Annotated in this window: 49 protein-coding genes (2 of these 49 only partly in view); 18 read left to right on the plus strand and 31 right to left on the minus strand. The window is 72.3% G+C overall.

The features are described 5' to 3' along the window. Together ACFQS7_RS10620 and ACFQS7_RS10625 are read left to right on the plus strand one after the other, a co-directional pair. Positions 1–286, plus strand: the 3' portion of a protein-coding gene (locus ACFQS7_RS10620; protein WP_380067016.1) for a DUF2497 domain-containing protein. Its footprint begins 266 nt before the window's first position; 286 of the gene's 552 nt are visible here — the last part of the coding sequence; its start codon lies off the left edge, out of view; its stop codon occupies positions 284–286. A 52-nt stretch (positions 287–338) separates the two neighbouring features. After that, positions 339–3,041, plus strand: coding sequence for a valine--tRNA ligase (locus tag ACFQS7_RS10625; RefSeq protein ID WP_380067017.1), 2,703 nt, complete (start codon positions 339–341; stop codon positions 3,039–3,041). Between the two features lie 191 nt (positions 3,042–3,232). On the opposite strand, the gene ACFQS7_RS10630 is transcribed toward ACFQS7_RS10625, so the two are convergent. Both ACFQS7_RS10630 and ACFQS7_RS10635 read right to left on the minus strand, forming a co-directional pair. Then, positions 3,233–4,204 carry a Bug family tripartite tricarboxylate transporter substrate binding protein gene (locus tag ACFQS7_RS10630; protein WP_380067018.1) on the minus strand — a complete coding sequence of 324 codons (972 nt, stop codon included), beginning with the start codon at positions 4,202–4,204 and terminating at the stop codon, positions 3,233–3,235. A gap of 89 nt (positions 4,205–4,293) precedes the next feature. Continuing rightward, positions 4,294–4,665: a hypothetical protein gene (locus ACFQS7_RS10635; RefSeq protein ID WP_380067019.1), complete on the minus strand. Its 372-nt coding sequence runs from the start codon at positions 4,663–4,665 to the stop codon at positions 4,294–4,296. A 383-nt stretch (positions 4,666–5,048) separates the two neighbouring features. Here ACFQS7_RS10635 and ilvD point away from each other — a divergent pair, with 383 nt between their 5' ends. After that, positions 5,049–6,767 (plus strand): dihydroxy-acid dehydratase, encoded by a 1,719-nt coding sequence (ilvD, locus tag ACFQS7_RS10640; RefSeq protein ID WP_380067020.1) that lies wholly within the window; start codon positions 5,049–5,051, stop codon positions 6,765–6,767. Positions 6,768–6,862: 95 nt separating this feature from the next. Then, on the plus strand, positions 6,863–7,090 hold the full coding sequence (locus tag ACFQS7_RS10645; protein ID WP_380067021.1) for a hypothetical protein: 228 nt from the start codon (positions 6,863–6,865) through the stop codon (positions 7,088–7,090). A gap of 30 nt (positions 7,091–7,120) precedes the next feature. On the opposite strand, the gene xth is transcribed toward ACFQS7_RS10645, so the two are convergent. Next, positions 7,121–7,891, minus strand: coding sequence for an exodeoxyribonuclease III (xth, locus tag ACFQS7_RS10650; protein WP_380067022.1), 771 nt, complete (start codon positions 7,889–7,891; stop codon positions 7,121–7,123). Between the two features lie 40 nt (positions 7,892–7,931). Continuing rightward, positions 7,932–8,282: a HesB/IscA family protein gene (locus ACFQS7_RS10655; RefSeq protein WP_380067023.1), complete on the minus strand. Its 351-nt coding sequence runs from the start codon at positions 8,280–8,282 to the stop codon at positions 7,932–7,934. 132 nt (positions 8,283–8,414) lie between these two features. On the opposite strand from ACFQS7_RS10655, the gene ACFQS7_RS10660 reads away from it, so the two are divergent. Beyond that, positions 8,415–9,572, plus strand: a complete 1,158-nt coding sequence (locus ACFQS7_RS10660) for a deoxyguanosinetriphosphate triphosphohydrolase (RefSeq protein ID WP_380067024.1) — start codon at positions 8,415–8,417, stop codon at positions 9,570–9,572. A 4-nt stretch (positions 9,573–9,576) separates the two neighbouring features. Here the strand turns inward: ACFQS7_RS10660 and ACFQS7_RS10665 are convergent, their stop codons facing one another. Next, positions 9,577–11,760, minus strand: coding sequence for an ATP-binding protein (locus tag ACFQS7_RS10665; RefSeq protein ID WP_380067025.1), 2,184 nt, complete (start codon positions 11,758–11,760; stop codon positions 9,577–9,579). Positions 11,761–11,851: 91 nt separating this feature from the next. On the opposite strand from ACFQS7_RS10665, the gene ACFQS7_RS10670 reads away from it, so the two are divergent. Continuing rightward, positions 11,852–12,457 carry a YidB family protein gene (locus ACFQS7_RS10670; RefSeq protein WP_380067026.1) on the plus strand — a complete coding sequence of 202 codons (606 nt, stop codon included), beginning with the start codon at positions 11,852–11,854 and terminating at the stop codon, positions 12,455–12,457. A 12-nt stretch (positions 12,458–12,469) separates the two neighbouring features. Here the strand turns inward: ACFQS7_RS10670 and ACFQS7_RS10675 are convergent, their stop codons facing one another. Next, entirely contained in the window at positions 12,470–13,012 is a 543-nt protein-coding gene (locus tag ACFQS7_RS10675) for an MOSC domain-containing protein (RefSeq protein ID WP_380067027.1), read from the minus strand. Between the two features lie 67 nt (positions 13,013–13,079). Between ACFQS7_RS10675 and ACFQS7_RS10680 the strand changes: the two genes are divergently transcribed. Then, positions 13,080–14,450, plus strand: coding sequence for an MmgE/PrpD family protein (locus ACFQS7_RS10680; protein WP_380067028.1), 1,371 nt, complete (start codon positions 13,080–13,082; stop codon positions 14,448–14,450). A 137-nt stretch (positions 14,451–14,587) separates the two neighbouring features. Here the strand turns inward: ACFQS7_RS10680 and ACFQS7_RS10685 are convergent, their stop codons facing one another. The 15 genes from ACFQS7_RS10685 to ACFQS7_RS10755 all read right to left on the minus strand — a co-directional run bounded on the left by ACFQS7_RS10685 (position 14,588) and on the right by ACFQS7_RS10755 (position 35,361). Next, positions 14,588–17,677, minus strand: coding sequence for an efflux RND transporter permease subunit (locus ACFQS7_RS10685; protein WP_380067029.1), 3,090 nt, complete (start codon positions 17,675–17,677; stop codon positions 14,588–14,590). 1 nt (position 17,678) lies between these two features. After that, complete coding sequence (locus ACFQS7_RS10690) at positions 17,679–20,774, minus strand: efflux RND transporter permease subunit (protein ID WP_380067030.1); 3,096 nt, start codon at positions 20,772–20,774, stop codon at positions 17,679–17,681. Between the two features lies 1 nt (position 20,775). Further along, positions 20,776–23,952 (minus strand): efflux RND transporter permease subunit, encoded by a 3,177-nt coding sequence (locus ACFQS7_RS10695; RefSeq protein ID WP_380067244.1) that lies wholly within the window; start codon positions 23,950–23,952, stop codon positions 20,776–20,778. Positions 23,953–23,984: 32 nt separating this feature from the next. Beyond that, a complete protein-coding gene (locus tag ACFQS7_RS10700) occupies positions 23,985–25,178 on the minus strand; it encodes an efflux RND transporter periplasmic adaptor subunit (protein ID WP_380067031.1) in 1,194 nt (397 codons plus the stop codon). A 121-nt stretch (positions 25,179–25,299) separates the two neighbouring features. After that, entirely contained in the window at positions 25,300–26,727 is a 1,428-nt protein-coding gene (locus tag ACFQS7_RS10705) for an efflux transporter outer membrane subunit (protein ID WP_380067032.1), read from the minus strand. A gap of 7 nt (positions 26,728–26,734) precedes the next feature. Next, the gene (locus tag ACFQS7_RS10710; protein ID WP_380067245.1) at positions 26,735–27,265 is read right to left on the minus strand and encodes a periplasmic heavy metal sensor; all 531 of its coding nucleotides are present in this window, start codon (positions 27,263–27,265) and stop codon (positions 26,735–26,737) included. Further along, entirely contained in the window at positions 27,172–27,594 is a 423-nt protein-coding gene (locus ACFQS7_RS10715) for a hypothetical protein (protein WP_380067251.1), read from the minus strand. Before ACFQS7_RS10715 ends, ACFQS7_RS10710 begins: the two co-directional genes overlap by 94 nt. Continuing rightward, on the minus strand, positions 27,591–28,214 hold the full coding sequence (locus tag ACFQS7_RS10720) for a sigma-70 family RNA polymerase sigma factor (protein WP_380067033.1): 624 nt from the start codon (positions 28,212–28,214) through the stop codon (positions 27,591–27,593). The genes ACFQS7_RS10715 and ACFQS7_RS10720 overlap by 4 nt, the downstream gene beginning before the upstream one ends. 76 nt (positions 28,215–28,290) lie before the next feature. Further along, positions 28,291–29,088: a YdcF family protein gene (locus tag ACFQS7_RS10725; RefSeq protein ID WP_380067034.1), complete on the minus strand. Its 798-nt coding sequence runs from the start codon at positions 29,086–29,088 to the stop codon at positions 28,291–28,293. A 3-nt stretch (positions 29,089–29,091) separates the two neighbouring features. Continuing rightward, positions 29,092–29,955, minus strand: coding sequence for a glycosyltransferase family 2 protein (locus tag ACFQS7_RS10730; RefSeq protein ID WP_380067035.1), 864 nt, complete (start codon positions 29,953–29,955; stop codon positions 29,092–29,094). Between the two features lie 2 nt (positions 29,956–29,957). Further along, positions 29,958–30,830: a glycosyltransferase family 2 protein gene (locus ACFQS7_RS10735; protein ID WP_380067036.1), complete on the minus strand. Its 873-nt coding sequence runs from the start codon at positions 30,828–30,830 to the stop codon at positions 29,958–29,960. Further along, positions 30,827–31,945: a glycosyltransferase gene (locus tag ACFQS7_RS10740; RefSeq protein WP_380067037.1), complete on the minus strand. Its 1,119-nt coding sequence runs from the start codon at positions 31,943–31,945 to the stop codon at positions 30,827–30,829. Before ACFQS7_RS10740 ends, ACFQS7_RS10735 begins: the two co-directional genes overlap by 4 nt. Next, a complete protein-coding gene (locus ACFQS7_RS10745; RefSeq protein WP_380067038.1) occupies positions 31,942–33,018 on the minus strand; it encodes a glycosyltransferase family 4 protein in 1,077 nt (358 codons plus the stop codon). The genes ACFQS7_RS10740 and ACFQS7_RS10745 overlap by 4 nt, the downstream gene beginning before the upstream one ends. Further along, entirely contained in the window at positions 33,018–34,538 is a 1,521-nt protein-coding gene (locus tag ACFQS7_RS10750) for a flippase (protein ID WP_380067039.1), read from the minus strand. Before ACFQS7_RS10750 ends, ACFQS7_RS10745 begins: the two co-directional genes overlap by 1 nt. A gap of 100 nt (positions 34,539–34,638) precedes the next feature. Continuing rightward, positions 34,639–35,361: a sugar transferase gene (locus ACFQS7_RS10755; protein ID WP_380067040.1), complete on the minus strand. Its 723-nt coding sequence runs from the start codon at positions 35,359–35,361 to the stop codon at positions 34,639–34,641. 329 nt (positions 35,362–35,690) lie between these two features. Between ACFQS7_RS10755 and ACFQS7_RS10760 the strand changes: the two genes are divergently transcribed. Next, entirely contained in the window at positions 35,691–35,828 is a 138-nt protein-coding gene (locus ACFQS7_RS10760) for a hypothetical protein (protein ID WP_380067041.1), read from the plus strand. Between the two features lie 122 nt (positions 35,829–35,950). Further along, positions 35,951–36,775: a substrate-binding domain-containing protein gene (locus ACFQS7_RS10765; protein ID WP_380067042.1), complete on the plus strand. Its 825-nt coding sequence runs from the start codon at positions 35,951–35,953 to the stop codon at positions 36,773–36,775. A 143-nt stretch (positions 36,776–36,918) separates the two neighbouring features. Here the strand turns inward: ACFQS7_RS10765 and ACFQS7_RS10770 are convergent, their stop codons facing one another. From ACFQS7_RS10770 to ACFQS7_RS10780, 3 genes are all read right to left on the minus strand, one after another. Next, complete coding sequence (locus tag ACFQS7_RS10770) at positions 36,919–37,212, minus strand: hypothetical protein (protein WP_380067043.1); 294 nt, start codon at positions 37,210–37,212, stop codon at positions 36,919–36,921. Between the two features lie 153 nt (positions 37,213–37,365). Beyond that, positions 37,366–38,472: an NAD(P)/FAD-dependent oxidoreductase gene (locus ACFQS7_RS10775; protein WP_380067044.1), complete on the minus strand. Its 1,107-nt coding sequence runs from the start codon at positions 38,470–38,472 to the stop codon at positions 37,366–37,368. A gap of 32 nt (positions 38,473–38,504) precedes the next feature. Then, the gene (locus ACFQS7_RS10780; protein WP_380067045.1) at positions 38,505–39,311 is read right to left on the minus strand and encodes an enoyl-CoA hydratase/isomerase family protein; all 807 of its coding nucleotides are present in this window, start codon (positions 39,309–39,311) and stop codon (positions 38,505–38,507) included. A 152-nt stretch (positions 39,312–39,463) separates the two neighbouring features. On the opposite strand from ACFQS7_RS10780, the gene ACFQS7_RS10785 reads away from it, so the two are divergent. Both ACFQS7_RS10785 and ACFQS7_RS10790 read left to right on the plus strand, forming a co-directional pair. Beyond that, positions 39,464–40,423: a hydroxymethylglutaryl-CoA lyase gene (locus ACFQS7_RS10785; protein ID WP_380067046.1), complete on the plus strand. Its 960-nt coding sequence runs from the start codon at positions 39,464–39,466 to the stop codon at positions 40,421–40,423. Further along, the gene (locus tag ACFQS7_RS10790) at positions 40,420–41,655 is read left to right on the plus strand and encodes a CaiB/BaiF CoA transferase family protein (RefSeq protein ID WP_380067047.1); all 1,236 of its coding nucleotides are present in this window, start codon (positions 40,420–40,422) and stop codon (positions 41,653–41,655) included. The genes ACFQS7_RS10785 and ACFQS7_RS10790 overlap by 4 nt, the downstream gene beginning before the upstream one ends. Before the next feature lie 67 nt (positions 41,656–41,722). Here the strand turns inward: ACFQS7_RS10790 and ACFQS7_RS10795 are convergent, their stop codons facing one another. From ACFQS7_RS10795 to ACFQS7_RS10810, 4 genes are all read right to left on the minus strand, one after another. Beyond that, positions 41,723–42,247 (minus strand): hypothetical protein, encoded by a 525-nt coding sequence (locus ACFQS7_RS10795; RefSeq protein WP_380067048.1) that lies wholly within the window; start codon positions 42,245–42,247, stop codon positions 41,723–41,725. A gap of 129 nt (positions 42,248–42,376) precedes the next feature. Continuing rightward, complete coding sequence (locus ACFQS7_RS10800; RefSeq protein ID WP_380067049.1) at positions 42,377–43,558, minus strand: MFS transporter; 1,182 nt, start codon at positions 43,556–43,558, stop codon at positions 42,377–42,379. A 4-nt stretch (positions 43,559–43,562) separates the two neighbouring features. After that, positions 43,563–44,324: an SDR family NAD(P)-dependent oxidoreductase gene (locus ACFQS7_RS10805; RefSeq protein ID WP_380067050.1), complete on the minus strand. Its 762-nt coding sequence runs from the start codon at positions 44,322–44,324 to the stop codon at positions 43,563–43,565. A gap of 104 nt (positions 44,325–44,428) precedes the next feature. Next, entirely contained in the window at positions 44,429–45,646 is a 1,218-nt protein-coding gene (locus ACFQS7_RS10810) for a hypothetical protein (protein ID WP_380067051.1), read from the minus strand. Between the two features lie 192 nt (positions 45,647–45,838). Here ACFQS7_RS10810 and ACFQS7_RS10815 point away from each other — a divergent pair, with 192 nt between their 5' ends. From ACFQS7_RS10815 to ACFQS7_RS10830, 4 genes are all read left to right on the plus strand, one after another. Beyond that, positions 45,839–47,320 carry a glycosyltransferase gene (locus ACFQS7_RS10815; protein WP_380067052.1) on the plus strand — a complete coding sequence of 494 codons (1,482 nt, stop codon included), beginning with the start codon at positions 45,839–45,841 and terminating at the stop codon, positions 47,318–47,320. Continuing rightward, positions 47,317–48,276: a hypothetical protein gene (locus ACFQS7_RS10820; protein ID WP_380067053.1), complete on the plus strand. Its 960-nt coding sequence runs from the start codon at positions 47,317–47,319 to the stop codon at positions 48,274–48,276. The genes ACFQS7_RS10815 and ACFQS7_RS10820 overlap by 4 nt, the downstream gene beginning before the upstream one ends. Next, complete coding sequence (locus tag ACFQS7_RS10825; RefSeq protein ID WP_380067054.1) at positions 48,273–49,397, plus strand: glycosyltransferase; 1,125 nt, start codon at positions 48,273–48,275, stop codon at positions 49,395–49,397. The genes ACFQS7_RS10820 and ACFQS7_RS10825 overlap by 4 nt, the downstream gene beginning before the upstream one ends. A 132-nt stretch (positions 49,398–49,529) precedes the next feature. After that, entirely contained in the window at positions 49,530–50,966 is a 1,437-nt protein-coding gene (locus ACFQS7_RS10830; protein ID WP_380067055.1) for an NAD-dependent succinate-semialdehyde dehydrogenase, read from the plus strand. A 45-nt stretch (positions 50,967–51,011) separates the two neighbouring features. Here the strand turns inward: ACFQS7_RS10830 and ACFQS7_RS10835 are convergent, their stop codons facing one another. Then, positions 51,012–51,749: a molybdate ABC transporter substrate-binding protein gene (locus tag ACFQS7_RS10835; protein ID WP_380067056.1), complete on the minus strand. Its 738-nt coding sequence runs from the start codon at positions 51,747–51,749 to the stop codon at positions 51,012–51,014. Further along, complete coding sequence (locus ACFQS7_RS10840) at positions 51,746–52,522, minus strand: SDR family NAD(P)-dependent oxidoreductase (RefSeq protein WP_380067057.1); 777 nt, start codon at positions 52,520–52,522, stop codon at positions 51,746–51,748. The genes ACFQS7_RS10835 and ACFQS7_RS10840 overlap by 4 nt, the downstream gene beginning before the upstream one ends. Positions 52,523–52,605: 83 nt before the next feature. Here ACFQS7_RS10840 and ACFQS7_RS10845 point away from each other — a divergent pair, with 83 nt between their 5' ends. The 3 genes from ACFQS7_RS10845 (at position 52,606) to ACFQS7_RS10855 (ending at position 55,271) form a co-directional block, all read left to right on the plus strand. Further along, on the plus strand, positions 52,606–53,343 hold the full coding sequence (locus ACFQS7_RS10845) for a histidine phosphatase family protein (RefSeq protein ID WP_380067058.1): 738 nt from the start codon (positions 52,606–52,608) through the stop codon (positions 53,341–53,343). 61 nt (positions 53,344–53,404) lie between these two features. Next, positions 53,405–54,373: a Bug family tripartite tricarboxylate transporter substrate binding protein gene (locus tag ACFQS7_RS10850; RefSeq protein ID WP_380067059.1), complete on the plus strand. Its 969-nt coding sequence runs from the start codon at positions 53,405–53,407 to the stop codon at positions 54,371–54,373. 67 nt (positions 54,374–54,440) lie between these two features. Next, the gene (locus ACFQS7_RS10855) at positions 54,441–55,271 is read left to right on the plus strand and encodes a TauD/TfdA dioxygenase family protein (protein ID WP_380067060.1); all 831 of its coding nucleotides are present in this window, start codon (positions 54,441–54,443) and stop codon (positions 55,269–55,271) included. 17 nt (positions 55,272–55,288) lie between these two features. Here ACFQS7_RS10855 and ACFQS7_RS10860 read toward each other — a convergent pair whose 3' ends face one another. Continuing rightward, positions 55,289–56,273, minus strand: partial view of an ABC transporter substrate-binding protein gene (locus ACFQS7_RS10860; protein WP_380067061.1) — the 3' portion only. It continues 233 nt past the right edge of the window; 985 of the gene's 1,218 nt are visible here — the last part of the coding sequence; its start codon lies beyond the right edge, outside the window; the stop codon is at positions 55,289–55,291.

Genomic DNA, 56,273 nt, shown 5'->3' on the forward strand with positions numbered 1-56,273 from the left:
GGTGCCGGAACCCGCCGCGCCACCGCCGCCACCGGCCGATGGCGACCGGGCATTGCTCGGCGCCGCCGCCGCCGCGGCGGCCTCCGCCTCGGTCGGCAGCTTGTTGCGGGCGGTCGCCGCCGACCGGTCCAGCCCGGTCCACCGCAGCGGCCCGAGCATCGAGGATGTGGTGCGGGAGGAACTCCGGCCCCTGCTCAAGGAATGGCTGGACGCGCATCTGCCGCCGCTGGTGGAACGCCTGGTGCGGGCCGAGATCGAGCGGGTGGTCGGCCGCGGGCTGTCCTGAACGCGAGCTTGCCCCCTTGACGGGGGACGGGCCGCGGAACACGGATGCGCCCATGCTCGACAAGACCCTGAACCCCGCTGCCTTCGAGGCCCGCCTCTATGAAGGCTGGGAACGCTCGGGCGCCTTCGCCGCCGACCCCGCGAGCAAGGCTGCCCCCTTCACCATCATGATCCCGCCGCCCAATGTCACGGGCAGCCTGCATATCGGCCACGCGCTGACCATGACCATCCAGGACACCCTGGTGCGCTGGCGGCGGATGCAGGGCCGCGACGCGCTGTGGCAGCCCGGCACCGACCATGCCGGCATCGCCACCCAGATGGTGGTGGAACGCCTGCTGGCGACCGAGGGCAAGCCCGACCGCCGGGCGATGGGCCGGGACGCCTTCACCGACCGGGTCTGGCAGTGGAAGGCCGAGAGCGGCGGCACCATCACGCAGCAGTTGCGGCGGCTCGGCGCCAGCCTCGACTGGCCGCGCGAGCGCTTCACCATGGACGAGGGGCTGTCCGTGGCGGTGCGGGAGGTCTTCGTGACCCTGCACAAGCAGGGGCTGATCTACCGCGACCGCCGGCTGGTGAACTGGGACCCCAAGCTGCTGACCGCGATCTCCGACCTCGAGGTCGAGAGCCGCGAGCAGAAGGGCAGCCTGTGGTACCTGCGCTACCCGGTGGAAGATGCGCCCGGCGCGTTCATCACCGTCGCCACCACCCGGCCGGAGACCATGCTGGGCGACACCGCCGTCGCGGTGCACCCGGAGGATCCGCGCTTCGCCGCGCTGGTCGGCCGGCGGGTCATCGTGCCGCTGGTCGGCCGGGCCATCCCCGTGGTGGCCGACGAATACTCCGACCCTGAGAAGGGCACCGGCGCGGTGAAGATCACCCCGGCGCACGACTTCAACGACTTCGAGGTCGGCCGCCGGCACGGCGTGGCGATGCCGACGGTGCTGGACCCCGAGGCGCGGGTGACGCTGGATGAGATCGAGGGCGACCTACGGACGATCGAGGGCCTGGCCGAGCCGGACTTCGTCCGCAGGCTTGCCGGCCAGGACCGCTTCGCCGCCCGCAAGGCGATCGTGGCGAGGCTGGAGGAACTCGGCCTGCTCGAGAAGGTGGAGCCGCATGCCAACCAGGTGCCGCATGGCGACCGTGGCGGCGTGCCGATCGAGCCGCGGCTGACCTGGCAGTGGTACTGCGACGCCGGGACGCTGGCGAAGCCCTGCATCGAGGCGGTCGAGACGGGGCGGATGCGCTTCGTGCCGAAGCAGTGGGAGAACACCTTCTTCGCCTGGATGCGCGACATCCAGCCCTGGTGCGTCTCGCGCCAGCTCTGGTGGGGGCACCAGATCCCCGCCTGGTACGCGCCGGACGGGACCATCTTCGTCGAGAAGACCGAGGCCGAGGCCCAGGCCGCGGCGCGGGCCAAGTTCGGCGGAGACGTGACGCTGGAACGCGACCCCGACGTGCTCGACACCTGGTTCAGCAGCGCGCTCTGGCCGTTCAGCACGCTGGGCTGGCCGGAGCGGACCGCCGAGGTCGCGCGCTACTACCCGGGCGACGTGCTGGTGACCGGCTTCGACATCATCTTCTTCTGGGTCGCCCGGATGATGATGATGGGCCAGCACTTCATGGACGGCCAGGTGCCGTTCAAGGACATCTACATCCATGGCCTGGTCCGCGACGAGAAGGGCCAGAAGATGTCGAAGTCCAAGGGCAACGTCATGGACCCGCTGGAGCTGATCGACGCCTATGGCGCCGATGCGCTCCGCTTCACCATCTGCGCGCTGACCGGGCCCGGGCGCGACGTGAAGCTCGGCCGCAAGCGGGTCGAGGATCATCGCAGCTTCATCACCAAGATCTGGAACGCCTCGCGCTTCCTGGAGATGAACGGCGTGGCGCCCGACGCGGGCTGGGACCCGGCCTTGGCCAGGGCGCCGCTGGCGCGCTGGATCCTGGATGCGGCCAACCGCGCGGTGGCGGAAGCCACAGCCGCGTTGGAGGCCTACCGCTTCGATGAATATGCCGCCGCCTGCTACCGCTTCGTCTGGAACAGCTACTGCGACTGGTTCATCGAATTCGCCAAGCCGGTGCTGAACGGCCCGGACGGGGCGGAGAAGGACGAGGTCAAGGGCGCGGCGCAGCATGTGCTGGGCACCATCCTGCGGCTGCTGCATCCGGCGATCCCCTTCGTCACCGAGGAGCTCTGGGACCATTTCGGCTACGGCCCGGAATGCAGCCTGATCCGCGTCCCCTGGCCGCAGGCCGTGCCGGTGACGGAGGCCGAGGCGGCGCGGGAGGAACTGGACTGGGTGGTGCGCCTCATCACCGAGGTCCGCGCGGTGCGCTCGGAAGTCAACGTGGCGCCTTCCGTTACCACGCCGCTGCTGGTGCGCGACGCGGCGCCGGAAAGCCTGGCGCGGGCGGGGCGCTGGATCGACGCCATCCGCCGGCTCGGCCGGGTCACCGAGATCCTGCCGCTGGCCGGCGACCCGCCGCGCGGCGTGGCGCAGGTGGTGGTGGGGGAGGCGACGGTGATGCTGCCGCTCGAAGGCGTCATCGACATCCCGGCCGAACGCGCACGGCTGGCCAAGGCGCGCGGCGTGGCGGAGGGCGAGATCCGCAAGGTCGAGGCCAAGCTCGGCAACCCCGACTTCGTCTCCCGCGCCAAGGAGGAGGTGGTCGCCGAGAACCACGAGCGGCTGGCCAGCTTCCAGGCCGAGATCGCCCGGCTGGATGCGGCGCTGGCGCGGATCAGCACCTGAATCGTCGAGGAAGGAAAGACCGGGGAGGAGGTATTCTCCCCGGACCCCTCATCTATTTCTCTGAGTTTGGCGTTTGCCGCGCGGCGAATGCCAAGCTCAACGAAAACAAGGGTGGGGCTTGAGGGGGAAATGCCTTTGCCTCCCCAAACTTGCTTGCTGGCGGAAGGGCCCTGAGCTCTTCCCAAGTGGCGCTACCCCGCCGATGCGCCGCTGAGCTTCACCAGCCGGCGCATCAGCGGCTCCTGTGCCCGGGCGTAGGTCGCGTATTCCTCCGGCCCGGCCGGCCAGGGCGTGGCGCCGTTCTCGGTATAGCCGCGGATCACCTCGGGCCGGGCGAGCGCCTGATGCGCCAGCTCCGCCATGCGGTGCACCTGCGCGGGCGGCAGGCCGGCCGGGGCGATCATGCCGTTCCAGCTCGTCAGGTCGAAGCCGGGCAGGAATTCCGCCAGCGCCGGGAGGTCCGGCAGCACCGGGCTGCGCTCCGGGCTGGTCACCGCCAGCGCCCGCACCTTGCCGTCGCGCACCGCGCCGATCGGGCCGGCGAGGTTGTCGAAGACCGCGTGCACCTGGCCGGCCATCAGGTCCAGCAACGCAGGCGCGCCGCCGCGATACTGCACGAAGGGCATGTCGGTGCCGGTCATCATCTTGAACATCTCGGCCGAGAGGTGCGGCGTCGTCCCGGCGCCGCCGGTCGCATAGTTGTAGCGGCCGGGATTGGCCTTCAGCAGGGCGATGAATTCCGGCACGCTGCGGGCCGGCACGTCGTTGTTGACGATCAGGATGTTGGGCTGGCGGTAGAGCCCGGTGACGAAGCTGTAGTCCCTGGCCGGGTCGTAGGGCAGGCCGGGGAAGAGCGAGGGCGCGATCGCCAGGTTGGCGACGCCGCCGAGCCCGACCGTATAGCCGTCCGGCCGGGATTTCGCGATGGCATCGCTGCCCACCGTGCCGCCGGCGCCGGTGCGGTTCTCCACCACGAATTGCTGGCCGGTGATCTGCGTCATCGCCTGGCAGAACAGCCGCGACAGGATGTCGTTGGCGCCGCCCGGGGCATAGAGATTGATGTAGCGCACCGTCTGGCGCGGCCAGTCGCCGTTCTGGGCGCGGGCCAGGCCCGGGGCGGCGAGGCCGGCGGCCAGCAGCAGGCGGCGGGTCGGGTGGCGCATCCTGGATCTCCCTCGGTCGGGCTCTGCGGCCCTTGCCGGAGCAGTCTGCGGTGCCCGGCGCCCGCGATGCCAGCGGAAAGGGCGCGCCCTCAGCGCCGGCCGCGCGGGGCGGCAGGCAATTCGTAATGGAAGGTGCCGCAGCTGCCGGGGTCATCGGCGCCCTTGGGCGGCGCGGTGCCGCTGAAGGCCGCCAGCGAGCGGCCCTGGCCCGGCGCGGTATTGCCGATCGGCGGCGGCTGCCAGACCGCGATGGCGCGGACCGGCCGGCCATTGCCGCAGAGCCGGCTGCCACGCAGCAGGACCGGGTTGCCGGGCTCGGTCACCCGGTAGAGCGTCGCGGTGACGCGCTGGCCTTCGGCGAGGAACCCAGCGACCTCGCCCGCCGGCTCGAGCGGCAGCGAGGCGCGGTTGGCGAAGGTGATGCGGTCGGGGGCGAGGGTGATCCGCCCGGTGATCGCCATGGCGGTGGTGCTCGTGGGCTCCCAGATTTCGGGCTCGGGCGCCGCGGGCTGCCCGGGTATCGGGCCTGATGCTGTCCCGGGTACCTGGCTCGGCGACTGCGCCTGGGCGATGCCCACCGCGATCCATGCGGCGCAAAGCCCCGCGATCATCCTGGCCGCCATCGTGCGATCCTCCCATCGGTTGGGCCGATCCTAGGGCCGGGGACGCCGCCCGCCGCGGCCGCGCGGCGTCACGAGGACGTGGGTCGGCCGTCGCGCAGCGCCAGGTCCTCCCTTGGCAACCCACCCCCGTGAAACTTAAGGTTTCCAAAGGCCCTTCGGCCTTTGGCGGGGAGTGCAGAGGGGCGGTGCCCCTCCGCTGGCTTCCGGCAGGGAGGAACGTGATGACCAAGTGGGACAAGTCGACGCTGCCGAGCCGCCACACCACCGTGGGGCCGGACCGCGCGCCGCATCGCAGCTACTACTACGCCATGGGGCTGACCGAGGCGGAGATCGACCAGCCCTTCGTCGGCGTCGCCACCTGCTGGAACGAGGCCGCGCCCTGCAACATCGACCTCTCGCGGCAGGCGCAGAGCGTGAAGAAGGGCGTCAAGGAAGCCGAGGGCACGCCGCGCGAATTCACCACCATCACGGTGACCGACGGCATCGCCATGGGCCACCAGGGGATGAAGTCCTCGCTCGCCTCGCGCGACGCCATCGCCGACACGGTCGAGCTCACGGTACGCGGGCATTGCTACGATGCGCTGGTCGGGCTTGCCGGCTGCGACAAGTCGCTGCCGGGCATGATGATGGCGATGCTGCGGCTGAACATCCCGAGCGTCTTCATGTATGGCGGCTCGATCCTGCCGGGCAAGTACAAGGGGCGCGACGTCACCGTCGTCGACGTGTTCGAGGCGGTGGGCCAGCACGCCGCCGGCAACATGACCGACGAGGAGCTGCACGAGCTGGAATGCGTCGCCTGCCCGAGCGCCGGCGCCTGCGGCGGCCAGTTCACCGCCAACACCATGGCGACGGTGTCGGAGGCGATCGGCCTGGCGCTGCCCGGCTCCGCCGGTACCCCGGCGCCCTATGAGGAGCGCGACCGCTGGGCCGTCGAATCGGGCAAGGCGGTGATGAACCTGCTGAAGCTGAACCTCCGCCCGCGCGACATCGTCACGCGGAAGTCGCTGGAGAACGCCGCGGTCGTGGTCGGCGCCACCGGCGGGTCGACCAATGCCGGGCTGCATTTGCCGGCCATGGCGCATGAGGCCGGCATCGAGTTCACCATGGACGACGTCGTCGCCATCATGCGGCGCACGCCCTATATCGCCGACCTCAAGCCGGGCGGGAAATACGTCGCCTACGACGTCTACAAGGTCGGCGGCATCCCGGTGATCATCAAGGCGCTGCTCGATGCCGGGCTGCTGCACGGCGACTGCATGACGGTTACCGGCAAGACGCTCGCGGAGAACCACAAGGACGTGGTCTTCCCGCTCGACCAGGACGTGATCTTCCCGGTCAGCAAGGCGATCTCCGCCACCGGCGGCGTGGTCGGGCTGAAGGGCAACCTGGCCCCCGACGGCGCCATTGTGAAGATCGCCGGCATGAAGACCCTGCGCTTCGAGGGCAGCGCGCTGTGCTTCGACTCGGAGGAGGAGGCCTTCGCCGCGGTGGATGCGCGCGCCTACAAGCCGGGCGACATCATCGTCATCCGCTACGAGGGGCCGAAGGGCGGCCCCGGCATGCGGGAGATGCTGTCGACCACCGCGGCGATCTACGGCCAGGGCATGGGCGAGCAGGTGGCGCTGATCACCGATGGGCGGTTCTCCGGCGCCACGCGCGGCTTCTGCATCGGCCATGTCGGGCCGGAAGCCGCCGTCGGCGGGCCGATCGCGCTGCTGCGGAACGGCGACCGGATCGTCATCGACGCCGCGCAGGGCAGCATCGACATGCTGGTCCCGGAGGCGGAGATCGCCGCCCGCCGCGCCGCCTGGCAGCCGCGCCGCACCGACTACAATGCCGGCGCGTTGTGGAAATACGCGCAGCTTGTCGGGCCGGCGCATCTCGGCGCCGTGACCCACCCGGGTGGCGCGGCCGAGACGCACATGTATGCCGACCAATAAAGCGGGGTGACGCGGATGTAAGCGGGGTTGCCGCGGTTCCGCCCGCGTTTCGCCGCAAGCGCGGTGTTTCATGGTGGAACCAAGGAGCCTCTCCGATGCGTCGCCTGCGTTCCCTGTTGCTCGTGCCGCTGCTTGCCGCGCTCGGCGGCTGCGTGGCCTACCCGGCCGGGTCGGGCTACTACCCGCCGGCCGCCAGCGTCTATGTGGCGCCCAGGCCCTACTACGCCCCGCGGCCATATTACGCGCCGCGGCCCTATGGCTATGGGTATGGCGGCTACCGGCCGTATGGCTATGGCTACGGGCGGGGCTATCGGCGCTGGTAGCGCCTGGGGGATGGTTTCCCCCTGGCCAGGTCAGCTCAGGTCGCACCAGACCGGGGCATGGTCGCTCGGCTGGTCTTCGGCCCGGGCGGCGACGTCGACGCCGCAGCCGACCAGCCGCTCCGCCAGCTCGGGGCTGAGCAGGGCATGGTCGATCCGCAGGCCGCGGTTGGATTCGAAGGCCGGGCCATAGTCCCAGTAGGTGAAGGGTGCCGCCGCCGGATACAGGGCGGCGAGCGCGTCGGTCATCCCGGCATGCAGCAGGGACCGGTAGCGGGCGCGGGTCTCCGGCCGGACCAGGGCGTCGGTCGGCGGCAGCGCGCCCGGGGTCAGGTCCGCATCCGTCGGGCAGACGTTGAAGTCGCCCAGCACCACGACCGGGGCGAAGGCGTCCAGCCGCGCCTGCACCCATTCCCCCAGCCGTTCCATCCAGCGCAGCTTGTAGGCATAGCCGGCCTCGCCGCCGGAATTGCCGTTCGGCAGGTAGATGCCGGCGATCTCCATCCCGGCGGCGCTCACTGATACGAAGCGGGCATGGTCGTCCGCCGCCTCGCCGGGCAAGGCATCGCCGGTCACCTCGAAGGGAATGCGGCCGAGCACGGCGACGCCGTTACGTCCGCCCGGCTGGCCGATCGCTCGCATCTCGTAGCCGGTCCCGGCCAGTTCCAGGCCGGGGAACTCCTCGGTCCTGCACTTCAGTTCCTGCAGGAACACCAGGTCGGGGCTATGCCGGGCCAGGAAGCGCTGCAGATGCGGCACGCGCCGGCGGATCGAGTTCACGTTGAAGGTGGCGAGGCGGGTCATCCGCCCAGCATCGCCCGTCCGGGCCGGCTTGGTAAGGGCGTCAGGCGACCGCGAAGCTGACGCCGCAGCCGCAGCCCGACACCGCCTGCGGATTCTGCACCACGAAATGCGCGCCGATCAGTGCCTCGTTCCAATCCAGTTCGGACCCGGCGAGCAGATCCAGCGAGACCGGGTCGACGAAGACCCGCGTGCCGCCGGCCTCCACCACCAGGTCGTCGGGCTCGGCCTGGTCCACCAGGTCGAAGCCGTACTGGAAGCCGGAACAGCCGCCGGCGCTGACCGAGACCCGCAGCCCGGCCCCGGGCTTGCCCTGCCGCCGGGCGATATCGGCCACCTGCGCGGCGGCGCGAGGGGTGACGCGGAAGCGGGGCAGGTCGGTACCGTCGGGCATCGCTCTCTCCTGGTGGCCACGCCCAGCGGCGGGCCACCGCAAATCTCTGCCTGCCAAGATAGGGTACCGGGCGGGGGAATTCCAACCTGACGCCCGGTTGCGACCCGGTGTGGGGGCTGTTAGGCAGCCCGGATGACAAGCGAGGCGCGTGCCCCCTGGGCCGTCCGGCCCGATTCCACCCGCGGCCGGCTGCATGCCGAGCCCGGCGGCGATGCACGCTCCCCCTTCCAGCGCGACCGCGACCGGATCATCCATACCGGCGCCTTCCGCCGCCTGCAGTACAAGACCCAGGTCTTCGTCTTCCATGAGGGCGACTACTTCCGCACCCGGCTCACCCACAGCATCGAGGTGGCGCAGATCGCCCGTGCCATCACCCGCCGGCTGCGGCTGGACGAGGACCTGGCGGAGGCGCTGGCGCTGGCGCACGACCTCGGCCATCCGCCCTTCGGCCATGCGGGGGAGGAGGCGCTGGACAGCCAGATGCGGCCCTATGGCGGCTTCGACCACAACGCCCAGTCGCTGAAGGTCGTGACCAGCCTGGAGACCCGCTACGCCACCTTCGACGGGCTGAACCTGACCTGGGAGACGCTGGAGGGCCTGGCCAAGCACAACGGCCCGGTCCGCCGCCCGTCCAGCTACCTGGTCGAGTACAATGCCCGGCACGGACTCGACCTCGCCAGCCATGCCTCGGCCGAGGCGCAGGTGGCGGCGCTGGCCGACGACATCGCCTACAACAACCACGACCTCGACGACGGCATCCGCGCCCGGCTGTTCACGCTGGAGGAGGCGGCGGCGCTGCCGCTGATCGGCGATGCCTACCAGGAGGTGCGGGCGACCTACCCGAACATCGCCCGCGACCGGATGATCACCGAGACGGTGCGCCGGGTGATCAACGCCATGGTGCAGGACGTGGTGACCGAGGCCGGGCGGCGGATCGCCGCCCTCGATCCGCGCAGCGCCGACGACATCCGCGCGGCGGCGGAGCCGGTGGTCGCCTTCTCGGCACCGATGCAGGAGGCCAACCTGCTGATCCGCGACTTCCTGTTCCACCGGATGTACCGCCACTGGCGGGTCAACCGGGCGATGCAGAAGTCGAAGCGGGCCAGCCAGATGATCTTCCAGCTGCTGCACGGCGGGCCGCAGATGCTGCCGCAGGAATGGCGCGACCGCGCCGGGGAGCCGGGCTCGGCCCAGGCGGCACGCGTGGTCTGCGACTACATCGCCGGCATGACCGACCGCTACGCGCTGGAGGAACACCGGCGGCTGACCGACCCCAACATCCCGGGCTGACGGGTCAGGCCACCGCCTCCAGCCCCGTCGCGTCCCGCACCGCCGCGTCCAGCTCCTCCATACGGAAGGGCTTGCGCAGCAGCATCCGCACCCCCGGCGGCTTGCCGCCCGGCAGGCCCGCGGCATAGCCGGTGATCATGATCACCGGCAGGCCCGGCCGCCGCCGCCGCGCCGCCAGCGTCAGCTCGGCGCCGTTCATCTGCGGCATGGCGTAGTCGGTCACCATCAGCCGCAGATCCGGGCGCTGGCCGAGCACGATCAACGCCTCCTCGCCGTCGCGCGCCTCGGCCACCTCGTGCCCCATCTCGCGCAGCGCCGCCGCGGTCGCCAGCCGGGCGAGGGCATCGTCGTCGACCAGCAGCAGGCTGCAGCCCGGCCCGGCGACCATCGCACGCGGCAATGCGACCGGCGGCGCCTCGGCTTCCGCGGCCCGGGTCGCCCGCGGCAGCCAGAGGCTCACCGTGGTGCCGGCCCCCGGCCGGCTCTCGATTTGCATCTCGCCGCCCGACTGGGTGACGAAGCCATGCACCATGGACAGGCCGAGCCCGGTGCCCTTGCCGACCGCCTTGGTGGTGAAGAAGGGCTCCAGCACCCGGTCGAGCACCTCGGGCGGCATGCCGGTGCCGGTATCGCCGACCGACAGCACCACGTACTCGCCCGCCGCCGCGGCGCCGAGCGGCGCATCCAGCCGCGCGTTGCGGGCGCCGATGGTGAGCGTGCCGCCCTGCGGCATGGCGTCGCGCGCGTTGATCGTCAGGTTCAGCATCGCCAGCTCGGCCTGGGTCGGGTCGATCATGGCGGCGCCGACATCGGGTGCGATCTCGGTCTGGATCGCCACCGGCGCGCCGACCGCCTTCTGCAGCAGCTCCCCCACCCCGGCGACCAGGGCGCGCGGATCGACCGGGCGCGGCTGCAGCGCCTCCCGCCGCGAGAAGACCATCAACTGCCGCACCAGCTTGGCGCCGCGCTCGACCGCCTGCAGGCTGGCATCCAGCACCTTGCGGGAGCTCTCCGGAACCCGCGGTGCCAGCAGGAACAGCCCGCTGCGGATCGCCTGCAGCAGGTTGTTGAAGTCATGCGCAACGCCGGCGGTGAGCTGACCCACCGCCTCCAGGGTCTGCGCCCGGCGCAGCGCCGCCTCCGCGAGCTCGCGGCGCGCGCTTTCGGCCGCCAGCCGCTCCGCCATCTCCCGCCAACGGCCGGAATCCAGGCGCTGCTCGCGGTACTGCCGCACGGTCATCAGCGCCATGCCCAGCAAGGCGGCGGCGGCAAGTACCGTGTAAAGGCCAAGCAGCGTCATCCGGTCCTGCCACTCGTGCAGCACCGCCGCTTTCTCGACCGAGAAGACCAGGTGCAGCGGGTAGTCGCGCACCTGGGTGAAGGCGCTCACCCGCTCGACGCCGTCGATGCCGGAGGCGCCGGCGAAATGCCCGGTGCGCTCCGCCAGGGCGTTGCGCAGGAACAGCCCCTCGGTGGAGACCCATTCCGGCAGCGTGGCCCCGGGCCAGCGGATGACCAGCCGGCCGTCGCTGCGGGCCAGGGTCACCACGTAGCGCGTGTTCGGTGCATAGCGGCCCCAGAAGGCGCTGAACTGGCTGACCGGCAAGCCGATGCGAAGGATGCCGTCGAAGCTGCCATCGGCGGCCACCCGCCGGCGGCTGAGGGTGATCTGCCGCGGCGTCAGGCTGGTCTCCGGCAGCACGGCAACATGGGTCCAGCCCCGCCGGCCGCGGAGCGCCTCGAAATCCTCCTGCCCGGCCAGGCTGTCGTCCCGCGCGGCGGGGAAGCGGGTGGTGGTCATCCGCACCCGGCCGCTGGCATCCGCCAGGGTAATGTCGGTCGGCTGGCCGAGATCGGCGGCGACCCGCAGCAGATAGGTCCAGAGCCGGCTATCGCCGGCGATCGCCTCCCAGGGGCGCCCCTCGGTCTGCCGCATGACCTCGGACAGGACGAGATCGTTGGTCTCCAGCACTCGGGCGGCGTGCTCGTGCAGCGCGGCGATGGTGCGGTCGGCGGTCTGTTCGGCATCCTGCAGCGCCTGGCGATGCTCGCTGAAGGCGGTCCAGGCAAACAGCGCGAGGGGCAGCAGCACGGACAGGCACAGCAGGAGAACCTGCACTGGCGCGTGCCGGCGCTGGCCGCGGGGCGGGGCGGTGGACGGGCCATCCGGAACCTGCGTGCGGAACATGGCATACCTTTTATCAGTCACGCGCCCGTGTGCCAATTGAATCGCCCCGCGCCGCGTTGAAGGCCCGAACCAGGTATGGGGAGGACCCAGGATGAGCGACCTTTTCTCCGGCCGATCGGGCGGCGGGCTTGGCGGTAGCCTGCCGAACGGCGTCAAGCTGGCAGCCGTGGCGCTGTTGATTCACCAGTTGATGAAACATCGGCAGGGCGATGCAGCGCCGCAGGCGGAGGGTGGCGGCGGGCTGGGCGGGCTGCTGGGCGGGTTGTTCGGCGGCGGACCATCCACCCCGGCCGCCACTCCGAAGGCCGGGCAGGCGCAGGGCCAGGAAGGTGGGCTCGGCGGGCTGCTCAGCGGCAGCGTCCTCGGCGGCCTCGGCGGGCTGCTGGCGGGGCTGCGCGGCAGCGGCCTCGGCCAGCAGGTCGATAGCTGGGTGCAGCCCGGCGCCAACCAGCCGGTCTCGCCGCAGGAGCTGGAACGCGGCTTCGATCCGCAGGAGCTCGACGAGGCGGCGCAGCGCGCCGGCACCGATCGCGGCACGCTGCTGCAGGAGCTCAGCGCGATGCTGCCGCAGGCGGTGGACCGCATGACGCCGCAGGGACGGGTGCCGCAGCAGGAGGCGGATCTGGGCGGCGGCGGTCTCGGTGGGCTGATCGGCAGCCTGCTCGGCCAGGGGCCGGAGCCGCCCCGCCACCGCTGACCCGCGTCGGGCTCAGACCGGCAGGAGCGGCCGGTGCGGGCCGGGCGGCAGGGTCACCGCGATGCGGTCGCCCGGCCGCACCACGCCGCCGGCCAGCACCACCGCCATGATGCCGGCCTTGCGGACCAGTCCGCCATCCGGGGCCCGGCCCAGCATCGCCGCGGTAAGGCCTGGCTGGAAGCGGTCGAGTTGCGCGCAGGGATTGCGCAGGCCGGTCGCCTCGATCTCGGCCGCGCCCCCGATTCGCAGCCGCGTGCCGGTCGGCAGGCCGAGCAGATCGAGGCCGCGGGTCAGCAGGTTCTCCCCCACGTCGCCGGGCCGCAGCACGAAGCCGCGGCCGGCGAGTTCCTCCAGCAGCTCGGCATGCAGCAGGTGGACCTGCCGGAGGTTGGGCTGAGTCGGGTCGCGGGCGACGCGGGAACGGTGCTGCACCCGCTCACCAGCATGGGTGTCGCCGGCGACGCCGAGCCCCGCCAGCAGGGTGATCTCCGCCATGGCAGGCTTGCTGAAGCCATGCACCGCGCTCCGCGCCACCGCGACCACCGCCGGATCCATCCCGTATCCCCCAATACCATCCTGGCCGGGATAGCAGCTTCCGCGCCGTCCCGGCATCATGCGCGGCATGAGCCAGCCCGACGCCGCCCACCGCCTTGCCGCCCATGCCGCCGGGCTGCGCTTCGCCGACATCCCGCCGGAGGCGGTGGCAAAGGCCAAGACCTTCATCCTGGACACGCTGGGCGTCGGCATCGCCGGCGGCAGCGTGCCGGAGGTGGCCCCGCTGCTGGCCACCGCACGCAGCTGGGGGCAGGGGACCGGCGCTGCCGTCTGGGGCACGCGCGAACGCCTGGCGCCGGGCGCGGCGGCGCTGGTCAATGCCTTCCAGATCCATTGCCAGGAATACGACAACCTGCATGAGGGCGCCGTGCTGCACAGCATGGCGACCCTGCTGCCGGTGCTGCTGGCGGAGGCCGAGACCCGCGGCGGCCTCTCGGGCCGGGATCTGATCACCGGCGTGGTCGCCGGCGTCGACGTGGCCTGCAGCCTCGGCCTCGCGGCGCGGCAGGGCTGGCGCTTCTTCCGCCCGGCGACCTCGGGCGGCTTCGGCGCGGTGGCCGGGCTGGCACGGCTGCGGGGCTTCGATGCGGCGCGGACCCTGGCGGCCTTCGGGATGCAACTCGGCCAGGCCAGCGGCACGATGCAGGCACATACCGAAGGCAGCCCGCTGCTGCCGCTGCAGATCGGCTTCAACGCCCGCGCCGCGATCCAGAGCTGCGACCTGGCGGCGGCCGGCTTCCCCGGCCTCGATGCACCCTTCGAGGGACGCTTCGGCTACCTGCCGCTGTTCGAGGGCGCCTGGGATTGCGCAGAGGTATTGGCCGAGCTCGGGCAGGTCTGGCGCGTGACGGAGCTGAGCCACAAGCCCTTCCCGAGCGGCCGTGCCACGCATGGCGGCGTCGACGCGGTGATGGCGCTGCGCGCGGCGCACGGCTTCGGGCCGGACGATGTCGAAGCCATCAGCATCGCCGCGCCGCCGCTGATCAACCAGCTGGTCAACCGCCCGGCGCTGCCGGCGCCGAGCGCTGCCTATGCGCGCCTTTGCCTGCCCTTCGTCCTGGCCAAGCTGCTGCAGCACGGCCGGATCGAGCTGTCGCAATTCCGCGGCGCGGCGCTGACCGACCCGTCGACCTACGCGCTGGCACGGCGGGTGATGGTGACGCGGGTGGAGGACGCCAATCCCAACGCCCTGCTGCCGCAGCACGTGGAAGTGCGGCTGCGCGACGGGCGGGTGCTGGCGCACCGGGTGGAGGCGATGCTGGCCAGCCCGGCGCGGCCGCTGTCGCGTGAGGCGCATCTGGCGAAATTCCGCGGCTGCTGGGCCTATGCCGCCGAGGCGCTAGACCCGGCCGGCGCGGAGACGATGATCGGGCTGGTCGAGGCGCTGGAGACGCTGGCGGATGTGCGGGCGCTGCTGGCGGCGATGACGCCGGGGTAAGGCAGCAAGGCCCGGGAGGCGGTATCCTCCCTGGACCCACCTTTATTCTCGGGTGTCGGCATCTGCCGCGCGGCGAGTGTCAAGCCCACGAAAAGGAAGGGTGGGGCTTGGGGAGGGATACCTTTCCCGCCCCGATCCTACTCCGCCGCCGCCAGCACCGGTGCCCGCTGCTTCCGGCCGAACCCGTCCAGCGCCAGGTAGACCACCGGCGTGGTGTAGAGCGTCAGCAGCTGCGACAGCAGCAGCCCGCCGATGATGGCGACACCCAGCGGCTGGCGCAGTTCCGACCCCGCGCCGCTGGCCAGCGCCAGCGGGATGGCGCCGAAGACCGCGGCCAGGGTCGTCATCAGGATCGGCCGGAAGCGCTCGCGGCAGGCTTCGAGGATCGCCACCTCGCCGCCGACGCCCTGCTCGCGCTCGTGCTCCAACGCGAAGTCCACCATCATGATGGCGTTCTTCTTGACGATGCCCATCAGCAGGATGACGCCGATCAGCGCGATGACGGTGAAGGGCGTGCCGGTCACCAGCAGCGCCAGCAGCGCGCCGATGCCGGCGGTGGGCAGCGTGGAGAGGATGGTGATCGGGTGCAGCAGGTGCTCATAGAGCACGCCCAGCACGATGTAGATGGTCAGCAGCGCCGCCAGGATGAGCAGCGGCATGTCGCGGGCGAAGGACTGGAAGGCGCGGGCATTGCCGGCGAATTCGGTCCGCATGCCGTCGGGCAGGCCGATCTCCTCGGCGGCCTGCTGCACCAGCGCCGTGGCGTTGCCGAGCGCCACGCCCGGCGCCAGGTTGAAGGTGATGGTGGCGGCCGGGTACTGGCCCTGGTGGGTGACCGAGAGCGGCGCCGTGGTCCGTTCCAGCGTGACCAGGGAGGCCAGCGGCACCTGCACCCCGCCGCTGCCCGGCAGCCAGATCTCGTCCACCTGCTCCGGGTATTGCTGCAGACCGGGCTCGAGTTCGAGGATCACCCGGTACTGGTTGCGGGCGCGGTAGATCACCGAGACCTGGCGCTGGGCGAAGCTGCTGTTCAGCGCGCTGGTCACCGCCTGGACGCTGACGCCGAGCCGCGACGCCTTCTCCCGGTCGATGGTCAGCCGCGCCACCAGCCCGGCGCGCTGCTGGTCGGAGGAGACGTCCTGGATCCCGGGCACCGTGCGCAGCCGGGTGACCAGCCTCTCCGACCAGACCTCCAGCCCCTCCAGGTCCGGCGAGAGCAGCACGAACTGCACCGCGGCATTGCCGGCGCGGCCGCCGATGCCGATGTCCTGCACCGCGCGGAAGAAGGTCTGGATGCCGGGGATGGCGCCGAGCGGCCGGCGCAGCCGGTTGATGACATCGTTGGCCGTCACGCCGGGCCGCTCCGACAGCGGCTTCAGGCTCAGGAAGATCCGGCCCTGGCTGACCGAGGCGTTGCCGTTGCCGCCGCCGACCGAGGCGGCGATGCTGGCCACCGCCGGGTCCTGCTGCAGCACCGCGACGACCTTGTCCTGCAACTGCAGCATGGCCTGGTAGGAGGTATCCGGCGGCGCCCGGGTGGTGCCGATGACCAGCCCGGTATCCTGGTCCGGGAAGAAGCCCTTGGGCACGATCATGTAGAGCCAGACCGTCACGCCGATCAGCCCGAGGGTGAAGACCAGCATGAGCCGCCGCCAGCGCAGCACGTGCCGCAGGGTCCAGAGATAGCCGCGGGTCAGCCCGTCCATCCCGGCATCGATCGCCCGGCCGAACCGCCCCGGCCGGTGCGGCGCGTTGCGGGCCAGGTGCCCGGCCATCATCGGCGTGAGGGTGAGCGACACGACGCCCGAGATCGCCACGGCGACCGCCAGCACCACCGAGAATTCGCGGAACAGCCGGCCGACGATGCCGCCCATGAAGAGCAGCGGGATGAAGACCGCGATGAGCGAGACGGTGATGGAGACCACGGTGAAGCCGATCTGCCGGGCCCCGACCAGCGCCGCCTGCAGCGGCTTCATCCCGCGCTCGGTCAGCCGCGCCATGTTCTCGATCATGACGATGGCGTCGTCGACGACGAAGCCGACCGAGATGGTCAGCGCCATGAGCGAGAGGTTGTCGAGCGAGTAGCCCAGCACCCACATGACCCCGAGCGTGCCGAGCAGCGAGAGCGGCACCGCGGCGCCGGCGGCGGCCACCGCCGAGGTCCGCCGCAGGAACATGGCCACCACCAGGATCACCAGGGCGATCGAGATCAGCAGGGTCTGCTGCACGTCGTGCACGCTGGCGCGGATCGTCTCCGACCGGTCGCGGATGGTGCTGATGGTGATGCCGCCGGGCAGCCAGCGTTCCAGCTGCGGCAGCAGCGCCTGCACCCCGTCCACCACCTGGATGACGTTGGCGTCCGACTGCTTGAAGATGATCATCACCACGGCCGGCTTGCCGTCCACGGTGCCACCCTGCCGGCGGTCCCGCACGTCGAGCGCGACGCGGCCGACCGAGGCCAGCCGGACGATGGCGCCGTTCTGCTGCTTGACGATGATCCCGGCATAGTCCAGCGGCGTGCTCAGCCGGTCGTTCACCGTGATGGCCGAGGACTGCTCTCGGCCGTCGATCAGCCCGGTCGCCTGGGTGACGTTGTTCTGGGCGATCGCCTGGCGGATCGCCTCCAGCCCGACGCCGGCCGCCTTGGCCGCGGCGGGGTCGATGGTGACGCGGATCGCCGGCTGCTCGGCCCCGGCGATGATCACCTGGGAAACGCCCGGAACCTGGGCGATGCGCGGCGAGACGACGCTGTCGGCGGCATCGTAGACCGCGCCCGGCGTCGCGGTGCCGGAGGCCATCGACATGATCAGCACCGGCGCGTCGCCGGGATTGGCCTTGCGGAAGAACGGTGGATTGGGCAGCCCGGCCGGCAGGTCCGACCCGGCCGCGTTGATCGCCGCCTGCACGTCGCGCGCCGCGCCGGCGACGCTGCGCGACAGGTCGAACTGGACGACGATCGAGGTGGTGCCGAGCGAGGAGGTCGAGGTCATCTCCGACACGCCGGCGATGGCGCCGAGCCGGCGCTCCAACGGCGCCGCGACGGAAGACGCCATCGTCGCCGGATCGGCGCCCGGCTGGCTGGCGCCGACGACGATGGTCGGCAGGTCGACGCTCGGCAGCGGCGCCACCGGCAGGGCGAGATAGGCGACGATACCGGCCAGCGCGATGCCGATCGCCAGCAGGGCGGTGCCGATGGGGCGGCGGATGAAGGGTTCGCTGATCGACATGCTATTCGGCCGCGACCGGCCGGCGGCCGAAGGCCTGCCGCGCCCGCCGCTGCAGCCCATCCATCGCCAAATAGATGACCGGGGTGGTGTAGAGCGTGATCACCTGGCTCAGCAGCAGCCCGCCGATCACCGCGACGCCGAGCGGATGCCGCAGCTCCGACCCCGCGCCGCTTTCCAGCACCAGGGGCACGGCACCGAAGACCGCGGCCAGCGTGGTCATCAGGATCGGCCGGAAGCGCTCGCGGCAGGCCTCGAGGATGGCGGCCTCGCTGCCGAGCCGCTCGCGGCGCTCGTGCTCCAGCGCGAAGTCCACCATCATGATGCCGTTCTTCTTGACGATGCCCATCAGCAGGATCACGCCGACCAGGGCGATGACCGAGAAGTCGAGGTCGAAGAGCCGCAGCGCCAGCAGCGCGCCGATCCCGGCGGTGGGCAGCGTGGACAGGATGGTGATCGGGTGCAGCAGGTGCTCGTACAGCACGCCGAGCACCAGGTAGATGGTCAGCAGCGCCGCCAGGATCAGCAGCGGCTGGCTGCGGGTGAAGGACTGGAAGGCGCGGGCGCTGCCGGCGAACTCCGTCCGCATGCTGTCGGGCAGGCCGATCTCGGCCGCGGCGCGCTCCACCGCCGCGGTCGCCGCGCCGATCGACATCCCCGGGCCGAGGGTGAAGCCGATGGTCGCCGCCGGCATCTGGCCGCGATGGGTGATGAAGATCTGCGTCGTCTCCGGCGTGGTGGTGACCAGGGAGGAGAGCGGCACCTGCACGCCGCCGGCGCCGGGCAGCCAGATGTCGTCCACCTGGTCGGGGAATTGCTGCAGCGCGGGCTCGATCTCCAGCACCACGCGGTACTGGTTGCGGTCGCGGTAGATCACCGAGATTTGGCGCTGGGAGAAGCCGCTGTTCAACGCCTGGGCGATCGCCTGCATCGAGACGCCAAGCCGCGACGCCGCCTCCCGGTCGATGCCGAGGCGCGTGACCAGGCCGGGATTCTGCTGGTCCGAGGAGACGTCCTCGATACCCGGCACGCCGCGCAGCGTCCGCACCAGCCGCTCCGCCCAGGCCTGCAGCGCCGGCACGTCGGTGGACAGCAGGACGAATTGGAAGGAGGAGGCATCCGGCCGGCCGCCGACCCAGATCTCCGGCACCGCCCAGAGCGAGGCCTCGATGCCGGGGAGCGCGCCGAGCGGCGCACGCAGCCGCCGCACCACCTCGGCGGCCGAGGTGCCGCGGCGTTCGGCGCGGGGCTTCAGGCTGACCGTCAGCCGGCCCGAGCTGACCAGGCCATTGCCGTTGCCGACCCCGATGGCGGAGACGACATGCGCCACCGCGGGGTCCGCGCGCAGCACCTCGGCGACGCTTTCCTGCCGCAGCAGCATGGCGCGGAAGGAGATGTCGGGCGGCGCCTTGGTGTTGCCCATGATCAGCCCGGTATCCTGGTCCGGGAAGAAGCCCTTCGGCGCGATGACATAGAGCCAGACGGTGACGCCGATCAGCCCGAGCGTGCCCAGCAGCATCGACCGCCGCCAGCGCAGCACGCGCCGCAGGCTGCGGACATAGGCGCCCGTCAGCCCCGCCATGGCCCGGTCGATCGCCAGGCCCAGCCGGCCCGGCGGCGGCGGCGCGTGGCGCGCCATATGCGCCGCCAGCATCGGCGTGACGGTGAGCGAGACGAGGCCGGACAATGCTACCGCGATCGCCAGCGTCACCGAGAATTCGCGGAACATGCGGCCCAGCACGCCATCCATGAAGACCAGCGGGATGAAAACGGCGATGAGCGAGACGGTGATCGAGACCACGGTGAAGCCGATCTGCCGCGCCCCCGCCAGCGCCGCCTGCAGCGGCCGCATCCCGCGGTCGCGCAGCACGGCGATGGCCTCGATCATGACGATGGCGTCGTCGACCACGAAGCCGACCGAGATGGTCAGCGCCATCAGGGTCAGGTTGTTCAGCGAGAAGCCGGCCAGCCACATCACCGCCAGCGTGCCGAGCAGCGAGAGCGGCACCGCCCCGCCGGTCGCCACCACCGACGAGAGCCGGCGCACGAAGATGGCGACCACCAGGATGACCAGCGCGATCGAGACCATCAGCGTCATCTGCACGTCGTGCACGCTGGCGCGGATGGTCTCCGACCGGTCGCGGATGGTGGTCACCACCACGCCGCCCGGCAGCCAGCGCGCGAGCTGCGGCAGCACCTCGCGGATGCCGTCGGCGACCTCGATGACGTTGGCATCGGCCTGCTTGAAGACGGTGAGCGTCACCGCCTGGCGGCCATCCACCGTGCCACCCTGGCGGCGGTCCCTGGCATCCACGTCGACCCGGCCGATCGAGGCGACGCGGACAACGGCGGCCCCCTGGCGCCGGACCACGACCCGGCCGTAGTCCTCGGGCGTGGCGAGCCTGTCGTTGATCGTGACGGGGGCGAATTGCAGCGTGCCGTCCGCCAGTCCCGTCGCCTGGGTCACGTTGTTCTCGGCGATCGCCTGGCGTATCGCCTCCATCCCGACGCCGGCGGCGCGCGCCGCCGCGGGGTCGATGGTGACACGGATGGCGGGCTGCTCCGCGCCTTGGATCTGCACCCTGGCGACACCGGGAATGCGAGCGATGTGCGGCGCGACGATGCTGTCGGCCGCATCGTAGACGGCGCCTGCGGTCAGCGTTTCGGCGCTCATCGCCAGGACCATCACCGGCGCGCCGCCCGGGTTGAACCTGTTGACATAGGGTGGATTGGGCAGCGGCGGCAGGTCGCTGCCGGCAGCGTTCAGCGCTGCCTGCACGTCGCGCGCCGCGCCGGCGATGGCGCGCGACAGGTCGAATTGCAGCACGATGTAGAAGGCGCCGAGCGCGGAATAGGACGTCATCTCGGCCAGGCCGGCGATGGCGCCGAGACGGCGTTCCAAGGGTGCGACGACCGAGGCGGCGATGGTCTCCGGGTCGGCGCCGGGCAGCGCGCCGCCGACCGCGATGGTCGGCATCTCCGCCCGCGGCAGCGGCGCCACCGGCAGCCAGGCATAGGCCAGCAATCCGGCCAGCGCGAGCCCGATCGCCAGCAGCCCGGTGCCGACCGGCCGCAGGATGAAGGGCGCACTGATCGACATGCTACTCGGCCGGCACCGGCACGCGGCGGCGGACCAGGCGCTGGGCGCGGTCGCGCAGCCGCTCCATCGCCAGATAGATGACCGGCGTGGTGTAGAGCGTGATCACCTGGCTCAGCAGCAGCCCGCCGACGACCGAGACGCCGAGCGGCAGGCGCAGCTCCGACCCCGTGCCGCTTTCCAGCACCAGCGGCAGGGCACCCAGCAACGCGGCGAGCGTCGTCATCATGATCGGGCGGAAGCGCAGCAGGCAGGCTTCCTCGATCGCCTCGCGCGGGGTGCGGCCATGGTCACGCTGCGCCTCCAGCGCGAAGTCGATCATCATGATCGCGTTCTTCTTCACGATGCCCATCAGCAGCACGATGCCGATGAGCCCGACCACCGAGAGGTCGAGACCGAAGACCCTGAGCGCCAGCAGCGCGCCGATGCCGGCCGAGGGCAGGGTCGAGAGGATGGTGATCGGGTGGATCACGCTCTCGTACAGGACACCCAGCACGATGTAGATGACGATGATGGCGGCGAGGATCAGCCAGGGCTCGCCCTCGAGCGAGCGCTGGAATTCGGCGGCGTCGCCGGCGAAGCTGCCGGCGACGGTGTCGGGCATGCCGACCTCGGCCTCGGCCGCGCGGATCGCCGCGATGGCCTCGCCGAGCGAGGCACCGGGGGCGAGGTCGAAGCCCAGCGTCACCGCGGGGAACTGGCTCTGCTTGGTGACCGTCAGCGGGCCGGCGCCGCGGCCGATGGTGGCAAATTCCGAAAGCGGCACCTGCGGCGTGCCGGCCGGCGACTGCACCGGCGTGCCCTGTGCCGTCGCCGCCTGGCCGGCGGTGGCCGGCACCCGCAGCAGCCCGATCATCGACGGGTCGTCGCGCAGCTCGGGCGAGGCTTCCAGCACCACGCGGTACTGGTTGTTCTGGGTATAGATCGTGCTGATCTGCCGCTGGCCGAAGGCGTCGTAAAGGATATCGTCGATCGCCTGCATGGTGATGCCGAGCCGCCCGGCCTTGTCGCGGTCCACCTCGACCGTCACCCGCAGCCCGCCGTCGCGCCGGTCCGACGACACGTCGCGCAGGATCGGCAGCGCCATCAGCCGGCGTTCCAGGATCGGCGCCCAGTGGCCGAGCTCGACCGGGTCGGGGTCCATCAGCGTGTACTGGAAGGCGGTGCTCCCCGGCCGGGCGCCGATCTGGATGTCCTGCACCGGTGAGAGGTGGACGGTGACGCCGGGCAGGGCGTCGAGCGCCGGCTGCATCCGGGCGATGATGCCGGCGGCATCCAGCGCGCGGTCGTCGCGCGGCCGCAGCACCGCGGTCAGCCGGCCGGTGTTCTGCGCCGGGTTGACGATGCCGGCGCCGATCACCGACGTGACGGAAACCACGTCCGGGTCGGCCCGCATCGCCTCCGCCACGCCGCGCTGGAGCGCGGCCATGCGGGTGAAGGAGGCATCCTCGGGCCCCTCCATCGTGGCGACGATCAGGCCGGTATCCTGCGACGGCAGGAAGCCCTTCGGCATCACCACGTACATGGCCACCGTCCCGGCGACCGTCAGCGTCGCCAGCAGCAGCATCAGCGTCTCGTGCCGCAGCGCCCAGCGCAGGCTGCGGCCATAGGCGTCGCGCAGGCCGTCCAGCGCGCCTTCGGTCATGCGGGACAGCCGCCCGGGCCGCTGCGTCGCCGCCGGCTTCAGCATGGTGGCGCACATCATCGGCGTCAGGGTCAGCGAGACGACCATGGAGACGACGACGCTGATGGTGAGCACCAGCGCGAATTCCTGGAACAGCCGCCCGACCACCCCCGGCATGAAGAGCAGCGGGATGAAGACCGCGACGAGCGAGACGGTCAGCGACACCACGGTGAAGCCGATCTGCGCCGCCCCTTCGTAGGCGGCCTCGAGCGGGCGCTTCCCTTCCTCGATCAGCCGGACGATGTTCTCGATCATGACGATGGCGTCGTCGACGATGAAGCCGGTGGCGATGGTCAGCGCCATGAGCGAGAGGTTGTCGAGCGAGAAGCCGCACAGCGCCATCACGCCGAAGGTGCCGATGATCGACAGCGGCAGGGCGATGCCGGGGATCAGCGTGGCGCGGCCACTGCGCAGGAACACGAAGATCACCGCCACGACCAGCGCCACCGCCAGCACCAGGGTGAACTGCACGTCGTGCACCGAGGCGCGGATGGTCGCCGTGCGGTCGGAGACGATCGACAGCGTCGCTCCCTGCGGCAGCGCCCGCTGCAGCAGCGGCAGCTGGGCCTGCACCTCCTCGACGGTCGCCACGATATTGGCGCCCGGCTGGCGCTGGACGTCGATCAGCACCGCCGGCCCGCCATTGTACCAGGCGCCGTTCAGCGTGTTCTCCAGGTCCTGCACCACGCCGCCGATGTCGGCCAGCCGCACCGGCCCGCCATTGCGCCAGGCGACGATCAGCCGGGCGAAGTCGGCCGGTTCCTTCAGCTGGTCGTTCGCCATGACGGAGGAGGCCTGGCGCGGCCCGTCGACGCTGCCCTTCGGCGTGTTGACGTTGGCGGCGGCGATGGCGGTGCGGACATCCTCCAGCGAGAGGCCGTAGGCCGCCAGCCGCACCGGGTCGGCCTGCACCCGCACCGCGGGACGCATCGTGCCCTGCACCAGCACGCGGCCGACGCCGGTGACCTGGCTCAGCCGCTGCGCCAGCAGCGTGTCGGCGGCATCCGACAGGCGGAAGATCGGCAGGGTGTCGCTGGTCAGGGCGAAGGTGATGATCGGCGGGTCGGCCGGGTTCACCTTCGCATAGGTCGGCGGATAGGGCAGGTTGGCCGGCAGCGTGCCCCGGGCCGCGTTGATCGCCGCCTGCACGTCCTGCGCCGCGTCGTCGATGCTGCGGCCGAGGTTGAATTGCAGGGTGATGCGGGACGTGCCCGGACCGCTGGTCGAGACGATGTCGGTCAGCCCGGCGATCTGCGCCAATTGCCGTTCGAGCGAGGCGGTGACCAGCAGCGCCACCGTCTCGGGCGAGGCGCCGGGCAGGGTGGTCGTCACCTCGATGGTGGGGAAGTCCACTTCCGGCAGGGCGGAGACCGGCAGGCGCAGATAGCCGAACAGCCCGCTCAGCAGCACCGCGATCGCCAGCAGCGTGGTGGCGATGGGCCGGGCGATGAAGGGGGCGGAGACGCCGCCGAAGCGGGGCGGTGAGGGGGGTGGCACCGGGCGGCCGGCGCCGCCGTCAGCCGCCGGGCTCACGGCCTGGCATCCGCGGCCTGGCGCGGCCGCGGCCGCCGCTCGCCGGGCGCCGGGCCAGGCGAGGGGGTGCCTTCCTCGGTCGGCGTCACCGCGGCGCCGGGGCTGAGCCGCAACGCGCCCGAGGTCACCACCCGCTCGCCGGGCTGGATGCCCTGGCGCACAACCGCCTCGGTCGCGGTCAGCGCGCCGAGCTGCAGCGGGCGCAGCTCCACCGTGCGGTCGGGCTTGAGCACGAAGCCGAAGGCACCTTCCGGCCCACGCTGCACCGCCACCAGCGGCACGGTGGTGGCGGCGATCAGCCGGTCCACCTCCAGCCGGACATTGACGAAGGCACCGGGCCAGAGCCGCAGGTCCTCGTTGGCGAAGGCGGCCTTCAGCTTGATTGTCCCGGTCTGCGCGTCGACCGCATTGTCGATGGTCAGCAGCTCACCGTCCGGCAACGGCGCGCCGGTGTTGCGCACCACCTGGACCGGCACGGGACCGCGTGCCATCGCCTCCTGCACCCGGCCGAGCTCCTGCTGCGGCAGGGTGAAGACCAGCGCGATCGGCTGCAACTGGGAGACGGTGACGATGCCGGTGGCGTCGCCGGCGCGGACGATGTTGCCCTGGTCGACCAGCCGCAGCCCGACCCGGCCATCGATCGGGGAACGGATGGTGGTGAAGGAAAGCTGCGTGCGCGCCGCGTCGATGGCGCCCTGGTCGGACGCCACCAGCGCCTCGAACTGCGCCACCTGGGCGCGCTGGGTGTCCTGCTGCTGGCGGGAGACGCCCTCGTTCCGCGCCAGCGTGGTGTAGCGCTGCAGGTCCAGGCGGGCATTGGCCAACTGGGCTTCGTCCTGCGCCTTCTTCGCCACCGCCTGGTCGAGCGCCGCCTGATAGCTGCGTGGGTCGATCCGCGCGAGGATATCGCCCTGCTTCACCATCTGGCCTTCGCGGAAGGCGATCTCCTGCAGCTGCCCGTCCACCTGGGCGCGGACGGTGATGGTGTTGAAGGCCTGCACCGTGCCGATCGCATCCAGCCGGATCGGCACGTCCCGCTGCTGCGCCGCGGCCACGGTGACCGGCACCGGGGCACCGCCGCGGCCGGGCCGGCCAGGCCCCGCCGGCGCACCGCCCGCCGGGGCCTGCGCCACGGTCGCGGCCTGCCGCTGGCGCCAGTACCAGGCGCCGCCCCCGGCGCCGGCCAGCAACGCGAGGGCAAGGAGGATCAGGGAGACGCGGCGCTTGGACAGGGGAATGACCTCGGTACTGGATGCTTCAGATACGGGCGGCGGAGGCGTTTCCCATAGGCCGTTCGGGTCACGAAGCGTGTCACGCCGTCGGGGTGCCCCAGCCGCCGCCGAGCGCCCGGAACAGCCCGACCGCCGCCTGCAGCCGGGCGAGCCTGGCCTGCGCCAGGGTGGTACGCGCCGAGAACAGCGTCTGCTGCGTGTTCAGCAGGGTCACGATGTCGATGGTCCCGGCCCGCAGTTGCGCCTCGCTGATCGCATAGGCCCGCTCGGCCATGCGCACGGCATTGGCCTGCAGCTTTTCCTGCTCGGTGGTCTGGCGCAGGGCGACCAGGGAATTCTCGGTGTCCACCAGGGCATTGAGGATGGCGAAGCGGTAGGTCGCCAGCAGCTCCTCGGCCTGGGCTTCGTTCAACTGGACCTGGCCGCGCAGGGCGCCGCCGCGGAAGATCGGCTGCGTCAGCCCCGCCGCCAGGTTGAAGATCAGGCTCTCCGGCCTGGTCAGCGTCTCCAGCGCCAGGCTGGTCCAGCCGCCCGAGCCGGTCAGGGTGACCGAGGGCAGCAGCTGGGCCCGGGCGACGACGATATTGGCATTGGCCGCCGCCAGCGAGGCCTCGGCATTCAGCACGTCGGGGCGGCGGGCGAGCACCTCGGCCGGCAGGCCGGGGGTCACCGGCGGCACGTCCAGCGCCTTGAAGGTGCCGCCGCGCAGGACGATGCCCTGCGGCGGTCGCGCCACCAGGGTGCCGAGAGAGTTGCGGTTGGTCTCGACCTCCTGCACCAGGGGCGGGATCAGCGCCTGCTGCTGCGCCGCCACCGTTTCCTGCTGCGCCAATTCCAGCCCGGTGCCGGTGCCGACCGTGACGCGGTCGCGGATCACCCGCAGCACGCGCTGGGCAATCTCCAGGTTCTGCCGCTGGATCGCCAGCCTTTCCTGGGCGCCGAGCATGGCGAAATAGGTATTGGCGACCGAGGCCTGGGTGGTCAGCGTCACCGTCCCGACATCGAACCGGCTGGCGAAGGCGGATTGCTCCGCCGCCTCGACCTGACCGCGGTTCTTGCCCCAGAAGTCGATCTCGTAGCTGGCCGAGAGGATGGCGCGGTTGCTGGCGGTCACCCGGACCCGGCGGCTGGCCAGGCCGGTGAAGCTGGCGGTGTTGACGCCGCCGGTCTGCTGCCGCAGCGCCTGGGCCGAGCCGTCCACGGTCGGCAGCAGCGTCGCGCCGGCGATGCGGAGCTGCGCATCGGCCTGCCGCACCCGGGCGGTGGCGCCGGCGATGTCGGTATTGGCCGCCATGGCCGCCGCCATCAGCCCGTCCAGTTCGGCGGAGCGGAAGCCGCGCCACCAGCTTGGGTCGGGCCAATTGGCGGGCAGGGCGGGGTCGTTTGCCGCCAGCCGCCCCGGCAGGCCGATGCCGGAGGAGGTGGCGGGCGGGGTCAGCCAGGTGCAGCCGGGCAGCAGCGCCGCGGCGGCCAGCAGGGCCGCGCGGCGCGAGGTGGCGGACGCCATGTCTCTCCTATCGTCCCTGCTGCCGTGCGGCGGCGATCTGCGCCCTGCCGGCGGGGGAGACCGCCTGCATGGCATGCACCATCGTCTCGGTGAACGCAGCGTTGAAGGTGGCCCAGCGTGCCGACCATTCCGCCAGGGCCGCCCGCAGATCCGCCGCGTCGAAGGGCTCGCGTGCCATGGCCGCATCCACGACCCGGCCAGCCGCCCGCAGCGCGGCGAGTTCCTGTGCGTAGTCCGGCCGTTCGGCCTCGAGCACCGCGCGGAATTTCGGCCGGTCCTCGGCTGGCAGCGTCGCCTCGATCCGGTTCACCATGCGGTCCAGGCCGCGGCCGCGATGTTCCGGCACCGCCGGCCGGGTGAGGAGCAGGCCGGCCAAGACGAGGTTGACGACGAGCGAGGCGCCGAATGCCGCGCCGAGCAGGGCGCGACCGGATGGCCAGGTGATCAGAGCGGGTCCTCCGCGATGGGCAGGGTCTGCAGGGGGGCCAGCGGGTCGCCCACCGCGGGGCCGGCCGAGAGGCTGAGCCAGAGCGCGCAGGTCGCCATGGCCGCCAACGCACCCCAGCCGGCCGGGGCGGCCGGGCGCAGCAAGGCCCGCAGCCGCGGCCAGGCGCCGGGCGGCGTGGGCAGGGGACGGCGGGCGATCTCCCGCGCCACCGCCTGCCGCAGCCGAAGCACCGAGTCGGCGGAAGGCCGCGCCAGCCCCGCATCGAGCCGCGCATCGAGCGCGCTGGCCGCATCCAGCAGCCTCCGTGCCTCGGCCGAGGCGGCGAGCAGCGCAGCGGCGGCAGCGCGGCTTTCGCGGGGCCAGCGTTGCTGGCGCGGGCCGTGGGTGTCGATCAGGCGGGCGAAGCGGTCGGGGGTCATGGCGACAGGATCCTCCGCAGCATCGATCGGGCACGGCGCAGCAATCCCTCGAGCGCGCGTTCCGAGACGTCGAGGGCGACGGCGGCCTCGGCGCCGCTCAGCCCTTCCTCATAGGCCAGGGCGATGGCCGCGCGCTGGCGGGCCGGGAGCAGGGCCAGCGCCCGGGCGAGCGCCGCCCGTTCCTGCGCCGTCGCGGCCGCCGCTTCCGGGCCGGGGGCGGAATCGGCCAGGCCAGCGAGCGCCGCCTCCCCGGCATCCGGCGCCTGGACGCGGCGGCGGGTGCGGTCGATCGCCAGGTTCAGCGTGATACGGTGCAGCCAGGTGGTGAACTGCGCCCGATCGGGATCGAAGCTGGCGGCGGCCTGCCAGGCGCGCAGGAAGGCCTCCTGCGCCACCTCCTCGGCCTCGCCGGCGTCGCCCAGCACCCGCAGCGCCACCCGCAGCGCGCGCTCGCCATGCCGTTCGACCAGCAGGCCGAAGGCGGCGCGGTCGCCCGCGGCCGCCCAGCGCATCAGCTCGCCGTCGGACGCGGCCTCGCGCGCCATCAACCCGGCGGGCCGGGTCGGGGCATGGGGGACCGCCAGGCGCGAGGGGCGGGGAAGGGCGAGGGAGATCGGCATGGGGTGCTGCAGCGTGTTACGGCCGGGGCGTCGCAAACCCACGCGCGACACCTGCGTGCAGATGCAACCCAGCCGATCACGGCGCCGGGAAAAGCGCGTCCGTCCGGCCCATCAACCAATAGGCGAGCAGGCCAAGCCATTCCCTGGTCCCCCATTCGAATTCCTGCAGCCGGACGGGGAAGGAGGCCTCCAGCCAGAGGCCGCTGCCAGCCCCGGTCCGGTAGTTGACCGGCCAGGCGGTGATCCGCCAGCCGGCCTGGCGGAAAACCCCCATGCTGCGCGGCATATGGCTGGCCGAGGTCACCAGCAGCCAGGTCTCGCCCGGCTTCGGCTGGACCACGCGAAGCGTGTTCACCGCATTCTCGTGGGTATTGCGGGATTCGCGCTCGAAGCTCATCCGCTCGGGTGGGACGCCGAGGTCCAGCCAAAGCTGCCGCGCCACATCGGCCTCGCTCAGGGCGCCCGGGGCCAGGCTGGCGGTGCCGCCGGTGAAGACCAGCCGCGCCTCGGGGTGACGCCGCATGAGCGCGACCGGCTCCGTCATCCGCTCGGCCGCGCCGTTCAGGGCGGGCAGGCCGCGGGTCTCGGTCAGGCGTTGCTCGACCGCGCCGCCGAGCACGACGATGCCGTCGATATGGGCGGGCTCGACGGCGGGGCGGGGGAAGCGGTCCTCCAGCGGCCGCAACACCGGCTGGTCGAGCGGCAGCAGCGCCAGCAGGCCGAGGAAGCCGATCCCGGCCAGCGCCGGCCAGCGTCCCCAGCGCCGGCCGCGCCACAGCAGGGCCAAGCCCAGCAGCCCCAGCAGGATCGCCGCCGTCCCCGGCCGCAGCGGCCACCAGAGCAGCTTCGAGATGACGAAGGTGACGTCCTGCACGGGCTAGAGCTCCAGGATCCGGCCGGGCGAGAGCCGGCCGCGCGCCCAGTCGGCCAGGGCCAGCAGGTTGCCGCGCAAGCGCCCGAAACGGTCGGCCCAGGGTTCCGGCCAGGGCGAGCGCACCGCGTTCTTCAGCGTGTGGCGCAGCAGGCTGGGCAGCGCATGCGACCAGGGATAGGTCCCCTTGCGCGCCAGGTAGACCGAATTCGCCACCTGCGAATAGCCGAGCCGGCGTCCCGGCGTCCGCCCCAGCTTGGTGCCGAGATGCACGCCGCGCGCTCCGGCCAGCCGCAGGATGGCGCCGTGCCGGCCGATCGCCCGGGTGAAGTCGATATCCTCGTACCAGGCATAGAGCGGCAGGGCCTCGTCCACCCGGATGCCATGCCGGCGCACCACGTCGAGCCGCACCGCCATGTTGCAGCCATAGCCGTTGAAATGCGGCGCGGCGGCCAGCGGGTCGCCGGCGTAGCGGTCCCCTGCCAGGATCGCCCGGCCCTCCGCCGGCGAGTAGCCCGGCGCATTGGCGCCATCCGCCAGCACCGTGCCGGTGGTGACGACGCAGTCCGGCCGGGCGGCGAGGATCGCCTCGGTCACCGCGCCATAGCCGGGCGCCGGCAGGAAATCGTCGTCGAGGAAGAGCAGCAGGTCGCAATCCGCCGCGGCGTCGAGGATGGCGTTGCGCTGCCGCGGCAGGCCAGCCGGGGAGAGGATGTACTCGACGCCTGGATGGGGCGCGCCGACATCCTCCGGCGTCACGTGGCAGACGATGACGCGGTCGGGCCGGCGGGTCTGCCGGTCCAGCTCGGCCAGGGTCTCGGCCAGGATGGCGGCGCGGCCGCGGGTGGCGATGCCGATGGCGAGGCGCATGGTCAGGCCTCGGCCAGGGCGGCCAGCGGCAGGCCCCGTGCGGCGCCGGGCGTCAGGAACCCCTCCAGCCGGCCACGCAGCGTCGCCGCGTAGTAGCGGGCCGCGAGCATGTTGCCGCGCAGCGCGCTGACCAGCACGCCGCCCACCGGCCGCAGCATGAAGGGCAGCCAGACGCGGACCGGCACCGCATGCCGGCGCAGCACGAAGCCCATGCCGCGGGCATAGAGCGCCGCGCGCTCCACCGCGACCGGGGTCAGCCGCTTGTCCGGGTGGACGATGCGCTGCGCCGGGTCGTAGCGCGCCGCATGCCCGGCGCCGACGGCGCGCAGCACCAGGTCGTTGCCCTCGGTCGAGCCCAGCGGCGTGCCGGGGCCGAGCCGCTCGTCGAAGCCGCCCATGGCGAGTGCGACCTCGCGGCGGAGGAAGAGGTTGAACTCGATCACGCTGGTCCAGACATTGCCGGCGTCGATCGGCCCGGCATCGGTGCGCCAGCGGCCGGAGCCAAGGCCCCCCGCCGGCGAGGCGGCCGGGCCGGTCAGGATCGCCAGGGACGGATCCGCGGCGAAGCCGGCGAGCACCCGCGCCAGCAGGCCGGGCGGGAAGGTGCAGTCGTCGTCGGGGAAGCCCACGATGGCGCCGCGCGCCAGGGCCAGGCCCAGGTTGCGCGCATGGTTGGCATGCGCCCGCGTGGTGCGTTCCCGGCGCAGCGCCAGCCGGTCGCGCCAGGCCGCCATCACCGGCGCCAACCGGTCATCGGCATTCTGGTCGACCACGATCACCTCGAGGTCCGGGTGGTCCTGCGTCGCCAGGCTCTCGAACAGCGCCCCCAATTCGCGGTCGCGGCCGCGGGTCGCCACGATCAGGCTGACCCTCATGCCGCCGCGCGCTCGGCAAGCAGCCCCTCGACATGCGTCCGGAAGCGGTCGCGGAAGGCGGCGGCGGAGAAGCGCCGCGCATTCGCCCGGCAGGCGGCGGGGTCGATGGCGGGGGACAGCGCCTCGAACCGCCCGACCGCCGCGGCGATCGCGGCGGCGCTCTGTTCGGGAAACAGGATGCCGGTATCCGGCCGGACGATGTCGCGCGCGCCGCCGCGGCCATAGGCGATCAGCGGCGTGCCGCAGGCCTGCGCCTCGACCATGCCGATGCCGAAATCCTCCTCCGCCGCATAGACGAAGGCGCGGGCGGTGCGGGTCAGCCGGACCAGCTCGGCCTGCGGCACCCGGCCGCGCAGCGCGATATTGGGCGCGCCGGCGGCGGCCTGCCGCACCAGCGCCGCGCCGGGGCCGTCGCCGCAGACCACCAATTGGCGCTGCGGCATGGCGCGGAAGGCCTCCACCACCAGCTCGACCCGCTTGTAGGGGACCATGCGGGCGGCGATGAGGTAGTGGCCTTCCCGCGTGTCGCCCAGGGGAAACCCCTCCACATCGACCGGCGGGTGAATGACGGCGGCCGGGCGGCGCCAGACCTTCTCGATCCGCTCCGCGATGTAGCTGCTGTTGGCGACGATGCTGTCCACCCCGGCGGCCGAGGAGCGGTCCCAGTGCCGCATCCTGTGCAGCAGCCAGCGGGTATAGAGCGACATCGGCCCACGCTCGAGCCCCGCCTGGCGCAGGTACTGGTGCTGCAGGTCCCAGGCATAGCGCATCGGGCTGTGCACGTAGCTGACATGCAGCTGGCCGGGCCCGGTGATCACCCCCTTGGCGACCGCGTGGTTGGAGGAGATCACCAGGTCATAGCCGGCCATGTCGAACTGCTCGACCGCGATCGGCATCAGCCCGAGATACCTGCGGAAGTGCTTCCGCGCGAAAGGCAGCCGCTGGATGAAGCTGGTGCGGACCGGACGGCCGCGCAGGAAGCCGCGCTCGGCCTCGGGCAGCACGTCGCAGACGGCGAAGAGGTCGGCCTCCGGCCAGATCTCCAGCAACTGCTCGACCACCCGCTCGGAGCCGGCATAGCTCTCCAGCCATTCATGGACGATCGCAACCTTCACGCGGTGCGCTCCTCCGGCAGCAGGTCGAGCAGCCGCTCGGCGGCGCCGCGCCAGGTGTAGCGGGCAGCCTGGCGGAGGCCGCGCGCGCGCAGGGTGTCGTACAGGCCTTCTTCCTCCAGCAACCGGGCAAGCATGGTGGGCAGGCGGCGCTGGCCGTCATGGTCGAACCACAACGCCGCCTCGCCGCAGACTTCGGGGACCGCCCCTGCCGCGGCGGCGATCACCGGGCAACCGCAGGCCATGGCCTCGAGCGGCGGCAGGCCGAAACCTTCGTACCGAGATGGGAACAACAACCCGAGGGCCGATTCATAGAGTGCCCGCAGCTCGGCATCGCTGACCCGGCCAAGGGTCCGCACCGCATGGCCGGCGGCGCCGCCGCCCTGGCGGAACACCGCCGGGTCGGCCGCGCCGGCGACCGCCAGGACGGAGCCATGCCGGCCGAGCAGCGCGGCGCATTCGCCGAGCGCCGCGAGGTTCTTGTGCGCCGCGGGGTTGCCCACCACCAGCGCATAGCGCCCGGGCATCAGCCCATGGCGGTCCAGCACGGCCGTCGCGGCCGGGGCGCGCAGGATATGCTCGGCGCCCTCCGGCATGACGGCGATCCGGGCGGGGTCGAGCTTCAGGTGGTGGGCGATGCGGCCGCGGGAGAATTCCGAGACGGTGACGATGCGCGCCCCGACCCGCGGCAGCGCCAGGTGCAGGGCCCGGTACCAGGCGCGGAAGGCGGTCGAATAGCTGTCCGGGGTGTCGAAGGCCCCGGCATCGTGGATGACGACGACCTGCCGGCGCCCGGCGGCGAGCGGCGCGGTATTGCCGAGGTTCACCAGGGTGGACCCACGCGCCCGCAGCGGCAGTTCGGCCTGTTCCCAGGCCTGGCCGCGCAGCAGGGTGGAGGCTTCCTCGCGCAGGTTGCGGAACGGCGAGGGCGGGCCGCCGGCCGGCCGCAGCAGCCGGGTATCGGCCAGGCGATGGTCGCCGGCCAGCGCATCCAGCTCGCGGCAGATCTCGGTGGCGAAGCGCTGCACCCCGGTCACCCGCTGCGACAGGAAACGCCCGTTGATGGCCAGCGGCATCAGCCCGGCCCCCCGACCCGCAGCAGCCCGCCCGGGTGCCGCAGCAGGCCGCGGATCTGCCCGCGCTCCGCCGGGTCGAGCGAGCGCAGGGCGAGGGCGGCGAAGGCGGCCAGGGCGACCGTGCCGACCGCCAGCATCGCCGCCGGCGATGCCATGGCCGGCAGCACCGCCAGCCCGACGCCGGCGACCGCGAGCGGCGGCAGCAGCCGCGGCGTCGCCTCCCGGGCCTGCGGGTAGAGCCGGGTGGCGAGCCAGAGCTTGCCGAGGCAGTCGGCCAGGCACCGCAGGGCCCAGGCGAAGGCGGCACCCTCGATCCCCAGCCAGACCAGCAGCAGCGCGGCGAGCGGCAGGTAGACCACGGCCTGGAGCAAGGAGAAGCGCGCCGTCACGTCCGGCCGGCCGATCGCGTCGATCAATGCGCCCGGCACGAAGGCGAGACAGGAGAAATAGATCCCGACGCCGAGGATCCGCAGCACCAGCCCGCCGCCGGCGGCGAAATCCGCCCCGAGCCAGAGCCCGAGGATGCGGTCGCCGCCGCCGGCAAGCACGAGCGCGACCGGCAGGACGAGGCCCATGACCAGCAGGCTGCCGCGGCGCAGCAGGGCCACGGTCTGCCGCGGCAAGGTGGCATAGGCCGAGGCGAAGGCCGGCAGCAGGGTCTGCGCCACCGCCACCGGGACCATCCAGACCCGTAGCACGAGGTCGAGGGGCGTGGCGTACCAGGCCACCGCGGCCAGCGACAGCAGCGCGCCGATCAGGAAGCGGTCGGCATAGAGCAGCGCCTGCACGAGCAACCCGGAAAAGGTCATCCAACCGCCCATCCGCAGCAGGGGCAGCACCAGGCTCAGCCGCAGCGGCGTCGCCAGGACCCGGCGCACCAGACCGCGCAGCAGGAACAGGTAGGAAACGGTGTTGGCCAGCCGCACCGCGACCAGGGTCAGCATCACCGCCATCAGGTCGTCCCAGACCAGCAGGACCAGCACCGGGCCGAGATAGTAGAAGATGTTGACCGGGATGGTCGCCAGGTTGGCTGCCCGGAAGCGCTGGTAGGCCGCCAGCACGCCCCAGAGCGCGGCGTTCAGCACCACCAGCGGCGCCGCCGCGGCCAGCACGCGCATCGCGGCGATCGCTTGGGGCTGCAGGGCGGGCGGCACGTTCAGCACCCGCTCGACCAGCGGCGGCACGCCGAACCAGAGGCCGACCGCCACCACCGTGCTGACCCCGCCAAGGCAGGTCAGCGCCGCGCCGACCAGGCCGGCGGCTTCCTCGCCGCGGCCCTCGCCGATGCGTTCCGACAATGCCCGGGTCAGCGCCTGGCCGACGCCGAAGTCGAACACCCCGAAGACCCCGACCATGGCCAGTGCCAGGGTGAACAGTCCCCAGCGCTCCAGGCCAAGCTGGTGCACGAGCAACGGGGTGAGCAGCAAGGCGAGGATCAGGGGCAGGCCGCGGCCGGCGGCGTTCCAGGCCACCCCGGCGATCATGGCGCGCGCACGGGTGCGGGATTCGGGGTGGTCCATCGCTACCTTTGCGGCGGGGCCGGGCCAAGGGTTCGGGCCGCGGGACAGTGCCAGGAGGCGGGGCGTGGCAGCCCCGCCCGTCAGGGTCAAGAGGCGCGTGTCAGTAGGCGCCGCGGCGCAGCAGGACCACCGCCGGAGTGCGCAGCAGGATACGGAGGTCGGCCCAGATCGACAGATTGGTTGCATACTGGGTGTCGAGCGCGACGCGGGTGTCGTAGGTGGTTTCGCTGCGGCCGCTGACCTGCCAGAGACCGGTGATGCCGGGACGGACCGAGAGGTAGTACTCCGCCGCCGCGCCGTAATGCGCGGCGAGCTCGGCGGCGACCACCGGCCGCGGGCCGACCAGGCTCATCTCGCCGCGCAGCACGTTCAGCAGCTGCGGCAGCTCATCGAGGCTCGTGGCGCGGAGGAAGCGGCCGGTGCGGGTGACGCGCGGGTCGTCGCGCAGCTTGCGGGTGGCTTCCCATTCGGCCCGGGCGGCCGGGTCGGCGTCCAACAGGGCGGCCAGGCGGGCCTGGGAGTCGGTGACCATGGAGCGGAATTTCAGACAGCCGAAGCGGCGGCCGCCACGGCCGACCCGTTCATGGGCGTAGAAGACCGGGCCGCCATCGGCGCGGATCAGCAGCGCCAGCAGCAGGAAGGCCGGCGCGGTCAGCAGCAGAAGCGCGCCCGCCCCGAGGATGTCCAGTGCCCGCTTGATGGCCGGCTGGATGCCGGCCTGGCACGCCTCGGCACGGCGTCCGCGGCCTGCCGTGGCATGCCCCGGCAGGCCGCCGACGCCGACCTCGGATATCATCGGTTCGTAGACATCAACGCCAAGCATGGCGGCCCGACCCTTCCTGAGCCAGGCGGCCGGCGACGGCGCGGCTGGCATGTCCAAACCCGGCGGAAGTTGCCGCGGCCGGTTGGCCGGTGCACTTCCGAACGGATCTCTTGTGCACCCAGGGAAGCGCCGGATTGCGACGCGCTTGCGGCCGGATTGTGGCAGCGCACAATTATGCGACTGAAGCCAACCCGCCGTCCTTGGGAATATCGGCGCCATCCGGACCCCTGCACATTTTCATAACCTCACCCCTGATAGAGCGGGCGGCAGGGTATTGCGCCGCAACAGCGGGGCGGGCGGCGCGATCGAGGCGGCGACGGAGACAGGCCATGCAGCGGGAACGCCCGGAGGACCTCAGTCAGGCGATGGCGGCCCCCGGCGCCGCGGCGCGAGGCATCCTGCTGGCCGTCCTACTGTCCTCGGTCCTCTGGGTTGGCTTGGCCGTGACGCTCTGCATGCTTTGGTAACCGCCCGACCCAACCCAGAGCGAGACATCTGGCACTTCTCGAGGACGCGCGACGGAGCGAAGGACGCATGGTTCCGCGCCGGCGTCGTTGCGCTCCGGCCCATCCTGTTGCATTTGCCTGTCATGCCGATCCGTCGCACCTTGCTTGCCCTTGCTCTCCTGCTCCCGGGTTGGCCGGCCGCCGCGCAGGATCGCTTCTTCACGCTCGTCTCGACCACCAGCACGGAGCAATCGGGCCTTTTCGCCCAACTGCTGCCGGCCTTCACCGCGGCCACCGGAATCCGCGTGAGGGTGGTGGCGCTGGGGACCGGGCAGGCGCTCGATGTGGCCCGCCGGGGCGATGCGGACGCGCTGCTGGTGCACGATCGCCCGGCCGAGGAGAAATTCGTCGCCGACGGCTGGGGCGGACCGAGACATGTCGTCATGTACAACGACTTCGTCATCATCGGCCCAGCGGCCGATCCGGCGGGCATCGGCGGGCTGACCGACGGCGCCGAGGCGCTGCGGCGGATTGCCGTCGCAAGGGCGCCGTTCATTTCCCGCGGCGACCGCAGTGGCACCCATGCGGCGGAGCTACGGCTGTGGCAACTTGCCGGAACCGATCCGGTCGCCGGGCGCGGGGCCTGGTATCGCGAGGTGGGGCAGGGGATGGGCCCGGCGCTCAACACCGCCGCGGCTCAGGAAGCCTATCTCCTGGCCGATCGCGGCACCTGGCTGGCCTTCCGCAACCGGCAGGACCTGCGCATCCTGGTCGAAGGCGATCAAAGGTTGTTCAACCAGTATGGCGTGATGGCGGTGAACCCGGCGCGCCACCCGCACGTGAAGGCGGCCGAGGCGGAACGGTTCATCGCCTGGCTGGTTGGCCCGCCCGGCCAGGCGGCGATCACCGGTTACCGCATCGGCGGGGAGCAATTGTTCCTTCCGAACGCCGGACGGCCGGGCGCCTGAGCCGCTAGCCCGCCACTGCCGCCGGCGCGTCATCGCCCGGAGCGCGTTCGACCCGCGCGAAGCGGCAACGCGGACCCTGGGCCAGGAATCGGGTAGCCACAGCCCGCTGCCGGGCACCGCCGATAGCGATGCCTTCGCATCCGTCAGGCGGCACTGACCCTGATATGAATGCGCCCGGCGCCCTGCTGCGGTGGCCGGGGGACGAGTGCGGCAATATGGCCGGAGAAGCAGAGCCGCCCCTGCGGCATCGCCTCGGCAAGGACATCACGCTCCGCCGGGGGCAGGCGGCCAAGGCGCTGGCCGGCCTCGGAAAAAGCTTCGATCGCCAGCCCGCCCTGCAACACGCGCAACTCGACCGTATCGCCGACCTTTGGATGGGCGACCTCGGGCCCTGGCTCGCCGGTCAGGTAGGTGAGGAGGTCGAAGCCTGTCGCCACGTGCAGATTCCTGGGTGTTCTGCCGATCCGCGGTTCCGAACCGGCTGAATGCATTCTTACACGATCGTATGACAAGCATGTGGCGAATAGGCGAAGAAGTGAGTGGGTTTTCAAGCCTTTACTAATATTTACGCAATCGCCTCCTGAAGATCGCTACTCGGCGGCGACCACCTCCCGCACCAGTTCGCCCAAAGCGAGCGAGGCGGTGAGGCCCGGGCTTTCGATTCCGAACAGATGCACCAGGCCGGGCACGCCGTGGACTGCCGGACCCATGATGGTGAAATCCTGTCCCGGTGCGCCGGGCGGGACGATCTTCGGCCTGATGCCGCTGTAGCCCGGCGCCAGGACGCCGTCCTTCAGCGCCGGCCAATAGCGGCGGATGGCGGCATAGAAGCTGTCGCCGCGGTGCGGATCGACCTCGTAGTCGATCTCCTGGACCCATTCGACATCGGGTCCGAACCGCGCTTGGCCGCCGAGGTCGATGGTCAGATGGGTGCCCAGCCCGCCCGGAACAGGGACCGGGTAGATGAGGCGGGAGAAGGGATTCCGCCCGGTCAGGGTGAAGTAGTTGCCCTTGGCATAGTAGGCGGTGGGCACCAGCTGGCTCGGCATCCCCTGCAGGCCGCGCGCCAGCTTCGGCGCGTGCAGCCCGGCGGCGTTCACCAGGGTGCGGCAGCGCAACGCCATCGGATCGTCGCCGCCGACCTGGATGACCACCCCCTCCGCCGTCGCCTGGCCGCCGATGACCGGGGCGTGGAAGACGAAGACCGCACCGGCATTCGCCGCATCGCCCTGCAGCGACAGCATGTAGGCATGGCTGTCGATGATGCCGGTGGACGGCGAGAGCAGCGCCGCTGTGCAATGCAGCTCCGGCTCCAGCGCCAGCGCCTCCGCCCGGGTCAGCAGCGTCAGGTCGGGCACGCCATTGGCGGCGGCGCGGGCCTGGATGGCGCCGAGCCGGTCCGCCTCGGCCTCATCCGTGGCGACGATCAGCTTGCCGCAGTTCGCATGCGGGAGGCCGCGCTCGCGGCAGTAGTCATAGAGCCGGTGCTTGCCCTCGACGCAGGCGCGCGCCATCAGGCTGCCGGCGGGGTAGTAGATGCCGGCATGGATGACCTCCGAGTTGCGGGAGGAGGTCTCGGTGCCGATGCCCTCCGCGGCGTCGAGCACCAGCACTTCGCGGCCGTCCAGTGCCAGGGCGCGCGCCACAGCGAGCCCCACCACCCCGGCGCCAACCACGACGCAGTCGAATTCGTCCATCGTTTCCTCGCCCCGGCGCCGCCCGCGACCCGTCAGCGGCCCGTGAAGACCGGCTTCCGCTTCTCCCGGAAGGCGGCCAGGCCCTCGCGGATATCCGCGCTGTCCTTCGCCACCTTCATCCGCGCCTCGAGCGCAGGCACGTCCAGCGCCTGGTGGCCGATCTCGTTGATCGCCCGCTTGGCGCCCTGCACCGCCAGCGGCGCGAGTTCGCCGAGCCGGCCGGCGATCGCGTCGATCCGCGCATCGAGCTCCCCCGGGGCGACGAGGTCGGTCAGGTAGCCGATCCGCAGCAGCTCCTCGGCGCTCTGCTCCTCGGCCAGCATGAAGAGCCGCTTGGCGTTGTTGAAGCCGAGCCGGGAGACGTAGCGCCGCAATCCGCTCTCGTAATAATGCACGCCGATCCGGGCGGCCGGCATGAACATGACCGTCGCCGGGGTGACGCCGACGCGGAAGTCGCAGGCCAGGGCGAGGTCGGTGCTGCCGCCATAGACCCCGCCATGCAGCCGGGCGATGGTCGGGATCATCAGCATCTCGAGCCGGTTGATCATGTCCTCGAAGGTGGCGCCGGGGGTGTCCTTGATCCCGCCCGCGGCCGCCTGCTGCGCCATGCCGTGCAGGTGCGCGCCGGCCGAGAAGGACTTGCCGGTGGAGGCGACGACCAGGACGCGGATGTCGGGATTGGCCTCGACCTCGGCGAGCAGCGCGAGGATCTGCACGATGTCCTCGGGCTGGACCCGGTTCATCACCTCGGGGCGGTGCAGCTGCAGCGTGGCGCGGCTGCCGGCGATGGCGAGCGTCGGCAGGCGGCCCTCGTCCCGGGTCTTCACGGCGGCGCTCATCGCTTGGTCTCCTCCTGGCTTCCCCGCCTTGTGCCGGGCGGGGCGCCGGGCGGCAAGGTGGCGCGCGCCGAATCCACGGCCGTCGCCCCCTCTGGCGCCGGCCCACGCGCCGCGCCACTCTCGCCGCCAAACCCCGCCAGCGGAGGGCGCCCGTGTCCGATCTCCCGAGCCATGTCGACATCCATGAGGAAGGCCCGCGCGAGGGCTTCCAGATCGAGCCCGGGCCGATCCCGACCGCCGACAAGATCGCCCTGGTCGAGGCGCTGGCGGCGACCGGCCTGCGGCACATCCAGGTCTGCTCCTTCGTGAACACCCGCCTGGTCCCCGGCTGGGCGGATGCCGAGGCCGTGGCGGGCGGCTTCACCCCGCGGCAGGGCGTCCACTACACGGCGCTCTGGTTCAACGAGAGCGGACTCAAGCGGGCACTGGCCTTCGCCGACCGGCTGACCCTCACCGGGTCGATCTCGCTGGCCGCGTCCGACGCCTTCTCCCGCAAGAACCTCAACCGCGGCCAGGCCGAGAACCTGGAGGCGATGCGGCAGCAGACCGCGGCGCATCTGGCCGCCGGCCTGCCGGTGACGCGGCTCGGCGTCATGGCCGCCTTCGGCTGCAACTACCAGGGCGACATCTCCCCGGCGCAGGTGGTGCAGGCGGTGGCGGACGGGCTGGCGGTCGCGGCCGAGGCCGGCGTCGGCATCACCGACATCTCGCTCGCCGATACCATGGGCTGGGCGACGCCGATCCGGATCGAGCGCGGGGTCGGCGCGGTGCGCGAACGCTGGCCGGGAATGCGGATCGGCCTGCACCTGCACGACACGCGCGGGCTGGCGGTGGCCAATGCCCATGCCGGGCTGCGGCTGGGCGTGACGAAGTTCGACAGCACCGTCGGCGGCCTGGGCGGCTGCCCCTTCGCCGGGCAGAAGGGGGCGGCGGGCAACATCGCGACGGAGGAACTGGCCCTGCTGTGCGAGGAGATGGGGATCGAGACCGGCATCGACCTCGACGCGCTGATCGAGGTGGGGCGGATGGCGGAGCGCATCGTCGGCCACCCGTTGCCGTCGGAACTGCTGCGCGCCGGCAGCCTCGACGCCTTCCGCCGGCAGGCGGCATGAGCGCCGCGCAGCCGCCCGCCGGGCCGCAGCCGCTGCGCGGCCTCAAAGTGCTGGAGTTCAGCCACACCATCATGGGACCCTGCGCCGGGCTGATCCTGGCCGATCTCGGCGCCGAGGTGGTGAAGGTCGAGCCCGCCCCGAGCGGCGACCATACCCGCCGGCTGCCCGGCTTCGCCGCCGGCTTCTTCGCCACCTTCAACCGCAACAAGCGCAGCCTGGCGCTCGACCTCAAATCCGCCGCGGGCCAGGCCGCGGCGCATCGGCTGGTGGCGCAGGCCGACATCGTGCTGGAGAATTACGGTCCCGGCACCATGGAACGGCTCGGCTGCGGCTGGGAGCAACTGCACGCGGTCAATCCGCGGCTGGTCTACCTGGCGCTGAAGGGCTTCCTGGCGGGACCCTACGAGCATCGCCCGGCGCTCGACGAGGTGGTGCAGTTCCAGGCGGGCCTGGCCTACATGACCGGGCCGCCCGGCCGGCCCCTGCGCGCCGGCGCCTCGATCATCGACATCCTCGGCGCCGTCTTCGGCGTCACCGCCACGCTGGCGGCGCTGCGGGAGCGTGACACGACCGGGCAGGGCCAGCGCGTGTGCTCGTCGCTGTTCGAGAGCGCGGTCTTCCTGATGGGCAGCCACATGGCCGGCGCCGCCGCGACCGGCGAGGCGCCGCCGCCGATGCCGGCGCGGCGCGGCGCCTGGGGCATCTACGACGTCTTCCAGGCGGCCGATGGCGAGCTCTTCATCGGCGTCACCAGCGACCAGCAATGGGCCCGCTTCACCAGCGCCTTCCGCCTGCCGCAACTGGCGGACGATCCGCGCCTGGCGACCAATGCGCAGCGCGCCAGGGAACGGTCCTGGCTGCTGCCGGCGATGCAGGAGGCAATCGGCACGCGGCCCCAGGCGGAGGTCGAAGCACTCTGCGAGGGCGCCGGCATCTCCTGGGCCCCGGTCGGCAAGCCGGCCGACCTGTTCGACGACCCGCATCTGCTGGCCGGCGGCGGCTTGCTGCAGACCGCCATCTCGGCGCTCGGTGGCGGCGCCCGGGTCGGGCTGCCGACCTTGCCGCTGGAATTCGGCGAGGATCGCGCCCGCATCACCCTGCGCCGCCAACCGCCGCGCATGGGGGAGCACAATGCCGAAGTGCTGGCCGAGGCGGGCTTCGGCGGGGCGGAGATCACCGCGCTCTCGGCCGCCGGGGTCGTCGTGGCGATGGAACCGCCGGCGGACGCCTGACCTGCCGGTGGCCCGAGCCGGCCCGAGTCGCCCAGGTCCGAACCGAGGCGTCCGATCGGCTGGGCGATCAGGCGGTCTCGGCTACGTCCTGATCATAGGCCATCCGGCCGCCGAGGGATTGGACCAGCCGCAGCAACAGGCGCTCGGCCTCAGCCGATGGCGGTGCCAGGGCGATGGCCCCTGCCTGGGTCCCCAGCACCTGAGAGACCAGCACCGTGCCGAGGTCGCGGCCCAGATAGTCAGGGTCCTCTGTCACGCCGATCTCCGGCCCGCAAAGCCCAGGCACGCCGCATGCCACGGCGATGATCGCATTCCCGGCGATCGCCGCGAAGGCGATCATGCGGGTGAAGTCGAGCCCGGCGCAGAGCGCGGCGATCCCGGCCTCGTCGAGACCGCTGCGCCCCCGAGGCCGCCGCTGCGCCTCTGCCAGCCGCCCGAAATGCAAGGTCAGCGCAGCACGGTCGGCATCGCCCAGCCGGCGCACCCGCAGCCAGGGCACCGGCGACTGGCGGGCGATGACATAGAGCCGGGGCGGTGGGCCACGACGCCGGCGCTGGGGTCGTTCGGCATCGTGGCAGCCAGGGTTGGCCATGCGTGTCTCCCATCGTTGGATGCCCCGGCTTCGCGGCGACACCCCGTGGGTATATCCTCGCATTATCACAAAATAGTGAATGTGCGCTGGCGCACAGTTTGGCTTTGCAATCCGGGCTGGTGGAGAGGCTCACGACGGAAGCCTTGCGTTCCGCCAGGCGATCACAGCGCCGCTGGCGGGCAGCAGGGCCAACAGGGCGAAGGCCAGGGCGTAGGATCCTGCCGCGCCGACGGCAGCACCGAGCAGGGACGGGCCCACCACCACCCCAGCGAAGGCGACCGCCAACACGCCGCCTGTGGCCTCTCCGGCGCGGCCGGGCGCGGCCAGTCGGGCCGCTTCGGCCATCAGCACCCCGTTCCATCCTGCGGCGCTGCCGCCGAGCAGGCCAAAGAGGCCGATCACCGCCGCCGATGGCCAGGCCAAGGCAAGCGGCAGCGCCAGGCCGCAGGCGACGGTAATGCCGCCGATCGCGGCGAGGGTCAGCATGCCGCTGCCCCAGGCATCGGCGGCCAGGCCCCAGACCAGTCGCGCCGCAGCGCCGACCGCCTGGGTCACCGCCGCGACGATGCCGGCCGCGACCGGGCTCCAGCCGAACTCCTCCACCAGCATCGTCACCGTGAAGGCGCCGAGCGCCAGTTGGAAGCCTGAATAGAGCGCCGAGATGGCGGCGAGCCCGGCCATGCCAGGCTGGTCGCGCAGCGCCCGCCAGCCGCCGCCGAGGCCGGTGCGCAATGGCGCCGCCGGATCGCGTTCGCCCGCCCAGGGGCGGTGGAGGACGCCGAAGCCCAGCGCCGCCGCCAGCAGCAGCATGGCGACAGCCAGCACCGCGCCGCGCCAGCCCAACCCGGCGGCGAGCGTGGGCAGCAGCAGCCCGGCCAGCGCGCCGCCGATCGGCACGCCGGTCTGCTTCACCGCGAAGACCATGTTGCGCCTTCGGGCGGGGGCCAGGCGGGCGAGCACCTCGGTCGCCGCCGGATTGGTCAGGCCATAGCCGAAGCCGATCAGGAAGGACCCCAGCACCGCCCCGGGCAGCCCTGCCGCCAGCACCGCGAGGCAGCCGCTTCCCGCCGCCGCCAGCGCCAATTGGGTGCAGCGGGCCGAGCCGAAGCGGCGCAGCGCGCCGGCCGAGAGCATCGAGGTGGCGCTGGCCGCGAGGTAGACGCAGGCGATCTGCCAGCCGACCCAGTGCGGCGCGGCGCCGAGGTCGCGCGCCGCCAAAGGCGCCAGCACCGGCAGCATGAAGACGGTCAGGGTCGCCAGCGCCTGCGCTGCCGTGGTCGCCGCCAGCGCCGCGCCCAGCCCGCCGAGCAAGGGACTACCGGGGCGGCAGCCGCAGCGCCCCGTCCAGCCGGATCACCTCCCCGTTCAGCATCGGATTGGCGGCGATCGCCAGCACGAGTCTGGCGAAATCCTCTGCCTCGCCTAGCCGCTTCGGGAAGAGCGGCAGCTTCAGCAGCGCGTCGCGTGCCGGGTCGGGCAGGCCGGCCAGCATCGGCGTCTCCATCAGCCCGGGCGCGATGGTCATGACCCGGATGCCGGCCTGCGCCAATTCGCGCGCGGCGGGCAAGGCCAGGCCGACCACGCCGGCCTTGCTGGCGGCATAGGCGCATTGGCCAAACTGCCCCTCGAAGGCGGCGATGGACGCGGTGTTCACGATCAGCCCGCGCTCGCCGTCCGGTCCTGTCGGCGGCTCCGCCTGCATCCGCTCGGCGGCCAGGCGCAGCACGTTGAAGGTGCCGATCAGGTTGACCCGGATCACGGTCTCGAACAGTGTCAGGTCGTGCGGCCCGTCGCGGCCGACGATGCGGGCGGGCGGTGCGATGCCGGCGCAGGAAATTGCCAGGCGGATCGGCCCGAGCTTCGCCGCAGCATCCAGCGCCGCCGCGACCGCGGCCGGGTCGGCCACGTCGCCGGTCGCGGCCACGCCGCCGATCCGGCCGGCGACGGCCGCGGCCGCCTCGGCCCGCATGTCGAGAACGACGACCCTGGCCCCGGCCGCCGCCAAGGCCTCCGCCGTCGCGGCGCCGAGACCGGACCCGCCGCCGGTGACGAGGGCCGATATGCCGGTGAGGTCCATGCCGCTTCCCCTGCCTGGTTCGGGCGGGGAAACTCCGCCCAAAGCCCGGCCGGGTCAACGCGCCCGGCCAAGGCGCAGGCGGTCAGGCGCGGGGGCGATCCCGGCTAGTCGGCATACTCGAAGACAACGCGGGACACGGCGAAGGACAGATGCCGCTGGTCGCCGGTGTTGCCGCCCTCGGCCGGGCTGCCGCCGGTCAGGCTGGCGATCCGCAGCACCTGCAGCGGCTGCGGCTCGCCGGAGGGATGGGTCAGGCGCACCTTGAAGGCTCCGTTGCCTTGCGCACTCATCGCTACCGTGGCGGCTGCATCGTCGAACTCGGCCGAGACCGCAGGCGAATCGGCGCGATAGAGATGGCAGATCTCCAGCGTCACGCTGGCCACCGGCCGGTCGGGCGCCGGGTTGAGCAGCAGGCCGCGCTGGCCCATCCAGCGGAAGTCGCCGCTCGGATAGTGCTCCGCCCGATGCCAGCCGGTGCCGAACAGCGCCGCCTCCGGCGGCACCGAGAGCCGCCGGACCGTCAGGTCCGGCAGCGGATCGCCGGCCTGCACGGGCCCGGCGGTTGCCAGCAGCGCGCGCAGCGCATCCGGCTCGCGACCCGGGACCGCGGCCAGCCGATCGAGCAGCAAGGTCGCCGCGGCGGCGATGAAGGCGTCGATCCGCTCCTGCTGCAGCGCCGCCTGGCGCTGCAGGCTGGCCTGGAGGTTCATCTGCGCGGCAGCGGCATCCTGCTCCGCCTGGCGGACCCGGCTTTCCAGGGCGGCGAGCCGCCGCTCCGCGTCGTCGACGCCCTGGCGGCTCCAGGCGAAGCTGCCGACTGGTGCTTCCTGGCCCACCAGCATGACCACCACCGACAAGCCGGATTCGGTCAGGTCGGTCGGATGGATCGGCACCGCGAACCGGAAGGCGCAGCCACCCTCCGGCAGGGCGATCGGCGGCTCGACGGTGACCATGCGTGCGCCGGTCCCATTGATCCGCGCGTAGAGCACCGGATCAAGCAGCCCGTTCCGCGCTTCGCGGCCGGTGCCGCGCAGGACGCCGTGGTCGAGCCGCAAGTCCTCGGCACGCGTGTCCGGCGGGCCGAGCAGCGACAGCGCCGCGGCAGCGGAGTCGATCCGCCAGGGCGCCACCAGATCATCCGCGTCCGGCCCGGTGGCGAGGCGCAGTTCGGCCGGCAGCGGCACGCGCGGCAGCCTGTCGATCGGGATCTCCAGTGGGCTGCCTTCCCGCACCGGGCCGTCGAGGGTGAGTTGCCCGATCTCGATGCCGCGGCAGTACAGACGCAGCGGCAACTGGCTGCTGTAGCTTCGGATCGTCCGCAAGCTCAGGCCGTCACGGTCCAAGCCGATGGCAAGAAACGGGTAATAGCCTGCCTCGATGCCATCCATGCCGGCGCGCTACCATGGCCTCGGCGCCGCTACAAGTGATCAGTTTTCTGGACAGAATGCGGACCGCGGACTAACCGCCCGAGCGACGACGCTGACCGATGACGTTCGCAGGACACCTCCTCGTCCATGACGCCCACGCGCGATTGCCTGACCGTCTGGACGCCCTTGCCGCCGGAGCGGAACGGGATCGCCGACTATGCCTTCAGCCTGCTCGGCGGGCTGGCGGCGCATTACGAGTGCCGCGTCGCCTGCGACGACTGGTTCGGGCAGGCGCCCGAAGCGATGCCGGTGATCGATCCGGCGCTTGTCCACCGCGGCGCCGGACCACGCGTGCTGCACCAGATCGGCAACAACCCCGGCCATGGCTTCGTGTTGCGCGGCATGCGCGGCATGCCTGGGGTGACCACGCTGCACGATCCCGGGTTGCTCTACCTGCATGAGACGGCGGGCGAGGACGCGGCGACGATCCGTGCCGGAATGGCCGCCGCGCTGCCCGGCCTCGCCGCGGTCTATGGCCGGCAGCACCGCGAGCACGGCATCCAGACCCGCGCAAACCATCTGCTGTTCGACCTCGCGGGCGAGGTGCTGGCGCGATCGCGTGCCGTCGTCGTGCATTCCGAATTCGCGCGGAACCGCCTGCGGCTGGTGCATGGGCCGGCGGCGACCGCACATGTCGCCGTCATCCCGCATTTCCTGCCGCCGGATCCACTGCCCTCCGGCGCCGGCTCGGGACGTGCCGCGGCCCGCGCCCGGCTGGGCCTGCCGGCCGAAGGGTTCCTCGTCGTGACCGCGGGCTTCGCCACCGAGGCGAAGCGTTTCGACTGGCTGATCGAGGCGCTCGACGTCGCGCTCGGCCGTGGCGCCGCGCTGCACTGGATCCATGCCGGCGCCGAGCGGGCGGAGGAGTATGCGCTGAGCGCCGCCATCGCCGAGCGGCCGGCCGTCGCGGCGCGGACCGAGGTCACCGGCTATCTCGACGCGACGGCGCTCGACGACCACATCGCGGCGGCGGACGTGCTCGTGAACCTGCGCTTCCCGTCGGGCGGCGAAAGCTCGGGATCGCTCGCGCGCGCATTTGCCTGCGGCACCTGCTGCATCGTCTCCGACACCGCCGCCTATGCCGAACTGCCGCGCGATGCCGTCTTGCAGGTCCCGCTTGCGGGTGCGGTCGGAACACTGGCGGCGGTGCTGTGCGCGCTGGCGGCGGAGCCGGCACGGGCCGCCGCGATCGGCGAACTCGGCCGCCGCTTCGCCCGGGCGGAGATGGCCTTGCCCGCGGTCGCCGCGCGCTACCGCGACGTCATCGATAATTCGTTGGACCGCCCGGTCGAGCGGACCGCGGCGGCCGGCCCATCACCGACCCTGGTGCTCGACGCCGGGCCGGGATTGCAGGCATGGCATCTCGAAGCCGCTTTGGCCGGGCGGCGCGGCGCCTGCCGCCTGCTGCTCGCGGTGGCCGATCTGGCGATGCTCGCCGACCTCACCATCGACCGGCCAGGGCTGCTGGCCGAGCTCCTGCCGATCACCGCGAGGCTGCGCGCCGTGCGGGTCGAGGTCGCGCCGCGGCCGGGCCTCCTGCTCGACCTCGATCTCGGCGGCGCGGCATGAGTGGCGCGCCGATCCTCGCCACCCTGCTGCGGGAGGCCCTGCCCGGGGTGCCTGTGCTCGACCTCGGCCTTCCGGCGGGACGAATCTTTCCCTGGTGGCCCGGCGCGCGCTGCGGCGTCGCCGATCCCGCCGCCCTGGCGCCGGCCGAAATGGCGCTGCTGCGCCGCTTCCGTCAGGGCCCGGCGGGCCTGCCCGTGTTCGGCCTCGACCGGGCGGCGGATGCGGCCCTGCTTGCCGGCGCGCCGGGGGCGCTGGGCGGCGCTGCTGCGCCGCTGCTGGTGCTGCAAGGCGGCATCCCCGACCATCTGGCGCCGCTGCTCGCAGCCGGGGCGATGCTGCTGCAGGGTGGCCAGACGGACACCATGCCCACGCCGCCCGGACCGGAGCGCGGGCGCATCATGCTGCTCTGCGGCAGCGTCAGCCGGATCGAACGCTGGGACCTGCTGCTCCCGATCGACGAGATCGAGTTGGTCTTCACCCGGCTGCACGTCGCCGCGCAGCGGTTGGCCGTCGTCCTGGGCGGTGCCGGCCGCTGGCAGGTGGGCGGACGGATGGCGATGGCGCGGCTCGCCAGCCTCGGGATGCTGGCGACCGGCGCGGAGCAGGTGCCGCCATTGTCGGTGCCGGGCGGGGCCTTGCCACATGACCTCCCGGACCTGGCCGAGGCCGACGCCTTGCGGTTCGGTGCGTCCCGCCGGCTGAGGCTGCTGCTCGGCGCGCTGCCGGCACGGCCGGCCTGGCTGCGGCTGCGGCTGCACGGGCTCGACCCGGAGCGGCCGCCGGCGCTGTTCCTGGACGGCCGGATGCTGCCGGCGCAACTGCGGCAGGAGGGCGCTTCGCAGGTGCTGGAGGCACCGGTGCGGCTGCGGCCCGACCTGGCGGCGGTGGCCGGCCTCGCGCTGCCGGAGGGCGCCGCGCCGGGCCTCGTGCTGCTCGGGCTGGAGATCGGCACATGACGCGGGCACCCCGGCTGCTGATCGTCTCGCCGGCGCCCTCGCATCCGGCCGACCAGGGCAATTCGGCCCGCATCCGGGCCCTGGGCGCGGCGCTCATGGCGCGCGGCGTGGTCTGCGACTTCCTCTACTACGCCACCGAGGGTTGCAGTGCGGCGCAGCGAGAGGCCATGGCCGGGTTCTGGCATGCGCTGCACATCCTGCCGCCGGTGCCGACCGGGACGATGGGCTTTCCCGGCCTCTGGGCGCTCGACGACTGGTGCGATGCCTCGCTCGTCGCGCATGTCGCGGCGCTGCAGCGGACCTGGCGCTACGATGCGGTGCTGGTGAACTATGTCTGGATGTCGCGCGTGCTGGAGGGGGTGCCGGAGGCCTGGGGCATCATCGACACCCATGACCTGTTCGGCGAACGGCACCTGGTGGCGCGGGCGGCCGGCATCGATCCCTCCTGGTTCTTCACCACCGCCGCGGAGGAGGGGCGGGGCCTCGGCCGCGCCAAGCTGGTGCTGGCGATCCAGGACGAGGAAGCCGAGAGGTTGCGGCAGCGTGGCTCGGCCGAGGTGGTGACGGTCGGCCATCTGCCGCCGCTGCGATTCCTGGAGGCCGCGCCGTCGGACCGGGTGAGGGCACCCTTCGGCTATTTCGGCAGCGCCAATCCCTGGAACGTGGCCTCGGTCCGCGCGCTCGACGCCGCGCTGGCGAGGCAGCGAGAGCTGCCCTGGCTGCTGGCCGGGCGCATCCTCGATCGGCGCGACCTGTCGCTCGCCAGCACGCCGCTGCTGCTGCCGCAGGTGCCCGACCCCGCCGACTTCTACGGGGCCGTGGCCTGCGTGCTGAACCCGATGGTCCCGGGCACCGGGTTGAAGATCAAGACGGTGGAGGCGCTGGCCCATGGCATGCCGGTGCTCGGCACGAAGCATGCGTTCTCCGGCCTGCCGGCCGAGCACCCCGGCCATCGCGCGGCGGATGTGCCGGAGATGGTGGCGCTGATGCAGGTCTGGCGCGACAGCGAGGCGTTCCGGGTCGAGCTCGCCCGGGCATCCCGGCTGATGGCGCTGCGCTATGCGGCCAGCCTGGCGACGCAGCAGGATGCGCTGGCGGCGCGGCTGCACGGCCTGGTCTGAAGCCCTTCCGGGCCTCGCCGTTCCCTTGGTTGGAGTACGACGACCCGGCCATTGCCGGCGGCGCCCGGCGCGGTCAAAGTGCGCCCCCCAAATCGCCCCGGCCGCCAGGCCGGGGATGGAGGAGACCCCCAAATGGCCTATCCGAACGTCCAGCTCTACATCAACGGCGCATGGCGCAACGCGCGTTCCGGTCGCTCCTCGCCCGTGCTCAACCCGGCGACGGAAGAGGTGATCGGCACCTTCGCGCATGCCGGCAAGGACGATCTGGACGAGGCGCTGGAGGCGGCGGACAAGGGCTTCGCGCTCTGGAAGAAGGTTTCCGCCTTCGACCGGTCGAAGCTGATGCGCAAGGCGGCCGACCTGCTGCGCGCCCGCGCCGGCGACATCGCCGTGCTGATGACCCAGGAGCAGGGCAAGCCGGTGAGCGAGGCGAAGATGGAGGTGCTGGCCGGCGCCGACGTCATCGACTGGTTCGCCGAGGAAGCCCGCCGCGCCTATGGCCGCGTCATCCCGGCCCGCGCCGAGGGCATCTACCAGCTGGTGATCAAGGAGCCGGTCGGCCCGGTCGCCGCCTTCACCCCCTGGAACTTCCCGATCAACCAGGTGGTCCGCAAGCTCTCGGCGGCGATCGCCACCGGCTGCTCGATCATCGTCAAGGCGCCGGAGGACACCCCCGCCTCGCCGGCCGAGTTGATCCGCTGCTTCGCCGATGCCGGGCTGCCGGCGGGCGTGATGAACCTGGTCTACGGCGACCCGGCCGAGATCAGCGAATACCTCATCCCGCACCCGGTGATCCGGAAGGTGACCTTCACCGGCTCCACCCCGGTGGGCAAGCAGCTGGCGGCGCTGGCCGGCAAGCACATGAAGCGCGTCACCATGGAACTCGGCGGCCATGCGCCGGCGATCGTCTTCGACGACGCCGACCTCGACCTGGCGGCGAAGACCCTGGCGGCGGCGAAGTTCCGCAATGCCGGCCAGGTCTGCGTCTCCCCCACGCGCTTCCTGGTGCAGGAGGCGATGTACGAGCCCTTCGTCGACAAGTTCGTCGCCGCGGCCAAGGCCATCAAGGTCGGCAACGGCATGGACGAGGGGACCCAGATGGGCCCGCTGGTGCATGACCGCCGCATCCCCTGGGTGGACGGGCTGATGGCCGATGCGCGCCAGCACGGCGGCGAGGTCCGCACCGGCGGCGAGCGGATCGGCAACAAGGGTTATTTCTACCAGCCGACCGTGGTCACCGGCCTGACCAAGGACGCCCGCATGATGAACGAGGAGCCCTTCGCCCCCGTCGCCATGATCGCCTCCTTCAAGGATTTCGACGAGGTGGTGGCCGAGGCGAACCGGCTGCCCTACGGCCTGGCCAGCTACGCCTTCACCCGCAGCGCCAAGACCGCGAATGCGTTGGCGGCCAAGGTCGAGAGCGGAATGATGACGATCAACCATCTCGGCCTGGCGCTGCCGGAAGTGCCCTTTGGCGGCATCAAGGACAGCGGCTACGGCTCCGAAGGCGGGTCGGAGGCGATCGAGGCCTATCTCAACACGAAGTTCGTGTCGCAGGCGGGTCTCTGATCCCATGGGCGCGGGGGGGCTCGCCCCCCGCGCCGCGCCTGACTATCAACCCTCGATGCCGGCGGCGTCGAGGGCGCGGCGGGCCTCGGGCCCCGTCAGCCAGGGCAGCAGGTCGGTGCCGTCCCGCCCGCGCAAGGCCGCGGCGCCGTAGGCGGTGGTGTTCTGCAGCCCAGCCGGCAGCGGGCCGAGATAGCGCAGCCCCGGCACCAGCCGGATCTCGGTGATGGCGCCGAAGCCGATCTCCCGGCCCGTGCCGTGCAGCAGGTGTGCCATCACAGCGGCGCCCGTCGGGTATCGCCGCGCCTTGGGCGTGACCACGGCGGTCAGCCCCAGCCGCTCGAACAGCCGGTCCATGTAGAGGCCGGTGGAGGCGCGGTTGAAGACGAGCGAATCGGCCTGCTCGACGGCGGCGCGCAGCGTGTCCGCATCGTGGATCGCCGGCTCCGGCGCGCCCGGCCGCACCGCGATGCCGACGCCGACCCTGCCGAGCGGCACGGCGGGGCCGGCCAGGCGCCCGCCGAGTTCCTCCAGCAGGGCCAGCGGCGCCACCAGAATGTCGGGCGTCTCGCCGGCCAGGATGCGCTCCCGCAGCTGCGGTGCGGTGGCATAGGCGATGCGTACCGGCGGGCCGCCGGCGGCACGGAAGCCGGCGACCGCGGTGGCCAGGCCGGGTTCCACCGCCCCGGCGCTGAGCAGTTTGATCTCCGCCGCATGCGCCGGACGCGCGGCCAGCAGCGGCGCGCAGGCGAGCAGGGCGCGCCGCTTCGTCCGGTCGATCCTCATGGCGGCGGGGCGATCCAATTGTGCAGCGCCAGGCCGCCATCCACCACCAGCGTCGTGCCAGTGACATAGGCCGAGAAGCGGTCGGCCAGCAGCCCGACCGCGGCGCGGGCGACGTCCTCCGGCCCGCCCAGCCGGCCGAGTGCGATCTTCGCCGCGAGGTCCGGGTTGGCCTGGAAGCCGCCGCCGGCGATCGCCCCCGGGGCGACGGCATTCACCCGGATGCCATGCGGGCCGAGGATGCGGGCGAATTCCTTCATCACCATGGTCAGCCCGGCCTTGCTGGCGCTGTAGTGCGGCAGGTTGCGCGGGCTCTCGGCATGCAGCGAGGTGACGAAGACGATCCGCCCGGGCGGGCCCGCCGCGACGGTGTCCCGCATGTGCCGTCCCGCCAGTTGCCCGAGCCGGAAGCCGGCGTCGAGGTTGACGCCCACCATCGCCCGCCAGGCCTCGGCCGAGACCTCCAGCGCGGTCTCGCTCTCCCGCCGGCGCGGGCTGGCGCAATGCACCAGGATGCTGATGCGGCCAAGCGCCGCCTGCGCCGTGGCGAACAGCGCCTCGGCCCCGCCCGGCGCGCCGAGGTCGGCGGTGACGAAGCGGGCGTCATGGCCGGCCTGGCGCAGCGCGGCGGCGGTCGCCTCGCCCTGTTCGGCATTGACGTCGGCCAGCACCAAGCGCGCCCCCTCCGCCGCCAGCGCCTGGGCTGTGGCGCGGCCGATGCCGTTGGCGGCGCCGGTGACCAGCGCGGCGTCGCCCGCGAGCAATGCATCCGTCATGGCGGTTCCCCCTCGTGCCTTGCTGCCTCATTGGCCCGAAGCCCGGGCTGCGGCAAGCTGGCCGCGTGCCCATCCCACGCCGCATGCTGCCCACCCTGCTGCTGCCCGGCCTTGCCGCGGGCCAGGAGCGGCCGCGCCCGATGCCGGCGGAGGCGCCCGAGGGCCAGGCGCTCGTGGCGCGGCTGCGCGAGGGCGGGCTGGTGCTGTTCTTCCGCCATGCCGATACCCGCGGCGAGCCCTGCGACCGCAGCTACCGGATCGGCGACCGCGCCGGGCAGCGCAACCTGGCGCCAGAGGGCCGCGCCCAGGCGGTTCGGCTCGGCGCCCGGCTGGCCGCGCTCGGCATCCCCATTGCCGGACCGGTCCTGGCCGGCCCGGTCTTCCGCGCCCGCGACACCGCCGAGCTGGCCTTCGGCACGGCGCGGGTCGCGGTCACCGACAGCCTGCTGGCGGACGACTATGCCGGCGCCCGGCTCGACTGGGTGATTGCCGAGCATCGCCGGCTTCTGGCCGCGCCGGTGCCGCCGGGCGGCAACCGGGTGCTGGTCGGGCACCGTACCCCGGCGATCATGGTGTTCGGCGATGCGGTCGCCGGGCGCGCCTTCCCGGAGGGGGCGGCGCTGGTGGTCGCGCCTCGCGGCGCGCCAGCGGATGTCGCGCCGCAAGGCGCGCCAGCGAATGTCATGCCGCAAGGCACGCCAGTAGATGTCATGCCGCAAGGCGCGGCATCCGCACGCATGCGACGCGGGGAGGGGGGCACCCTGCTCGGCATCCTGCTGCTCGCGCCCTTGCCGGAAGGCGGGTTCCACGCATGCCAGTAACGCCGCACGGTTGCACCGCCCCGGGCCCACGGCTCTACTCCGCCGCGGGGGGACCAAGTCCATGGCAAAGGGATTCGGGCGGCGGGCCGCACTCGCACTGGGGCTGGCGCCCTTCGCCGCAGGCGCGCAGGGCTTTCCCGATCGGCCCATCAAGCTGATCGTGCCCTTCCCGCCGGGCGGGCCGGTGGACGCCGCGGCGCGGATCGCGGCCCAGGCCCTGGCGCCGCTGCTCGGCCAGCAGGTGGTGATCGACAACCGCTCGGGCGCCGGCGGGTCGGTCGGCATCGACGCGGTGGCCAAGGCGGCGCCGGACGGCCTGACCTTGGCCCTGGGCTCGACCGGCGCGGTCGCGGTGAATGTCAGCCTGATCCCCAACCTCTCCTACGACCCGCGGCGCGACCTGGCGCCGGTCGGCATGGTCTCCGGCGTGCCGTCGCTGCTGGTGGTGCGGCCCGGCCTGCCGGTGCGGGACATGGCCGGGCTGCTGGCCCTGCTGCGGCAGAAGCCGGGCGGGCTGACCTTCGCCAGCACCGGCCCCGGCGGCACGCCGCATCTGGCGGCCGAGTTGCTCAAGCTGCGGGCCGGGCTCGACATCGTCCATGTCGCCTATCGCGGCGCGGCGCCGGCCATCACCGCGCTGCTGGGCAACGAGGTGGACATGGCGTTCCTCGACCTCTCGGTGCTGCTGCCGCATGTGCGGGACGGCGCGCTGCGGCCGATGGCGCTGGCCGCCGCCGCCCGCGCCCCGGCGCTGCCCGAGGTGCCGACCCTGGCGGAGGCCGGCATCGCCGGGGTCGAGGTGGAGAACTGGTATGCGGTGATCGCGCCGGCCCGCCTGCCGGCCGATCGCCTGGCGGTGCTGTCGGCCGCGCTGCGCACCGCGCTGGCGCAGCCGGAGACCGCGGCGCGCTTCACCGGCCAGGGCGCCCGGGTCATCGGCGGCACGCCGGCCGAGGCCGGCGCCTTCATCGCCGCCGAGATCGACCGCTGGGCCGAGGTGGTCCGCCGCGCCGGGATCAAGCCCGACTGACGCCATGGCTTGCGGCGGGGCCTCCGCCGCCGGCACCCTGCCCGCCCAGGACAGGGAGGCAAGGGCCATGCGCAGCGACTCCATCCGTGTCGTGCCCCTCGGCAGCGCGATCGGCGCGACGATCGACGGCATCGACCTCGCCGCGCCGCTCGGCGCCGAGGCGGTGGCGCTGATCCGGGAGACGCTGTTCGACCGCGGCGTGGTCTTCTTCCACGACCAGTCGTTGACGCCGGAGCAGCACATCGCCTTCGCCGGGCAATTCGCGCCGATCAACATCAACCGCTTCTTCCGCGCCGCCGAGGGCTATCCCGCCATCGCCGAGGTGCGGAAGGAGCCTGACCAGGCCAAGAACATCGGCGGCGGCTGGCATACCGACCACAGCTACGACCAGGTGCCGGCGCTGGGCTCGGTCCTGCTGGCGCGCGAGCTGCCGCCGCGCGGCGGGGATACGCTCTTCGCCTCGATGTATGCCGCCTACGACGCGCTGTCGGACGGGCTGAAGGCGACGCTCGAGGGCCTGCGCGCGGTCCATTCCAGCCGGCATGTCTTCGGCCCCAAGGCGCGGGGCGAGGCGCATGCCGATGGCCGCTACCGCAACGCCGACCAAGCGGTGCAGGATGCCGTCCACCCGGTGGTGATCCGCCACCCCGGCAGCGGCCGCAAGGCGCTGTATGTCAACCCCGGCTTCACCCTGCGCTTCGAGGGCTGGACCGAGGAGGAGAGCCGCGGGCTGCTCGATTTCCTCTACCGCCATGCGCAGCGGCCGGAATTCCAGTGGCGCGAAGGCTCCGTCGCCTTCTGGGACAACCGCGCCACCTGGCATTACGCGGCGAACGACTACCAGGGCGAGCGGCGGCTGATGCACCGCATCACCCTGGGGGGCGTGCCGCTGGCCTGAGCGGCACGCGAGAGGGTTCAGGCCTTGACCAGCGGGCAGCCGCCCTGGTCCATCGGCCGGAAGGCATCGGCGCCGCTGATCGTCTCGCCGACCTGCAGCAGGTCCCATTCGCCTTTCGAGTCCTGCGGCGCCTTGACGCGCATCAGGCAGACGTCGCGCTCGACGCGGCCGTCGGGCCGCAGCACGCCGTCCTTGGTCATGAAGTCGTTGATCGGCGTCTCCCGCATCTTCGCCATGACCGGTGCCGTCGCATCCGTTCCGGCCGCCTGCACGGCCTTCAGATAATGCGTGATCGCGCCGTAGGAGCCGGCCTGGAAGGAGGTCGGCGGCCGGCCATGCGCCTTGGCGAAGCGGGCGCCGAAGGCGCGGGTCGCCTCGGTCTGGTCCCAGTAGTAGCTCTCGGCATAGACCATGCCCTGGCCGGTCTCGAGCCCGATGGAGCGAATGTTGGTGAGCGAGCAGTTCAGCGCCGCCGGCACGATGCCGCGCTTGATCAGGCCGAATTCGCCCATCTGCTTGGCGATGTTGATCATGTCGGCGCCACCGGCGCAGATGCCGACCGCCTGCGCGCCGGAGGCCGCGGCGCGGATCAGGTAGGAGGAATAGTCGCTCTCGCCGAGCGGCGCGCGGACGCTGCCCGTCACCTCGCCGCCGAGCCCCTTCAGGATGGCGGTCGCATTGGCTTCCAGCGAATGGCCGAAGGCATAGTCGGAGACGACGAAGAACCACTTGGTCTTGCCGCCGCGCACCAGCGCGGTGACCGGCCCCTTGGCCGCCGAGTAGTTGTCGTAGACCCAATGCGCGGTCCAGGGGCCGCAATCCTTGCCCGTCAGGTCGGTGGTGCCGGCCGACATCGGGATGACGATCCTCTGCTTCTCCTTCGACAGGGTCTGCACCGCCAGCGCCACCGCCGAATTGCCGAGGCCGCTGATGATGTCGACCTTCTCCTGGTCGAACCAGCGGCGGGCGATGCCCATGCCGATATCGGCGCGGTTCAGCAGG

The organism is Dankookia sp. GCM10030260 (assembly GCF_042666655.1).
Lineage (GTDB): Bacteria > Pseudomonadota > Alphaproteobacteria > Acetobacterales > Acetobacteraceae > Paracraurococcus.

Coding starts and splice junctions, on each gene's coding strand:
- ACFQS7_RS10655 (WP_380067023.1), bottom strand. CDS start 8,282: ATGCCCGACGGTACCGACCTGCCCCGCTTCCGCGTCACCCCTCGCGCC.
- ACFQS7_RS10715 (WP_380067251.1), bottom strand. CDS start 27,594: ATGACCCCCGACCGCTTCGCCCGCCTGATCGACACCCACGGCCCGCGC.
- xth (WP_380067022.1), bottom strand. CDS start 7,891: ATGACCCGCCTCGCCACCTTCAACGTGAACTCGATCCGCCGGCGCGTG.
- ACFQS7_RS10745 (WP_380067038.1), bottom strand. CDS start 33,018: ATGCCGCTGGCCATCAACGGGCGTTTCCTGTCGCAGCGGGTGACCGGG.
- ACFQS7_RS10765 (WP_380067042.1), top strand. CDS start 35,951: ATGCCGATCCGTCGCACCTTGCTTGCCCTTGCTCTCCTGCTCCCGGGT.
- ACFQS7_RS10685 (WP_380067029.1), bottom strand. CDS start 17,677: ATGTCGATCAGCGAACCCTTCATCCGCCGCCCCATCGGCACCGCCCTG.
- ACFQS7_RS10680 (WP_380067028.1), top strand. CDS start 13,080: ATGAGCCAGCCCGACGCCGCCCACCGCCTTGCCGCCCATGCCGCCGGG.
- ACFQS7_RS10820 (WP_380067053.1), top strand. CDS start 47,317: ATGAGTGGCGCGCCGATCCTCGCCACCCTGCTGCGGGAGGCCCTGCCC.
- ACFQS7_RS10735 (WP_380067036.1), bottom strand. CDS start 30,830: ATGAGGGTCAGCCTGATCGTGGCGACCCGCGGCCGCGACCGCGAATTG.
- ACFQS7_RS10670 (WP_380067026.1), top strand. CDS start 11,852: ATGAGCGACCTTTTCTCCGGCCGATCGGGCGGCGGGCTTGGCGGTAGC.
- ACFQS7_RS10840 (WP_380067057.1), bottom strand. CDS start 52,522: ATGACGGATGCATTGCTCGCGGGCGACGCCGCGCTGGTCACCGGCGCC.
- ACFQS7_RS10830 (WP_380067055.1), top strand. CDS start 49,530: ATGGCCTATCCGAACGTCCAGCTCTACATCAACGGCGCATGGCGCAAC.
- ACFQS7_RS10790 (WP_380067047.1), top strand. CDS start 40,420: ATGAGCGCCGCGCAGCCGCCCGCCGGGCCGCAGCCGCTGCGCGGCCTC.
- ACFQS7_RS10660 (WP_380067024.1), top strand. CDS start 8,415: ATGACAAGCGAGGCGCGTGCCCCCTGGGCCGTCCGGCCCGATTCCACC.
- ACFQS7_RS10845 (WP_380067058.1), top strand. CDS start 52,606: ATGCTGCCCACCCTGCTGCTGCCCGGCCTTGCCGCGGGCCAGGAGCGG.
- ACFQS7_RS10780 (WP_380067045.1), bottom strand. CDS start 39,311: ATGAGCGCCGCCGTGAAGACCCGGGACGAGGGCCGCCTGCCGACGCTC.
- ACFQS7_RS10625 (WP_380067017.1), top strand. CDS start 339: ATGCTCGACAAGACCCTGAACCCCGCTGCCTTCGAGGCCCGCCTCTAT.
- ACFQS7_RS10805 (WP_380067050.1), bottom strand. CDS start 44,324: ATGGACCTCACCGGCATATCGGCCCTCGTCACCGGCGGCGGGTCCGGT.
- ACFQS7_RS10630 (WP_380067018.1), bottom strand. CDS start 4,204: ATGCGCCACCCGACCCGCCGCCTGCTGCTGGCCGCCGGCCTCGCCGCC.
- ACFQS7_RS10850 (WP_380067059.1), top strand. CDS start 53,405: ATGGCAAAGGGATTCGGGCGGCGGGCCGCACTCGCACTGGGGCTGGCG.
- ACFQS7_RS10665 (WP_380067025.1), bottom strand. CDS start 11,760: ATGTTCCGCACGCAGGTTCCGGATGGCCCGTCCACCGCCCCGCCCCGC.
- ACFQS7_RS10750 (WP_380067039.1), bottom strand. CDS start 34,538: ATGGACCACCCCGAATCCCGCACCCGTGCGCGCGCCATGATCGCCGGG.
- ilvD (WP_380067020.1), top strand. CDS start 5,049: ATGACCAAGTGGGACAAGTCGACGCTGCCGAGCCGCCACACCACCGTG.
- ACFQS7_RS10730 (WP_380067035.1), bottom strand. CDS start 29,955: ATGCGCCTCGCCATCGGCATCGCCACCCGCGGCCGCGCCGCCATCCTG.
- ACFQS7_RS10690 (WP_380067030.1), bottom strand. CDS start 20,774: ATGTCGATCAGTGCGCCCTTCATCCTGCGGCCGGTCGGCACCGGGCTG.
- ACFQS7_RS10720 (WP_380067033.1), bottom strand. CDS start 28,214: ATGCCGATCTCCCTCGCCCTTCCCCGCCCCTCGCGCCTGGCGGTCCCC.
- ACFQS7_RS10855 (WP_380067060.1), top strand. CDS start 54,441: ATGCGCAGCGACTCCATCCGTGTCGTGCCCCTCGGCAGCGCGATCGGC.
- ACFQS7_RS10755 (WP_380067040.1), bottom strand. CDS start 35,361: ATGCTTGGCGTTGATGTCTACGAACCGATGATATCCGAGGTCGGCGTC.
- ACFQS7_RS10825 (WP_380067054.1), top strand. CDS start 48,273: ATGACGCGGGCACCCCGGCTGCTGATCGTCTCGCCGGCGCCCTCGCAT.
- ACFQS7_RS10775 (WP_380067044.1), bottom strand. CDS start 38,472: ATGGACGAATTCGACTGCGTCGTGGTTGGCGCCGGGGTGGTGGGGCTC.
- ACFQS7_RS10760 (WP_380067041.1), top strand. CDS start 35,691: ATGCAGCGGGAACGCCCGGAGGACCTCAGTCAGGCGATGGCGGCCCCC.
- ACFQS7_RS10835 (WP_380067056.1), bottom strand. CDS start 51,749: ATGAGGATCGACCGGACGAAGCGGCGCGCCCTGCTCGCCTGCGCGCCG.
- ACFQS7_RS10645 (WP_380067021.1), top strand. CDS start 6,863: ATGCGTCGCCTGCGTTCCCTGTTGCTCGTGCCGCTGCTTGCCGCGCTC.
- ACFQS7_RS10815 (WP_380067052.1), top strand. CDS start 45,839: ATGACGCCCACGCGCGATTGCCTGACCGTCTGGACGCCCTTGCCGCCG.
- ACFQS7_RS10635 (WP_380067019.1), bottom strand. CDS start 4,665: ATGGCGATCACCGGGCGGATCACCCTCGCCCCCGACCGCATCACCTTC.
- ACFQS7_RS10795 (WP_380067048.1), bottom strand. CDS start 42,247: ATGGCCAACCCTGGCTGCCACGATGCCGAACGACCCCAGCGCCGGCGT.
- ACFQS7_RS10705 (WP_380067032.1), bottom strand. CDS start 26,727: ATGGCGTCCGCCACCTCGCGCCGCGCGGCCCTGCTGGCCGCCGCGGCG.
- ACFQS7_RS10675 (WP_380067027.1), bottom strand. CDS start 13,012: ATGGATCCGGCGGTGGTCGCGGTGGCGCGGAGCGCGGTGCATGGCTTC.